Genomic DNA, 57671 nt, shown 5'->3' on the forward strand with positions numbered 1-57671 from the left:
TTGTCCACGCTACGGCTTATTACACATTTTCCGTACCACTGGAAACAGCCAGTATGATGGGCATGGTCGTGACGCTATTGATTCGGCTGGCGGCTATTCGTTGGCATCTTAAGCTACCGACGTTTGCGCTGGATGAGAATGGGCGTTGAAGAGAGAAGATGCGCCGGATAGTTTATCCGGCACATGAACAACAGATTAGATGCTAAAGGAAGAACCGCAACCGCAGGTGCTTTTCGCGTTCGGGTTGGTCACGATGAAACGAGAACCTTCCAGTCCTTCGGTATAGTCAACGGAACCGCCGACCAGATATTGCAGGCTCATCGGATCAACCACCAAGCCAACGCCCTGTTTTTCGATGGTCATATCGCCTTCGTTCACCTGATCATCAAAGGTGAAACCATACTGGAAGCCGCTGCAACCGCCACCTGTGATATACACGCGTAATTTCAGATTCGGGTTATCTTCGTCAGCGATCAGGCTTTTAACTTTGTTGGCTGCTGCGTCGGTAAACTCCAGCGGCAGTGCTACGTCATCACTCATATTTTGCTCCAAACGACATCGGCAATTGGGCAAATTCTAACCCAATAATAATCGCCATTATCTAATACCCTGGTATTTCGTTCAAGTATTCTCGCTGGCTGATGCGGCCTTGCTTCGCGCCAGTTGCTCAGCTTCCTGTTTTGCCAGCGTGCGCGCAAGAATCGCCGAGTATAGCGGTTTCCCGCCGGTAAATTGCGCTAATAGTGTTGCGCCAAGACCGGTAATAATCATTGGCAAAATGAGCTGGTAGTTATCGGTCATCTCCAGAACCAGAATGATCCCCGTTAACGGCGCGCGAATAGATGCCGCCAGTAATGCCCCCATTCCGGCAATAGCAAACGTCCCCGCCTCAAGGTGATATTGCGGAAACAGCTCAACGGCAACCATTCCGAAAGCGGTTCCCAGCACAGTACCCAGCGCCAGCATCGGGGCAAAAATACCGCCCGGCGCGCCGGAAGAGAAGCAGAGTAAGGTGGTAATGACCCGAGCGACGAAGATAAACACCAGCATTCCCATGCTGAAATTCCCCGCGGTAGCGATAGGAATCAGGTTAAAACCGCCGCCCGACGTTGCTGGTGCCACAAACCCCAGCAATCCACACAGACCGCCAATCGCACCGCCCATCAGTACCCATTTGGTAATATTGCCGCCGTGCACACGGTGCAGCAAATCCTGCATCCCCAGCACCCATTTATTAAAAATAGGGCCGAAAATGCCAAAAATAATACCGAGGATCAGATAAAGCCACAGCGTATTAAGCGGCGCATCAGAAAGTTTACCGACGTCAATCAACGCAACTTCATGATTAAAAATCCGGTACATAATGGTCGACATAATGACGCCAATAAATACCGCTTTTATCGAAATTAACGTATAGCGAAACTGCGGACGCATCTCTTCGATAATAAACAAAATACCCGCCAGCGGCGCGTTAAAGGCCGCAGCCAGCCCCGCAGCAGCACCGGTTGCCAGCAGCGTATGGCGAGCTTCGTCACCTTTCAGGCGGAAAATATCAAGCACCATACGGCCAATGTTACCGCCGATCTGCACGGTTGGCCCTTCGCGCCCCAACACCATGCCTCCGCCGAGTGTCCCCAGCCCGCCAAAGAACTTCACCGGCAATACACGCCACCAGCGAACGGGACGTTGATCTTCCAGCGCCCCTTCAATTTCCGGGATCCCCGAACCACCTGCTTCCGGCGCGTATTTGCGCACCAAAAAGTAGCCAAACATCGCCAGCACCGCCGAACAGAGAAAAGCGACGGTTAACAGAAGCGGATAATTATCAGCAGTATGTACCAGCGCCCCCATACGTTGGTTCTGCAACCAGGCGACACCTTTGTCAAAAGCAACCGCTGCCAGCCCAACAAGCGTGCCGACGACTGCCGCCATAAACAAAATGGCTAACGGGGTTTTATCGCGCTCAAGAAGTTGGCGAATCAGTTGTCTGCGTCGCAGGCGCGCGGCCTGCGGTGTTTCTAAAGAGGGAGTATCAGTTTTCATCCAATGATCACTTATTGGTCATACAAATAAGATGACGGCATTTTACTCGCACGTTCCATGAAAATCCTTTGCAAAGCGTAATGTTTCAAATGCACAAAACTTTTATACTCTAAGAAATCAGGATTGCACCAGTACAAGCAGCCTGATGTTTGACGAGTATTTAACTTGTTATGAATAACATAGAATAGCAGCCATTCACTTTTTCTACGAATCAGGAACCCTCCATGAGTAAGTCTGAAAATCTTTACAGCGCAGCGCGCGAGCTGATCCCTGGCGGTGTGAACTCCCCTGTTCGCGCCTTTACTGGCGTGGGCGGCACTCCACTGTTTATCGAAAAAGCGGACGGCGCTTATCTGTACGATGTTGATGGCAAAGCCTATATCGATTATGTCGGTTCCTGGGGGCCGATGGTGCTGGGCCATAACCATCCGGCAATCCGCAATGCCGTGATTGAAGCCGCCGAGCGTGGTTTAAGCTTTGGTGCACCAACCGAAATGGAAGTGAAAATGGCGCAACTGGTGACCGAATTGGTCCCGACCATGGATATGGTGCGCATGGTGAACTCCGGCACCGAGGCGACGATGAGCGCCATCCGTCTGGCCCGTGGTTTTACCGGTCGCGACAAAATCATTAAATTTGAAGGGTGTTACCACGGTCACGCTGACTGCCTGCTGGTGAAAGCCGGTTCTGGCGCACTCACGTTAGGCCAGCCAAACTCGCCGGGCGTTCCGGCAGATTTCGCCAAACATACCTTAACCTGTACTTATAACGATCTGGCTTCTGTACGCGCCGCGTTTGAGCAATACCCGCAAGAGATTGCCTGTATTATCATCGAGCCGGTGGCAGGCAATATGAACTGTGTTCCACCGCTGCCAGACTTCCTGCCAGGTCTGCGTGCGCTGTGCGACGAATTTGGCGCATTGCTGATCATCGATGAAGTAATGACCGGCTTCCGCGTGGCACTGGCTGGCGCACAGGATTATTACGGTGTGGAACCGGATCTCACCTGCCTGGGCAAAATCATCGGCGGTGGAATGCCGGTAGGCGCATTCGGTGGTCGTCGTGATGTAATGGATGCGCTGGCCCCGACGGGTCCGGTCTATCAGGCGGGTACGCTTTCCGGTAACCCAATTGCGATGGCAGCCGGTTTCGCCTGTCTGAATGAAGTCGCGCAACCGGGCGTTCACGAAACGTTGGATGAGCTGACAACACGTCTGGCAGAAGGTCTGCTGGAAGCGGCAGAAGAAGCCGGAATTCCGCTGGTCGTTAACCACGTTGGCGGCATGTTCGGTATTTTCTTTACCGACGCCGAGTCCGTGACGTGCTATCAGGATGTGATGGCCTGTGACGTGGAACGCTTTAAGCGTTTCTTCCATATGATGCTGGACGAAGGTGTTTACCTGGCACCGTCAGCGTTTGAAGCGGGCTTTATGTCCGTGGCGCACAGCATGGAAGATATCAATAACACCATCGATGCTGCACGTCGGGTGTTTGCGAAGTTGTGATCCAGCATGGTTTGTCGGATGCGGCGTGAACGCCTTATCCGACCTACGATTCGGGGCCGTTTGTAGGCCCGATAAGACGCGCCAGCGTCGCATCGGGCATCCGTTGTCGCGTAAACGCTTTATCCGTCCAGGCGTACAGGGCCGTTATATGGAAAAATTAACGGCTCTGCTTTCTCAGCAAATAGATAAAATATGGCGCGCCGATAAAGGTCGACAGCAGCCCCGCCGGGATCTGGAATGGAAACAGCACCATCCGCCCACACCAGTCAGCGAATACCAGCAGTAAACCACCCACCAGCGCCGAAATTACGATGTGTGGCATCGTCCGTCGAAAGCCCATCATCCGCGCAATATGCGGTGCCATTAAACCAACAAAACTCAACGGTCCAATAGTCATCGTCGCGGTCGCCGTCAGGCAAGCCGCTAACAGCAGCAGCGCAATTCGCGTCGGCGTCAGCGCCATTCCTACGGCTCGTGCGGTATCACCACCCAGCGGTAAAATGGTCAGCCAGCGGCGGTACAGCGGGGTAATCGCCAGCAAAATCACCATCACAATTCCGGTACGCCAGACCTGCGCATCGGTCGCGTTGTAGGTCGAACCGGAAATCCAGGTCAGCACTTGCGCCATTCGCGGGTCACCGCTCGCCTGCAACATCATCAAAAGCATGGTGAATGCGGTACTTAACGCCATCCCCGCCAGTAACATACGGTGTGGGGAAAATCCACCGCGGCCGGCGGCGATCATAATGATCAACAGCGTCACCGCCGCCCCGATACTGCCCGCGGGTAACAGCCAGCCAAAGGCATTACCCGGCACCAGAAACAGCATTAACACCACGCCAAACGCCGCGCCAGAGCTAATCCCCAGCACTTCCGGGCTTGCCATCGGGTTTCCGGTCAGCCGCTGAATAATACAGCCCGCCACCGCCAGCATGACGCCCGCAAACAGCGCCGCCATAATTCGCGGCCAGCGCCAGGGCATCAAATCCTCGAGCAACGCCCCGCTCGCCCACGTCCAGCCGTGCGCATCACGACCAAACGACAGCGCCACCACCACAGCCATCAACAGCAGCACGCCGCCCGCGAGGGCAAACGCCAGCACATGTTGGCGTTCAGCCGCGACACGATCGTTGACCTTCATATCCGGCGCGCTAATGCTGCGTAAACGCGGCAACAGCCACAGTAGCAGCGGCGCACCGATCAACGCAGTGACCGAACCGGTGGACACTTCCATCCACACGCGAGTCAGCCAGAGGATGATTTGATCGGAAAGCCAGAGGATCAGCGCCCCAATCAGCGACGCCAGCATCAACCGTGGCAACAAACGCCGCGCCCCCAGCATTTTCGCCAGCAGCGGCGCGAACAAACCGATAAAGCCGATAATCCCCACCGCATTCACCAGCAGCGCACTGATGACTATCGCCAGCGACAGCGCCGCCAGACGCGCGAGCGACAAGGCCAGCCCGAGATTGCGCGCCACGCCATCATCAAGCCCCATCAGGGTTAACGGGCGAAGTAGCAATAACGTCAACATCACGCCGCCCAGCAACTGCGGCCATAAACGCTCAACGCCGCCCCAGTCGGTTTGCGTCAGCGTTCCGGTGCTCCACAGGAACATGCTTTGCAGCTGGTCGTGATGGAAGATAACCAGTAGCTGATTAATTGCCCCGCAATAAAGGCTCACCACCAGCCCCGCGAGAATAAGCGTAACCGGCGAAAGCCGTTTCCCCCACGCGACGCCAAAGACGATTAAGCCAACGACACAAGCGCCCACCAGTGCGGCAAACTGGCTCGCCATAGCACCTGGGATCGCCCAAAGTGTGGTGACGGTAATTCCCAGTTGCGCGCCTGTAGCAACGCCAAGCGTCGTCGGCTCCGCCAGCGGGTTACGCAGCACTTGCTGAAACAGCACGCCCACCAGCCCCAGGCCCGCGCCCACCAGCAGCGAAATCGCCAGACGCGGCAACAAGCTGTAGTGAAAAATCATCTGCTCGATGACATCGATGTCTGGCGACCAGGCAGCCTGCGCCCACTGGCTACGCGGCAGCGCCTGCGAGAAGTTCATCCAGGTGAGCGCCGTAGCGACAATCACTAACAGCGCCAGCAATAACGCCGGAAAAAGCGCAATTCGTTTACTCACGCTTTACCTCCGATGGCGTTATCCAGAACGCGCACAAAGTGCATTGCCGAGAGTGTCGCACCATAAAACCAGACTGCAGGTACGCGCTGAAAGCGTCCGGCGCGGACAAACGGCATGGCCTGCCACAGCGGGGTTGCCATTAGCGCATCCATGTCTTTGCTGTTGTCGTGATCAAAACAGAGCACATCAACGTCTTTATACGCTGCCAGACGATCGATACTGACGGCGGTACTGCCCCAGAAGTTGGTTTCCCCTTGCCAGGCATTTGGGATGCCGTACTCATCGAGAATTTCCTGGAACAAGCTGTTTGGACCGAAGACCAGCATATGGCGCGGATCGATAAGCGTCGTCAGCAGTAACGGGCGTGCGCCACGCTTCACAAAGCGGGGTTTCATGCTGCGGATAAAGTCTTCGTATTGCGCTAAATGCGTTTCCGCTGCGCTTTGCAGGTTAAGTAAATCTGCCATTTCCGTCAGCGATTTACGCGCCATCGCCAACGGCTGTTTGCCGTCACTGAAGTTAAATCCGCGACCCGGCGCAATACGTGCCAGCATTTCTGATGAAGGGCCATATCCTGCCGACCAGACCATAAACGACGGTTTCATTTCGGTCAGCAGTTCAAGGTTAGGTTCTGTACGCAAACCGACGTCAATCACTGAGTCCGGCAATGGTGGTTCGCTGACCCACAGGCGATAGTTGATGGTATCCGCCACGCCGTAAGGCACGATGCCGAGCGCCAGCAGTAATTCCACCGGCAACCACTCCAGCGCCACAATACGATTGGGGTCAATAGCCGCCGCGTGGGCGGTATTCATCTGCCATAACAACGGAGAAAGCGCCATCGCCGTTAACAGTCGACGGCGCGAAATAAGAGGTAAGCCGCTCATCAATAAACAAAACTCACAGGTGCAGCACCCGCCGGATGCGGCAAAATACCCATCGGGATGCCATAAATCATTTCGAGGGTTTCGCCGCGCATAATTTCCGCAGGCGTTCCCTGAGCAATCATTTCACCACTGCGCAGGGCGACCAGATAATCACAGTAGCGTGCCGCCATATTGATATCGTGCAACACGGCAATGACCGTCAGGCCACGTTCCTGACTTAAACGGTGCACCAGCGCCAGCACATCAACCTGGTGGGCGATATCCAGCGCCGAAGTCGGTTCGTCGAGCAACAGACAACGGCTATCCTGCGCCACCAGCATGGCGATCCACGCCCGCTGACGTTCGCCGCCAGAGAGACTATCGACCAGCCGATGCGCCAGCGGTTTTAAGCCAACCAGCGAGATAGCTTCCTCGACCTTTTCGCGATCTGCCGCACCAAAGCGCCCCAGCGCGCCATGCCACGGGTAACGACCAATCGCCACCAGTTCACGCACGGTCATCCCTTCTGCCGGAGGAAGCTGCTGCGGCAAATAAGCCACTTTGCGGGCAAACGCTTTGCTGCTCCAGCTTTCCAGCGGCTGGGCATCAAGAAGAATCTCCCCTTCTGACGGAGGCTGATGACGACCAAGCATTTTGAGCAGAGTGGATTTACCAGAACCGTTGTGACCAATCAGACCGGTCACTTTCCCGGCAGGAAAGGTTAACGACAGCGGATGCAAAAGCGTGCGCCCGGGCACACGAAAGGAGATATTACGCAGTGCAAAAGTGGTATCGGAATGATTCGTGTATTCCTGCATAACAGCCAACTTGTGAAATGGGCACGGAAATCCGTGCCCCAAAAGAGAAATTAGAAACGGAAGGTTGCGGTTGCAACGACCTGACGTTCTGCGCCCCAGAAGCAGCCATAAGTCTGGAAGCAACTGGCAACATACTCACGATCGAGCAAATTGTTGACGTTCACAGCAAGGCTGGATCCCGCCATACCAAAGCGTGCCAGATCATATTTTACAACAGCATCCATTACAGCTGCGCTACCCACTTTAAAAGTGTTTGCCGGATCACCATAGCTGGAACCAATAAAACGACCACCTGTTCCCAATGTTAAACCAGAAAGCGGCCCTTCATTGAAGGTATAATCCCCCAGAGAGATGCCATATGCTCCGGTACTTGTTCTGGAGTTTTACCTTTGAGATTGGTGTCTTTGGTGTATTCCGCATCGGTGTAGGTATAAGAAGCCGTCAAGTTAATATTGGCATTTAACGCCGCTTTTGCTTCAAGTTCCACACCACGAGCGCGAATCTCACCTGCTGGGACTTGCGCTAATGGGTTTGTTGGGTCTGCTGTCAGGTTATTTGTTTTCGTCAATTGATAGACTGCGCCCGTAACAACGACCGGCATATCATTCGGAACATATTTTACGCCAGCTTCATACTGTTCACCTTTCGATGGCTTATAGGAAATGCGCGGGTTGCTCCACAGATCGAAAGCACTCGGTTCAAAGGACTGGCTATAGCTAAAGTAAGGTGAAATACCATTATCGAATAAGTAATTTACACCACCGCGCCAGGTGAACTGATGATCATTGCGCTCAATATAACCTTCAGTCGGCGTATAAGAGTTTTCACGAACAGTGGTCGCTTGCTTAGACCAATCGTAGCGTCCCCCAGAGTGAATACCCATTTATTCCATTCCGCCTGATCCTGAACATAAATACCTGTTTGTTTGCTTTCATTCATCTGGTATGGCTCTGCGCTACCAAATGCAAAGTATTCAGGGTGATATTTGTTATAAAGATCGATGGATGGTGCGGATCCAAAGCTGGCATTGATATCATTACGCATCCGCATGAAGTCTACCCCTGTCAGCAAAGTATGCTCGACGTCACCTGTAGCAAACTTACTTTCAAGTTGGGTATCAACGCTAAAGTTTTGTAGACGCTCATTATCCACCACTGTCCCGCGGTTTAGGGTATGACCATCACCAGCAATCCCTGTGCCATAAACACTTTTCTGTGAGGTTTTCATTTCACTGAAACGCAGATTCTGACGCACGGTGAAGGTGTCATTAAAACCATGTTCAAAACTATATCCCACCATTTTCTGGTTACGGGAGTATGTATTATTCGATGCACCTTCATTGAAGTCAGTCGGTAGACGCTTACCATTAGGCAATGGCTCAACGGTCCCCTCTTTCGGCAACCAACCGTAATAACCCGTTTCTGGTTCATTCTGGAAATAGGACAGGAAAGTAAAATTGGTTTTGTCGTCTGGACGCCATGAGAATGATGGAGCAATGGTATAACGCTGAGATTCAGAGTTTTTCTGCTGTTCGTTTGTTGAGCGAGCGAGGCCCGTCAAACGGTAAGAGAACTCACCGTTATCATCCAGTGCATCACTGAAATCGAATCCGGTCTGAAACAGATTATCCGTCCCCATTTTAAACTGAATTTCTTTCAGGGGTTCAGTGGTCGGACGCTTACTCACCATAGAAATAATCCCACCAGGATTACTTTTTCCATAGAGAACAGACGTCGGCCCACGCATCAGTTCAACCCTCTCAAGCATGTAAGGATCAATCACAGCATCGTTATAAAAGTTGCCCTGAAGTTTTAGTCCATCAAGGTAATTATTTTGATTCAGACCAACAGATGAGAAACCACGAATGATAACAAAATCATATGTATTAGAAGCACCACGACTGCTAACCGTAACGCCAGGTGTATAACCTAATGCTTCTTTTACAGACTGAAATTGACGCATCTGCATCTCTTCATTTGTCACAACCGAAATAGACTGCGGCGTTTTTTCAATTGGTGTATCCGTTTTAGTCGCAGTAGCAGAGTGCTTCGCCGCAATAGTTGCAGCAGGCCCCCATGCGCTTTCTTGCGGCGCAGGTGCAGCGGTAACGGTGATAGTGTCTTCTTTCGGTTCAACCGCTGCCTGTGCATAAACAGACATGCCGCTAACCGCTGTGGCTACTACAACTGCGATTTTACGCAGTGAGTGTTTTGGCTGAGCAGTTTTGGAACGCGCCATTGGTATATCTCTGATGTAAAGTGAATGATAACGTAAACGAGAATGATTATTATAAAGATAAGATAATATTCGAAACGCTGGCGGGTTCGCAAGCGGTACGCAATCTGAGCGTTCCTGAAGGGTTAATAAACAACCAGATGAAAAGAAAGGGTTAATACTTTAGGTGGGATGTTATTTTACCGGATGGCAATTCGCCATCCGGTATTTCACGCTTAGATGTTAATTACTACCAAACATATCCTTGATCCAACCGGCTACACCGTCGCTGTCTTTCTGCTCTTGCTGAGCAGGTTGCTGTTGCGGCTGTTGCTGCGGCTGAGAAGACTGATCAAACGGATTGCCTGACGGCTGCTGCTGCATCTCGCTCTGCTGGCACAGCGATTGCGGATCGCTGGTCCAGACCGGCAAGACACGCATGCCACCGCTGCAAACAAAGTTGCCGTCGTAGTCCACGCCCATATCTGCAATATCTTCTGGCGGAACAAGATTCAGCGGCGTTGGCGTCTGGTTAGCCAGATAACGCTGATAAATAGACATTGCCCCGCTGGCACCATACAGTTTGGTCGGCTGGTTGTTATCACGGCCTACCCAGGTGATGGTCACCGTGCTGCCGTCAATGCCCGCAAACCAGGTATCTACGTTATTGTTGGTAGTCCCTGTTTTCCCTGCCAGATGCAGGTTCGGGTATTTCGCCCCAAGTTGACGACCCGTACCACGTTGTACCACCTGCTGCATGGTCCATAGTGTCAGATACGCCGCCTGCGCCGGAACAGCGCGTTCTGCCTGCGGGAAGCTCTGATACAGCACCTTGCCATCTTCCGCGATTACCGAACGCAGTGCAGAAAGCGGTGCACGGTTACCGCCGCTGGCGATGGTCTGGAATGCCTGCGCCACTTCGATTGGCGTTAAGTTCAACGCCCCCAGCAGCATCGCCGGAACCGGATGCAGCTGATCTTTCGGCACGCCCAGTTTGATCCAGGTCTCCGTAACTGCAGGCAGCCCCAGCGCCATCCCCAGATTTACCGTCGGCACGTTCATCGAACGGGTCAACGCATCCACCAGCATCACTCTGCCGCTTTCGCTATAACGACGGTCATCGTTCTGCGGTGACCAGACCTGGCCATTCGGCTGACGCAGCGCGATTGGCGCATCGGCAATCCACGTGTTCAGGCGATAGATTTTCGGCTGGCTTAAAGCCGTCAGATAAGTCGCTGGTTTTGCAAGGGAACCAATCGAACGACGCGCCTGCATCGCACGGTTGTAGCCCGCAAACTGCGGCTCAGAACCTCCCACCATCGCACGAACTTCACCACTAAAGCGGTCGACGACCACAATTGCAGTTTCAAGATCGCTCAACTTACGCTGTTTCTTCAGTGCCGGAATGCCTTCCACGGCGGCTTTTTCTGCCGCGTCCTGGGCCACCGAGTCAAAGGTAGTGAAGATCTTCACGCCGGAGAGATCTTTTACCTTATCGCCTAATTTCGCCTGCAGCTCCTGACGCACCAGTTGCATAAAGGCTGGCTGTGGAGAGATTACCCCACCGCGCGGCTGTACGCCCAGAGGACGCGCGCTGAGCATTTCATACAGTTCACCATCGATAATCTGCTGTTGTTGTAGCAAACGCAGCACCAGATTACGTCGCTCCAGCGCCAGTTTCGGGTTACGCCACGGGTTGTAGATGGACGCCCCTTTCACCATACCGACTAACAGCGCCTGCTGGTCGAGGCTGAGCTCTTCTACCGGGCGACCAAAGTAATACAAGCTCGCAAGCGGGAAGCCGCGGATTTCGTTGTCGCCGCTCTGACCGAGATACACCTCGTTCATATACAGCTCAAGAATACGGTCTTTGCTGTAACGCGCGTCCATGATCAGCGCCATGTAAGCTTCGTTCGCTTTACGCCAGTAAGAACGCTCGCTGGAGAGGAACAGGTTTTTCACCAGCTGTTGCGTCAGCGTACTCGCTCCCTGCACCGTGCGTCCGGCGGTCAGGTTTGCCAGCACCGCACGTCCGATGGAGTAGAGACTGATCCCATCATGCTCGTAGAAATGACGGTCTTCTGTCGCCAGCAAAGTATCCACCAGCAAGTCCGGGAAACCACTGCGCGGCACAAACAGACGCTGCTCACCGTTTGGCGAAGAGATCATGGTGATCAGGCGCGGATCAAGACGGAAGAAACCGAACTGACGGTTGTTCTCCATATTGACGATCGTCGCCAGATGATCGCCATCAAAGGTCAGACGCGCACGCACCTGCCCTTCTTTGCTGTCCGGGAAATCAAACGGACGGCGGATCATCTCAATGCTGTTGGCCTGCACGGTAAATTCGCCAGGACGGGTCATTTTCGACACCTGACGATACTGTGTTGCCTCCAGCAGCTTCACCATTTCGTTCTTGCTGATGGTCATATCTGGTTCAAGGTTGACCATTCGGCCATAAACTGCCGCGGGCAGTTGCCAGACCTTGCCATCAATACGGCTACGAATTTTTTGATCGAGATAAACGCCGTAAATGGCGATCAGCACGGCAAAAACGATAGCCAGTTTTAACAGCAGCCATAGCCAGCCGCGTTTGCCACGAGGCTTACGCCCTTTGCCTTTGCCCTTACCTTTGCGCGGCATCGGTTCTTCATCCTCATAGTCATCATAATCGTCGTAATCATCGTCATCTTCGTAACGACGACGGCTTACCTTTTGTTTGACCGGACGCGTCGGTTTCCCTTTGCGTCCAATTGGCTCGCGGTCATTCCCGGCCATGCTTTTTCTCCGCAATATTCAGGCGCAAAAGCCCGATTTTCTGTTCTTCTGTTACAAGACAGAAGAAGATATCTCTCAAAATTTGTGCTCGATCGGTCCCCTCTCCCTTGAGGGAGAGGGTTAGGGTGAGGGTGAACGTGCGCGCTGATGCCCTCACCCCGGCCCTCTCCCACAGGGAGAGGGAGAAAACCAACCTTACGAATACTTTTTCGTCCGTCGCGTCGGTGCCGTGTTTGCCGGGTCGTCCGGCCAGACGTGTTTGGGATAACGCCCTTTCATCTCTTTTTGCACCTCACGGTACGCTCCTTTCCAGAAGGCGCTCAAATCTCGTGTGATTTGTAGTGGCCTTTGGGCGGGTGAAAGCAACTCCAGCACCAGCGGCACGCCCCCCTGGGCGATAGTCGGATTAGTGGCCTCACCAAACATCTCCTGCATTCTCACCGCCAGTGCGGGCGGGTTATCTTCATGATAACGAATGGCGATCCGGCTTCCCGTCGGCACAGTGTAATGCGCAGGCAATTCACTATCCAGACGTTGCTGCATTCCCCAATCAAGTAATCCGCGTAGTGCCTGATAAATGTCCAGTGATTTCAGGCCGCGTAGTGAATGTACGCCTGTCATATGTGGCAGCAGCCACGTTTCCAGCGCTGCCAATAAACTTTCATCATCAACCGCTGGCCAGTCATATTCCGGCAACCACTTTGCGGCGCATAACAAACGCAAGCGTAGCTGTTCCGCTTCCGCCGTCCAGTTGAGCACGCTTAAACCTTTATCACGGATGCCATTAAGCATCGCCTGATGCAACTCGTCTTCTGACGGTTTCGCCAGCGGCTGCACTTTCACCGTCAACTGACCGATTTGTAGCCGACGCCAGGCTTTCAGCGTACCTTGCGCGTCATCCCATTCCACGGTGTCAGATTGCTGCACCAGCTGCGGACAGCGTTGTACTAATTCATCAATATCGACCGGTAGCGCCAGTAAAATCCGCGCATCCGGCGAGGCGCTGCCCTGCAATAATAACGGTGCGATCAACCATTCGTGGCGGCTTAGCGCGTCGTCGGCATCGAGCATCGCTCCCATGCCGTTTGCCAGTTGATAGCGTCCATCTTGCCCACGGCGATGAGCAATGCGATCGGCAAACGCCCCGGCAAGTAGCGGCGCGATAAGCGAACTGTCTGCCTCACCGCCGCGTACGTTTAAGCGTTTTAACAGTTGCTGACTACGTTGCTGCCAGGCTGGTTGATTGCGCGAAAACGCCACGCCCAGGTCACTATTGCCCATCAGTGGCGGCTCTTCGAGAATGGCGGCAATTTTTGCCGCGGTAGCAGCTTCGTCGTCGTTCTTCGCGCTAACCAGCATTGCCGCTAAACGCGGATCGTTACCCAGCGCTGCCATTTTTTGCCCTTGCGCACTAAGCCGTTCACCGTCCAGCGCCCCCAGCATTTGTAACAGACGTTTCGCGGCCATTAGATTCACTACTGGCGGTTGATCCAGCCAGCTCATCTGCGCCGGATCGCTGCATCCCCATTGCAGTAATTCCATCAGCAAACCGGAAAGATCGCTTTGTAAGATCTCCGGTTCACTTTGCGCGGCAGCGCGTTCTGCTTGTTCTTTGGCGATTAAATGCAGGCAGATACCCGGCTCCAGACGCCCGGCGCGCCCGGCACGCTGCGTCATGGATGCCTGGCTAACGCGTTGAGTAATCAGTCGCGTAAGCCCCGTGCGCGGCTCAAAACGCGCCACACGCTCCTGGGCACAATCCACCACCAGACGAATACCTTCAATGGTTAAACTGGTTTCAGCAATATTGGTCGCCAGCACCACTTTGCGCATCCCTTGCGGTGCCGGGAGGATCGCTTTTCGCTGATCGTTCAGCGACAACGCGCCATACAGCGGGCAGAGCAACACATCACTGCCGATGCGCGAAGCCAGTTGTTCCTGCACACGCTGAATTTCTCCGACGCCAGGTAAAAATAACAGTAATGATCCGCTTTCCTGACGCAGCATTTCGGCGGTGGCTACCGCAACGGCTTCGTCAAAACGCTGATGCGCGGGCAGCGGTAAATAATGGCGTTCAACCGGAAACGAGCGCCCTTCTGAGATGACGACGGGCGCTTCTGGCAGCATTTGCTGCAAGCGGTCGTTATCCAGCGTAGCCGACATAATCAGCAGTTTAAGGTCATCACGCAGACCTTGTTGCACATCGAGTAACAGCGCCAACGCCAAATCCGCCTGCAAGCTGCGCTCATGAAATTCATCAAGGATCACCAATCCAACACCGCTCAACTCCGGGTCACGCTGGATCATCCGCGTCAGCACGCCTTCGGTAACTACTTCCAGACGGGTATTTGGCCCGACGCAGTTTTGCGCACGCATCCGGTAGCCAACGGTATCGCCTGGCTTTTCGTTAAGCAGCTCCGCCAGCCGTTGCGCGACGTTACGCGCCGCCAGACGACGCGGCTCCAGCAGGATAATTTTCCCGTTAATGCCGGGATGCGCCAGCAGTTGCAGCGGCAGCCAGGTTGATTTCCCGGCCCCGGTCGGCGCACTTAATAATACCTGCGGCGCACAATCGAGAGCGGTAAGTAATTCAGGTAAGACGGCAGCAACGGGCAACGACGACACAAAACGCTCCAGAGGGTTAACATTCTTCGCGCCACATTGTAGCATCGCGGTAATTCATAACCGAGTGCCTCACATGTCTGAACCGCAACGTCTGTTCTTTGCTATCGACTTACCTGCAGAAATCCGCGAACAGATTATCCACTGGCGCGCCACACACTTCCCACCTGAGGCGGGACGTCCGGTCGCCGCCGATAATTTGCATCTGACTCTGGCATTTTTAGGCGAAGTGAGCGCCGAGAAAGAGAAGGCGCTTTCTCTTTTAGCCGGACGGATTCGTCAACCTGGTTTCACACTCACGCTTGATGACGCCGGACAATGGCTGCGTTCGCGTGTGGTGTGGTTAGGGATGCGTCAGCCGCCACGCGGCTTAATCCAGCTGGCGAATATGCTCCGTTCACAGGCTGCCCGCAGCGGTTGTTTTCAAAGCAATCGTCCGTTTCATCCACATATTACCTTATTGCGCGACGCCAGCGAGGCGGTGACAATCCCGCCGCCAGGTTTTAACTGGTCTTATGCGGTGACGGAGTTCACCCTTTACGCCTCCTCGTTTGCCCGTGGACGCACACGCTACACGCCGCTAAAACGCTGGGCGCTAACGCAATAACAAGGATTGTCGCAATGGAATTCTCTCCCCCTCTACAGCGCGCGACGCTAATTCAGCGTTACAAACGTTTTTTAGCCGATGTGATCACACCCGATGGTCGCGAATTAACGCTACACTGCCCGAATACGGGTGCGATGACCGGTTGTGCAACGCGTGGCGATACCGTCTGGTATTCGACTTCAGACAACACCAAACGGAAATACCCACACACCTGGGAACTAACTCAAAGCCAGAGCGGCGCATTTATTTGCGTCAATACGCTTTGGGCTAACAGGTTGACGAAAGAGGCTATCCTTAATGAATCAATTTCAGAACTGTCAGGCTATAGCTCGCTGAAAAGCGAAGTAAAATACGGCGCAGAACGCAGCCGTATTGACTTTATGTTGCAGGCGGATTCGCGTCCAGACTGCTATATTGAAGTGAAATCGGTTACGTTAGCGGAGAACGAACAGGGATATTTTCCCGATGCGGTCACTGAACGAGGTCAGAAACACCTTCGGGAGTTGATGAACGTAGCGGCTGAAGGCCAGCGTGCGGTTATCTTTTTCGCCGTGCTGCATTCAGCCATTACACGGTTTTCACCCGCGCGCCACATCGATGAGAAATACGCGCAACTATTGTCAGAAGCTCAACAGAGGGGGGTAGAAATTCTGGCTTACAAAGCGGAAATTTCTGCTGAAGGCATGGCTCTTAAAAAATCACTGTCGGTTACATTGTAGTAAAGTAAGTAACTGGTTAATTTACATTCTGGTCGCGTGCGCAAATACGCTTTTCCTCACACAGTTGTCAAGTGTTACGTTTAGATAATTGCTATCCGGAAAAGCATCTGCTATTTATAGCGGCCTCATTTTTCCCCCGAACATGGGGATCGATAGTGCGTGTTAAGGAGAAGCAACATGCAAGAAGGGCAAAACCGTAAAACATCGTCCCTGAGTATTCTCGCCATCGCTGGGGTGGAACCATATCAGGAGAAGCCGGGCGAAGAGTATATGAATGAAGCCCAGCTGGCGCACTTCCGTCGTATTCTGGAAGCATGGCGTAATCAACTCAGGGATGAAGTCGATCGCACCGTTACACATATGCAGGATGAAGCAGCCAACTTCCCGGACCCGGTAGACCGTGCAGCCCAGGAAGAAGAGTTCAGCCTCGAACTGCGTAACCGCGATCGCGAGCGTAAGCTGATCAAAAAGATCGAGAAGACGCTGAAAAAAGTGGAAGACGAAGATTTCGGCTACTGCGAATCCTGCGGTGTTGAAATTGGTATTCGCCGTCTGGAAGCGCGCCCGACAGCCGATCTGTGCATCGACTGCAAAACGCTGGCTGAAATTCGCGAAAAACAGATGGCTGGCTAATTACAGCCGTTCCATCACGTTTACCACAGGCGGGAAATGCTCCCGCCTTATTTTTTGTTCAAAGAGATGACAGACACACAGTATATTGGCCGCTTCGCCCCCTCTCCTTCCGGCGAGCTTCATTTTGGCTCTCTGATCGCCGCGCTCGGCAGCTATTTGCAGGCTCGCGCCCGGCAAGGTCGCTGGCTGGTACGCATAGAAGATATCGACCCGCCTCGTGAAGTTCCCGGTGCCGCAGAAACTATCCTGCGCCAGCTGGAACATTACGGTCTGCACTGGGACGGCGATGTTCTCTGGCAATCGCAACGTCACGACGCCTATCGTGAAGCACTCGCCTGGTTACATGAACAAGGACTAAGTTATTACTGCACCTGTACGCGTGCGCGTATTCAAAGCATTGGCGGTATTTACGACGGTCATTGCCGGGTGTTGCATCATGGACCAGACAATGCCGCAGTGCGTATCCGCCAGCAGCATCCGGTCACGCAATTTACTGACCAGCTGCGCGGCATTATTCACGCCGACGAAAAACTGGCACGGGAAGATTTTATCATTCATCGCCGTGATGGGTTGTTCGCCTACAACCTGGCTGTTGTGGTTGATGATCATTTCCAGGGCGTTACAGAAATAGTGCGTGGGGCTGATCTGATTGAACCAACAGTAAGGCAAATCTCGCTGTACCAGCTTTTTGGCTGGAAAGTGCCAGATTACATTCATCTGCCGCTGGCGCTTAATCCACAAGGCGCTAAACTTTCCAAGCAGAATCATGCGCCTGCGTTGCCGAAAGGCGATCCACGTCCGGTACTAATCGCGGCACTTCAATTTCTGGGTCAGCAGGCAGAAGCACACTGGCAGGATTTCAGCGTCGAACAAATCCTTCAGTCAGCAGTCAAAAACTGGACGCTGACCGCCGTGCCCGAGTCGGCAATTGTAAATTCAACATTCTCAAATGCGTCATGCTGAGCTATGATTAGCCGCTATTTTTTTGTCCTGAATGATGTTTGACACTACCGAGGTGTACTATTTTTACCCGAGTCGCTAATTTTTGCCGCAAGGTGCTAAGCCGCGAGGAAAGCGAGGCTGAACAGGCAGTCGCCCGTCCACAGGTGACGGTGATCCCGCGTGAGCAGCATGCTATTTCCCGCAAAGATATCAGTGAAAATGCCCTGAAGGTAATGTACAGGCTCAACAAAGCGGGATACGAAGCCTGGCTGGTTGGCGGCGGCGTGCGCGACCTGTTACTTGGCAAAAAGCCGAAAGATTTTGACGTAACCACTAACGCCACGCCTGAGCAGGTGCGCAAACTGTTCCGTAACTGCCGCCTGGTGGGTCGCCGTTTCCGTCTGGCTCATGTAATGTTTGGCCCGGAGATTATCGAAGTTGCGACCTTCCGTGGACACCACGAAGGTAACGTCAGCGACCGCACGACCTCCCAACGCGGGCAAAACGGCATGTTGCTGCGCGACAACATTTTCGGCTCCATCGAAGAAGACGCCCAGCGCCGCGATTTCACTATCAACAGCCTCTATTACAGCGTAGCGGATTTTACCGTCCGTGATTACGTTGGCGGTATGAAGGATCTGAAGGACGGCGTTATCCGTCTGATTGGTAACCCGGAAACGCGCTACCGTGAAGATCCGGTACGGATGCTGCGCGCGGTACGTTTTGCCGCCAAATTGGGTATGCGCATCAGCCCGGAAACCGCAGAACCGATCCCTCGCCTCGCTACCCTGCTGAACGATATCCCACCGGCACGCCTGTTTGAAGAATCGCTTAAACTGCTACAAGCGGGCTACGGTTACGAAACCTATAAGCTGTTGTGTGAATATCATCTGTTCCAGCCGCTGTTCCCGACCATTACCCGCTACTTCACGGAAAATGGCGACAGCCCGATGGAGCGGATCATTGAACAGGTGCTGAAGAATACCGATACGCGTATCCATAACGATATGCGCGTGAACCCGGCGTTCTTGTTTGCCGCCATGTTCTGGTACCCACTGCTGGAGACGGCACAGAAGATCGCCCAGGAAAGCGGCCTGACCTATCACGACGCTTTCGCGCTGGCGATGAACGACGTGCTGGACGAAGCCTGCCGTTCACTGGCAATCCCGAAACGCCTGACGACGTTAACCCGCGATATCTGGCAGTTGCAGTTGCGTATGTCCCGACGTCAGGGTAAACGCGCATGGAAACTGCTGGAGCATCCTAAGTTCCGTGCGGCTTATGACCTGTTGGCCTTGCGAGCTGAAGTTGAACGTAACGCTGAACTGCAGCGTCTGGTGAAATGGTGGGGTGAGTTCCAGGTTTCCGCGCCACCAGATCAAAAAGGGATGCTTAACGAGTTGGATGAAGAGCCGTCACCGCGTCGCCGTACTCGTCGTCCACGCAAACGCGCACCGCGTCGTGAGGGTACCGCATGACAGTGGCGTATATTGCCATAGGCAGCAATCTGGCCTCTCCGCTGGAGCAGGTCAATGCTGCCCTGAAAGCATTAGGCGATATCCCTGAAAGCCACATTCTTGCCGTTTCTTCGTTTTACCGCACTCCACCGCTGGGGCCGCAAGATCAACCCGATTACCTCAACGCCGCCGTGGCGCTTGAAACTTCGCTCGCCCCGGAAGAGTTACTCAACCATACACAGCGCATAGAACTGCAACAGGGTCGTGTTCGTAAAGCTGAACGCTGGGGACCACGCACGCTGGATCTCGATATCATGCTGTTTGGTAATGAAGTGATAAATACCGAACGCCTGACCGTTCCGCACTACGATATGAAGAATCGTGGATTTATGCTGTGGCCGCTGTTTGAGATTGCACCGGAGCTGGCGTTTCCTGATGGGGAGACGTTGCGTGAAGTCTTACATACAAGAGCATTTGACGAATTAAGCAAATGGTAATTTATTTATATTACGAATATAAATATTTTCTGAAAATCATACATCCTCTCTTTCCTTAATAAAAATTTTAGTTTAAACATTTTTGCAGAAACATAATATAAATTCCCGCAGATAAATATCAATCCCATCGCCATACCCTAACCAATTGCACTTGTGAATTTATTTTTGCTTAATTTTGAATTAAGAAAATTTAATTTGTTCAAAAGCCCTTAAAGTGCACAATAGGCGTCCTAATGAACAATGGTTGTAAATTTTGGTAACAAATATCATTGCTCATTAATATCTAGCATCTGCTTATAACATTTGTGTCATGAATAGTCATTCTTCAAACCAGTAGTCTGACTAATGGAATTTTATTCAAGGATTTTTATGTCTAAAAAATTAGGTTTTGCCCTGTCTGGTCTTATGCTGGCAATGGTTGCAGGTACTGCTTCTGCTGATATGGATGGTGGTCAGTTAAATATCAGTGGTCTGGTTGTTGATAACACCTGTGAAACCCGCGTTGACGGCGGTAATAAAGATGGTCTGATCCTGCTGCAAACTGCAACTGTTGGTGAAATCGATGCTGGCGTGCTGAATGACACCGTTGGCGCTAAAGCCAAACCTTTCAGCATCACCGTTGACTGCAGCAAAGCAAATCCGAATCCAGGTAGTACAGCTAAAATGACCTTCGGTTCTGTTTTCTTTGGTAATAGCAAAGGAACGCTGAACAACGACATGTCTATTAACAACCCGTCTGACGGCGTGAATATCGCTCTGCACAATATTGATGGTTCCACTATCAAACAGGTTCAAATTAACAACCCTGGCGATGTGTATACTAAAGCCCTGGATGCAACGACAAAATCTGCTGTTTATGATTTTAAAGCGTCTTACGTTCGTGCCGTCGCAGACCAAACAGCAACTGCTGGTTATGTAAAAACTAACACTGCATACACCATTACTTATCAGTAAGTATTCACCAATTAAATTGATTGAATGAATATACAGGGAATAGTGTTAATAATTTCTATTTTTATATTATTCCCTGTTTTAATTAACTCTGTCAGGGATGGTTTATGTTTTTTAACACCAAACATACAACAGCTTTATGCTTCGTAACCTGTATGGCTTTTAGTTCATCGTCTATTGCGGACATTGTCATTTCGGGTACTCGCGTAATATATAAAAGCGATCAAAAAAGTGTCAACGTACGTCTGGAAAATAAAGGGAATAACCCGTTGCTTGTCCAGAGTTGGTTAGATACTGGCGATAACAACGCTGAGCCTGGCAGTATTACAGTCCCTTTTACTGCCACGCCGCCAGTATCGCGTATTGATGCCAAACGTGGGCAAACAATCAAATTAATGTACACAGCCAGCACCTCACTGCCTAAAGACAGAGAGAGCGTGTTCTGGTTTAACGTACTGGAAGTTCCACCAAAACCAGATGCAGAAAAGGTCGCGAATCAAAGTCTGCTGCAACTGGCATTTCGCACACGTATAAAACTTTTCTATCGCCCGGATGGATTGAAGGGAAATCCCTCTGAAGCCCCGTTAGCCCTGAAGTGGTTCTGGTCAGGTTCAGAAGGTAAGGCGTCATTGCGAGTGACCAATCCAACCCCTTACTACGTCTCTTTTAGCAGTGGTGATTTAGAAGCTAGCGGTAAACGCTATCCGATTGATGTGAAAATGATTGCACCATTTAGTGATGAGGTCATGAAAGTCACTGGCCTTAATGGCAAAGCAAGTTCTGCAAAAGTACATTTTTACGCCATTAATGATTTTGGTGGCGCCATTGAAGGTAATGCCAGTCTGTAATCAGGCAAGGATATAATTCCGCAGGAAGCATAACGTGACTATAAAACCAACTAAAAATTATCATAATCATCTGACCCGTATCGCTACGTTTTGCGCGCTGCTGTATTGCAATAGTGCTTTCTGTGCTGAACTTGTTGAATATGACCATACCTTCCTGATGGGGCAGAATGCCTCAAATATTGATCTCAGCCGGTATAGTGAAGGTAACCCTGCTATACCGGGTATGTACGACGTCAGTGTTTATGTCAACGATCAACCTATTATTAACCAAAGCATTACATTTATTGAAATTGAAGGAAAAAAAACGCACAAGCCTGTATCACACTTAAGAATTTATTGCAGTTTCATATAAATTCTCCCGATATAAATAACGAAAAAGCCGTTCTGCTTGCCAGGGATGAAACACTCGGCAATTGCCTTAATTTGACGGAAATTATCCCTCAGGCTTCTGTTCGTTATGACGTTAACGAGCAACGTCTGGATATAGACGTTCCTCAGGCATGGGTAATGAAAAATTACCAAAACTATGTTGATCCATCGTTATGGGAAAATGGCATTAATGCGGCCATGTTGTCATACAACCTCAACGGATATCATAGTGAAACTCCTGGTCGAAGAAATGACAGCATTTATGCTGCTTTTAACGGTGGGATGAATTTAGGTGCATGGCGACTGCGTGCCTCAGGCAACTACAACTGGATGACCGATTCTGGCAGTAATTATGATTTTAAGAATCGGTATATACAGCGTGATATCGCCTCGCTGCGTTCTCAACTCATTCTTGGTGAGTCTTATACAACGGGCGAAACCTTTGATTCTGTCAGTATCCGCGGCATTCGTTTATACAGCGACAGCCGCATGTTGCCTCCGACATTAGCGAGTTTTGCGCCTATCATTCATGGCGTTGCTAATACCAACGCCAAAGTCACTATTACGCAAGGTGGCTATAAGATTTATGAAACGACTGTGCCGCCAGGCGCTTTCGTCATTGATGATCTGAGTCCGTCAGGTTACGGCAGCGATCTTATTGTTACTGTCGAAGAATCCGATGGCTCAAAGCGGACATTCTCGCAACCTTTTTCATCGGTCGTTCAAATGTTACGCCCTGGCGTTGGACGTTGGGATATTAGCGGCGGCCAGGTCTTAAAAGATGATATTCAGGATGAGCCTAATTTATTTCAGGCCAGCTACTACTACGGTCTGAATAACTATCTAACGGGTGGTGATGCTGCCAACTTACTGATTTAGTGTATGATGGTGTTTTTGAGGTGCTCCAGTGGCTTCTGTTTCTATCAGCTGTCCCTCCTGTTCAGCTACTGACGGGGTGGTGCGTAACGGCAAAAGCACTGCCGGACATCAGCGCTATCTCTGCTCTCACTGCCGTAAAACATGGCAACTGCAGTTCACTTACACCGCTTCTCAACCCGGTACGCACCAGAAAATCATTGATATGGCCATGAATGGCGTTGGATGCCGGGCAACTGCACGCATTATGGGCGTTGGCCTCAACACGATTTTACGTCACTTAAAAAACTCAGGCCGCAGTCGGTAACCTCGCGCATACAGCCGGGCAGTGACGTCATCGTCTGCGCGGAAATGGACGAACAGTGGGGCTATGTCGGGGCTAAATCGCGCCAGCGCTCGCTGTTTTACGCGTATGACAGTCTCCGGAAGACGGTTGTTGCGCACGTATTCGGTGAACGCACTATGGCGACGCTGGGGCGTCTTATGAGCCTGCTGTCACCCTTTGACGTGGTGATATGGATGACGGATGGCTGGCCGCTGTATGAATCCCGCCTGAAGGGAAAGCTGCACGTAATCAGCAAGCGATATACGCAGCGAATTGAGCGGCATAACCTGAATCTGAGGCAGCACCTGGCACGGCTGGGACGGAAGTCGCTGTCGTTCTCAAAATCGGTGGAGCTGCATGACAAAGTCATCGGGCATTATCTGAACATAAAACACTATCAATAAGTTGGAGTCATTACCCGATTACTGGGCTTCCGGACAAAATCGTAGCAATTACTCTATTGGCTACAGTAACAGTGCATCCTGGGGCAGCTACAGTGTCAGTGCCCAGCGTTCATGGAATGAAGACGGCGACACTGACGATAGCGTTTATCTCAGTTTCACCATTCCTATTGAAAAATTACTTGGCACTGAACAACGGACTTCAGGTTTCCAGAGTATTGATACTCAAATGAGCAGTGACTTTAAGGGTAATAACCAACTCAACGTCAGTAGCAGTGGCTATAGTGATAACGCTCGCGTCAGTTATAGCGTAAATACTGGCTATACGATGAATAAAGCCAGCAAAGATTTGAGTTATGTTGGGGGTTATGCCAGCTATGAATCACCGTGGGGAACCCTGGCAGGTTCAGTTTCTGCAAATAGCGATAACAGTCGTCAAGTGTCTCTCAGCACCGATGTCAGCGCCAGTGATATAAGACGGTAATTCGCCATTTGGATTGTCCGCTCCACCCAACATGTTGTTTCCTTAAGGTTCTCACACCAGAAAGGACATCAACATGCTGAGCAGAGAGGACTTTTACATGATAAAGCAAATGCGCCAGCAGGGCGCGTACATCGTTGATATTGCGACTCAGATTGGTTGCTCTGAACGGACGGTCAGACGCTACCTCAAATACCCTGAACCGCCAGCCAGAAAGACCCGCCACAAAATGGTTAAGCTGAAACCGTTTATGGATTACATCGACATGCGCCTGGCAGAGAATGTCTGGAATAGCGAGGTTATCTTCGCGGAGATTAAGGCAATGGGTTATACGGGCGGACGTTCCATGCTGCGTTACTACATCCAGCCCAAACGTAAAATGCGTCCGTCAAAAAGAACAGTTCGCTTCGAAACTCAGCCTGGATACCAGCTCCAGCATGACTGGGGCGAAGTTGAGGTGGAGGTTGCCGGGCAACGGTGCAAAGTTAACTTTGCGGTTAATACGCTGGGGTTCTCCCGCAGCTTCCATGTCTTCGCCGCACCAAAACAGGATGCTGAGCATACCTACGAATCACTGGTTCGCGCCTTCCGCTACTTCGGTGGTTGTGTGAAAACGGTGCTGGTTGATAACCAGAAGGCTGCGGTGCTGAAGAATAACAACGGGAAAGTCGTGTTCAACTCCGGATTCCTGTTGCTGGCTGACCACTATAACTTCCTGCCACGGGCATGCCGTCCACGCAGGGCCAGAACAAAAGGTAAGGTTGAGCGGATGGTGAAATACCTCAAGGAGAACTTCTTCGTCCGGTACCGCAGGTTCGACAGCTTCACTCATGTCAATCAACAACTGGAGCAATGGATAGCCGATGTGGCTGACAAACGGGAGCTTCGCCAGTTCAAAGAAACGCCGGAACAGCGCTTCGCGCTGGAGCAGGAACATCTGCAGCCGTTACCGGATACAGACTTCGATACCAGTTACTTCGATATCCGCCATGTGTCCTGGGACAGCTATATCGAGGTTGGTGGTAATCGTTACAGCGTTCCCGAAGCGCTGTGTGGTCAGCCGGTATCGATACGAATATCGCTGGATGACGAGTTGCGGATCTACAGTAATGAGAAACTGGTGGCCTCACATCGCCTCTGTTCAGCATCGTCTGGCTGGCAGACAGTGCCGGAGCATCACGCCCCGCTCTGGCAGCAGGTCAGTCAGGTGGAACATCGACCACTGAGTGCCTATGAGGAGCTGTTGTGATGCATGAACTGGAAGTCCTGCTGAGTCGCCTGAAAATGGAGCATCTGAGTTATCACGTTGAAAGCCTGCTGGAACAGGCAGCTAAAAAAGAGCTGAACTACCGGGAGTTCCTGTGCATGGCGCTACAGCAGGAATGGAACGGCAGGCATCAGCGCGGTATGGAGTCCAGGCTGAAGCAGGCTCGTCTGCCGTGGGTCAAAACGCTGGAGCAGTTCGACTTTACCTTCCAGCCGGGCATCGACCGTAAGGTTGTCCGGGAACTGGCTGGTCTGGCGTTCGTGGAGCGCAGCGAAAACGTGATCCTGCTGGGCCCTCCTGGTGTCGGAAAAACTCATCTGGCCATAGCTCTTGGCGTGAAAGCGGTGGATGCGGGACATCGGGTACTGTTTATGCCACTGGACAGACTGATCGCGACACTGATGAAAGCGAAACAGGAAAACCGGCTGGAGCGTCAGCTACAGCAACTGAGTTATGCCCGGGTGTTGATCCTGGATGAAATAGGCTATCTGCCGATGAACAGAGAGGAAGCCAGTCTGTTCTTCCGGCTACTGAACCGTCGATATGAAAAAGCGAGCATCATACTGACGTCAAACAAAGGGTTCGCAGACTGGGGAGAAATGTTCGGAGATCACGTACTGGCAACAGCGATCCTGGATCGGCTGCTACATCACTCAACCACGCTGAATATCAAAGGAGAGAGTTACCGGTTAAAAGAGAAACGTAAAGCTGGAGTGCTGACCAAAAACACAACGCCAATCAGTGATGATGAAATGGTGGAAAGCGGACAGCATCAGTAACGAAAGTATTTAGCGGGCATGAAAATGGCAAATAACGGTCAAACATCGTGGCGTTGACACCGACGGTGGTTTTGTATTGCATAGCGGCGGCCTGACCTTCAGTAATGACAGTTTTAGCGACTCCGATACACTGGCGGTAGTTCAGGCTCCAGGTGCTCAAGGAGCGCGAATAAATTATGGCAACAGTACTATCGATCGATGGGGTTATGGTGTCACCAGCGCTCTTTCTCCTTATCATGAAAACCGTATCGCGCTGGATATCAACGATCTTGAGAACGATGTTGAATTAAAAAGTACCAGTGCAGTAGCTGTACCGCGTCAGGGTTCAGTCGTCTTTGCTGATTTTGAAACCGTGCAAGGGCAATCAGCCATTATGAACATCACACGAAGTGATGGTAAAAATATTCCATTTGCTGCAGATATTTATGATGAGCAAGGCAATGTCATTGGTAATGTTGGACAGGGTGGACAAGCATTTGTTCGTGGCATTGAGCAGCAGGGAAATATCAGCATTAAATGGCTCGAAGAAAGTAAACCCGTAAGTTGTCTTGCGCATTATCAACAAAGTTCAGAAGCAGAAAAAATAGCGCAATCTAGGTAATGACTCCAACTTATTGATAGTGTTTTATGTTCAGATAATGCCCGATGACTTTGTCATGCAGCTCCACCGATTTTGAGAACGACAGCGACTTCCGTCCCAGCCGTGCCAGGTGCTGCCTCAGATTCAGGTTATGCCGCTCAATTCGCTGCGTATATCGCTTGCTGATTACGTGCAGCTTTCCCTTCAGGCGGGATTCATACAGCGGCCAGCCATCCGTCATCCATATCACCACGTCAAAGGGTGACAGCAGGCTCATAAGACGCCCCAGCGTCGCCATAGTGCGTTCACCGAATACGTGCGCAACAACCGTCTTCCGGAGACTGTCATACGCGTAAAACAGCCAGCGCTGGCGCGATTTAGCCCCGACATAGCCCCACTGTTCGTCCATTTCCGCGCAGACGATGACGTCACTGCCCGGCTGTATGCGCGAGGTTACCGACTGCGGCCTGAGTTTTTTAAGTGACGTAAAATCGTGTTGAGGCCAACGCCCATAATGCGTGCAGTTGCCCGGCATCCAACGCCATTCATGGCCATATCAATGATTTTCTGGTGCGTACCGGGTTGGGAAGCGGTGTAAGTGAACTGCAGTTGCCATGTTTTACGGCAGTGAGAGCAGAGATAGCGCTGATGTCCGGCAGTGCTTTTGCCGTTACGCACCACCCCGTCAGTAGCTGAACAGGAGGGACAGCTGATAGAAACAGAAGCCACTGGAGCACCTCAAAAACACCATCATACACTAAATCAGTAAGTTGGCAGCATCACCCGCAATCTATTATTCTGAATGGAATTCGGTGTCAGATTCAGTAACTACAAGGAACGTCAAATGATAAAAATAACGCCACATAAAATAGCGATACTGATGGGAATATTATTATCACCATCAGTATTTGCAACGGATATTAATGTAGAGTTTACAGCCACTGTCAAAGTAGACTGGCCCCCTGAATCTCCAGACAACCAGTATCACTTAAATAAGTGATAGTCTTAATACTAGTTTTTAGACTAGTCATTGGAGTACAGATGATTGATGTCTTAGGGCCGGAGAAACGCAGACGGCGTACCACACAGGAAAAGATCGCAATTGTTCAGCAGAGCTTTGAACCGGGGATGACGGTCTCCCTCGTTGCCCGGCAACATGGTGTAGCAGCCAGCCAGTTATTTCTCTGGCGTAAGCAATACCAGGAAGGAAGTCTTACTGCTGTGGCCGCCGGAGAACAGGTTGTTCCTGCCTCTGAACTTGCTGCCGCCATGAAGCAGATTAAAGAACTCCAGCGCCTGCTCGGCAAGAAAACGATGGAAAATGAACTCCTCAAAGAAGCCGTTGAATATGGACGGGCAAAAAAGTGGATAGCGCACGCGCCCTTATTGCCCGGGGATGGGGAGTAAGCTTAGTCAGCCGTTGTCTCCGGGTGTCGCGTGCGCAGTTGCACGTCATTCTCAGACGAACCGATGACTGGATGGATGGCCGCCGCAGTCGTCACACTGATGATACGGATGTGCTTCTCCGTATACACCATGTTATCGGAGAGCTGCCCACGTATGGTTATCGTCGGGTATGGGCGCTGCTTCGCAGACAGGCAGAACTTGATGGTATGCCTGCGATCAATGCCAAACGTGTTTACCGGATCATGCGCCAGAATGCGCTGTTGCTTGAGCGAAAACCTGCTGTACCGCCATCGAAACGGGCACATACAGGCAGAGTGGCCGTGAAAGAAAGCAATCAGCGATGGTGCTCTGACGGGTTCGAGTTCTGCTGTGATAACGGAGAGAGACTGCGTGTCACGTTCGCGCTGGACTGCTGTGATCGTGAGGCACTGCACTGGGCGGTGACTACCGGCGGCTTCAACAGTGAAACAGTACAGGACGTCATGCTGGGAGCGGTGGAACGCCGCTTCGGCAACGATCTTCCGTCGTCTCCAGTGGAGTGGCTGACGGATAATGGTTCATGCTACCGGGCTAATGAAACACGCCAGTTCGCCCGGATGTTGGGACTTGAACCGAAGAACACGGCGGTGCGGAGTCCGGAGAGTAACGGAATAGCAGAGAGCTTCGTGAAAACGATAAAGCGTGACTACATCAGTATCATGCCCAAACCAGACGGGTTAACGGCAGCAAAGAACCTTGCAGAGGCGTTCGAGCATTATAACGAATGGCATCCGCATAGTGCGCTGGGTTATCGCTCGCCACGGGAATATCTGCGGCAGCGGGCTTGTAATGGGTTAAGTGATAACAGATGTCTGGAAATATAGGGGCAAATCCACAAAGCGACAACCTGTAACATCACACTTACTGGTAATAACGTCACGAATGATGGCAATAATAACTACACATTGAGAATCCCTAAGATGGGTCTGGATAAGATCGCGAATAAAACGACAGAATCTCAGGCTGATTTTAAACTGGTTGCTAGTGGGTGCAGCAGTGGCATCAGTTGGATTGATACCACTCTGACCGGAAATGCATCATCAAGCTCACCTAAGCTTATTATACCGCAGTCTGGTGATTCATCTTCGACGACAAGTAATATCGGTATGGGTTTCAAAAAACGGACTACTGATGATGCCACTTTCCTTAAACCTAACAGTGCGGAAAAGATACGCTGGAGCACAGACGAGATGCAGCCCGATAAGGGTCTTGAAATGACCGTTGCGCTACGTGAAACAGATGCAGGGCAAGGCGTACCGGGGAATTTTCGTGCACTGGCAACGTTTAATTTCATCTATCAATAAGAAGGATAATTAAGATGACATTTAAAAATTTACGTTATGGATTATCCAGCAGTGTCGTTTTGGCTGCCTCATTGTTCAGCGTACCCTCTTATGCGGCAACAGACAGCATTGGGCTGACCGTGATTACTACCGTAGAAATAGGTACTTGTACCGCTACATTAGTAAATGACTCTGATCAGGACATTTCTGTTGTTGACTTTGGCGATGTATATATTTCTGAAATCAATGCCAAGACCAAAGTTAAAACATTCAAACTCAAATTCAAAGACTGTGCGGGTATCCCCAATAAAAAAGCACAAATAAAATTAACCAAGCGAGCCACATGCGAAGGTACTGCTAATGACGGTGCGGGGCTCGCAAATGGATCCACAGCCGCAGATAAAGCAAGTGCCGTCGCCGTTGAAGTCTGGAGCACCGAAACTCCGGCAACAGGGAGCGCAACACAATTTAGTTGTGTGACACCAGCATCTCAAGAGGTCACTATCTCCAATGCAGCCAACGCGGTTGTTTATTATCCGATGAGTGCTCGACTGGTCGTCGAAAAAAATAAAACCGTAAGCAATGTCACTGCGGGTAAATTTTCTGCACCTGCCACATTTACAGTAACCTATAACTAACAGACTGACAGATCCAGGAACTATATATGCATCCCACTCAACGTAAGCTGATGAAGAGAATAATTCTGTTTCTGTCACTACAGTTTCCCATTACCTATCCAGCCATCGCTGGGCAGGATATTGACCTTGTTGCCAATGTAAAAAACAGCACTTGCAAAAGCGGAATCAGTAACCAGGGTAATATTGATCTTGGCGTCGTTGGGGTGGGATATTTTTCAGATAATGTTACTCCTGAAAGCTATCAACCAGGTGGAAAAGAGTTCACTGTCACAGTATCAGACTGTGCATTACAGGGAACTGGCGATGTGCTTAATCAGTTACATATTGATTTTAGAGCCCTTAGCGGTGTCATGGCTGCAGGTTCAAGGCAAATATTTGCCAATGAAGTCGCAACCGGGGCTAAAAATGTCGGTGTCGTTCTCTTTTCCATTCAGGACCCGACCAATATATTCAATGTTATTAGTTCAGCAGGAAATTCTCGTTCCGTGTATCCAGTAATGACTTCTGCCCTGCATAATTCTTCATGGAAATTTTATGCCAGAATGCAAAAAATCGATCCCGCGCTGGATGTCATATCTGGCCAAGTAATGAGTCATATATTAGTTGATGTGTACTACGAATAATAGATCAAAACAAATAACTGCGACTGTTACAGCAGTAGATGGTGGAGTGATAATGAAGAAATTCTTCAGACATTTTTTTTAATTCTGTGCTTGAGTTGTTATACCGCGAGTGCTGGCACTGATGATAACGTAGGATATATTGTTGGGAATAGTTACGGCGTTGGTCCGTCAGATCAAAAATGGAGAGAAACGGGGCCGAATGGCGATGCTACTGTCATATTCAGATATGCAACAAGTACAAATAATTTAGTTTTCTACAAACCGACGCAGCTTGGACCTACAGGTGTAAAATTACAGTGGAGTCAGTTAGATACCGCTTCTGGTGGTGGTTTTCTTTATTGCAACAGAAGTGATAGCACAAGTGGTAGCGCAATGCGTATTGAAAATGCAATGGTTGACTCAGGTAAAATGTATGGCTCCCATAAATTATTTAATACATCAGTTCCTGGTTTGTATTACACATTATTAATTTCAAACATGTGGTCAGCTTACGGTACCGTAACTAACGTTAGTTCACCTGGGATATACATTGGTGACTCTGCAGAACAATATTTTTCGTGGTATAATCCAAGCGAAGACGTGTTATATTGGAGTTGCAATAATGCGAATAGCACCCGTAAATACTGGGCTGTAGGTGGTATTTATCAGACCCTTACAATTGAATTCTATACAGATACAAACTTTGATCCAACAGTAACTCAACAGATCAAATTATCCAGCTCATCAAATTATCTGTATTCATTTAAAGCCTATGGCGCAGGCCAAGGTATAAATGAGCATAGTTATTTTATCAAAATCGATTTCGATCTGCTCAATGTCAAGTTGACTAATCCCACTTGTTTTACCGCTATGCTTAGTGGGGTAATGACTCCAACTTATTGATAGTGTTTTATGTTCAGATAATGCCCGATGACTTTGTCATGCAGCTCCACCGATTTTGAGAACGACAGCGACTTCCGTCCCAGCCGTGCCAGGTGCTGCCTCAGATTCAGGTTATGCCGCTCAATTCGCTGCGTATATCGCTTGCTGATTACGTGCAGCTTTCCCTTCAGGCGGGATTCATACAGCGGCCAGCCATCCGTCATCCATATCACCACGTCAAAGGGTGACAGCAGGCTCATAAGACGCCCCAGCGTCGCCATAGTGCGTTCACCGAATACGTGCGCAACAACCGTCTTCCGGAGACTGTCATACGCGTAAAACAGCCAGCGCTGGCGCGATTTAGCCCCGACATAGCCCCACTGTTCGTCCATTTCCGCGCAGACGATGACGTCACTGCCCGGCTGTATGCGCGAGGTTACCGACTGCGGCCTGAGTTTTTTAAGTGACGTAAAATCGTGTTGAGGCCAACGCCCATAATGCGTGCAGTTGCCCGGCATCCAACGCCATTCATGGCCATATCAATGATTTTCTGGTGCGTACCGGGTTGAGAAGCGGTGTAAGTGAACTGCAGTTGCCATGTTTTACGGCAGTGAGAGCAGAGATAGCGCTGATGTCCGGCAGTGCTTTTGCCGTTACGCACCACCCCGTCAGTAGCTGAACAGGAGGGACAGCTGATAGAAACAGAAGCCACTGGAGCACCTCAAAAACACCATCATACACTAAATCAGTAAGTTGGCAGCATCACCGCTTAGTGGAACTTCTGTGACTGGTTCTACGGTAAAAATGGGTGAATATAGTGCAGAACAAATCAGAAACGGTGCCACACCGGTTCCTTTTGATATTTCACTTCAAAACTGCGTTCGTGTGACTAATATTGAGACAAAATTAGTTTCAACAAAGGTTGGTACTGAAAACGGGCAACTCCTTGGTAATACTCTCACAGGTAATGACGCAGCAAAAGGAGTCGGTGTACTCATAGAAGGTTTAGCAACTAGTAAAAATCCTCTAATGACATTGAAACCTAATGATTCAAATTCTGTTTATAAAGATTACGACCCGAGAGGCAAAGACGATACAACAGGAGGAGTTTACCCGGATCAAGATACAGGTATAACATACCCTCTCCATTTCCAGGCCACGCTACAACAGGATGGAACTATACCAATAGAAGCTGGTGAGTTTAAAGCCACCAGTACTTTCCAGGTAACCTACCCTTAATAAGTCCACCGCACCGCCATCATCTGGCGGTGCGGTAATTGATAAATCATTGCCCCCACCAATGTGACTGATAAAATGCCAGGCAACACGACATCATTTATCAGGACACGTTATGAAACCGACCACCATTGCTTCACTTCAGAAATGTAAGCAGGATAAAAAGCGTTTCGCGACCATCACCGCTTACGACTACAGCTTCGCGAAACTATTTGCTGATGAAGGACTTAACGTCATGCTGGTAGGCGACTCGCTGGGCATGACGGTTCAGGGTCACGACTCCACCCTGCCGGTGACCGTTGCCGATATCGCCTACCACACTGCCTCCGTACGTCGTGGTGCGCCAAACTGCCTGCTGTTGGCTGACCTGCCGTTTATGGCGTATGCCACGCCGGAACAAGCCTTTGAAAACGCCGCAACGGTTATGCGTGCCGGTGCCAATATGGTCAAAATTGAGGGCGGTGAGTGGCTGGTCGAAACCGTAAAAATGCTGACCGAACGTGCCGTTCCTGTATGTGGTCACTTAGGTTTAACCCCACAGTCAGTGAATATTTTCGGTGGCTACAAAGTTCAGGGGCGCGGCGATGAAGCGGGCGATCAACTGCTCAGCGATGCATTAGCCTTAGAAGCCGCTGGGGCACAGCTGCTGGTGCTGGAATGCGTGCCGATTGAACTGGCAAAACGTATTACCGAAGCACTGGCGATCCCGGTTATTGGCATTGGCGCAGGCAACGTCACTGACGGGCAGATCCTCGTGATGCACGACGCCTTCGGCATTACCGGCGGTCACATTCCTAAATTCGCTAAAAATTTCCTCGCCGAAACGGGCGACATCCGCGCGGCTGTGCGGCAGTATATGGCTGAAGTGGAGTCCGGCGTTTATCCGGGCGAAGAACACAGTTTCCATTAAGGAGTCACGTTGTGTTAATTATCGAAACCCTGCCGCTGCTGCGTCAGCAAATTCGCCGCCTGCGTATGGAAGGCAAGCGCGTGGCGCTGGTGCCTACTATGGGTAATCTGCACGATGGCCATATGAAGCTGGTCGACGAAGCCAAAGCCCGCGCCGATGTGGTCGTCGTCAGTATTTTCGTTAACCCGATGCAGTTCGACCGCCCGGAAGATCTGGCACGTTATCCACGGACCTTGCAGGAGGACTGCGAGAAGCTAAACAAACGTAAAGTGGATTTAGTTTTCGCCCCTTCGGTAAAAGAGATCTACCCGAACGGTACTGAAACCCATACTTACGTTGACGTTCCCGGGCTTTCGACCATGCTGGAAGGCGCGAGCCGTCCGGGGCATTTTCGCGGCGTTTCGACTATCGTCAGCAAGCTGTTTAACCTGGTCCAGCCGGACATCGCCTGCTTCGGTGAAAAGGACTTTCAGCAACTGGCGCTAATCCGCAAAATGGTTGCCGATATGGGCTTCGATATTGAAATTGTCGGCGTCCCGATTATGCGCGCCAAAGATGGCCTTGCGCTCAGTTCCCGTAATGGTTATCTGACGGCGGAACAACGCAAAATTGCGCCCGGTCTGTACAAAGTTTTAAGTTCAATTGCCGACAAATTGCAGGCTGGCGAGCGGGATCTTGATGAAATTATTGCCATTGCAGGGCAAGAACTGAATGAAAAAGGCTTCCGCGCCGATGATATTCAGATTCGCGATGCCGACACGTTGCTGGAAGTCTCTGAAACCAGCAAACGAGCTGTAATTCTGGTAGCCGCCTGGCTTGGCGATGCCCGCCTGATCGACAACAAAATCGTCGAACTGGCGTAATGCTTTTACTCTAAATAATTCAAGTTGCAGGAAGGCGGCAAGCGAGTGACAAATTCGTCAGGAACGAATTTGCCCAGCCGCAGGCTGGCCTTCGGTGAGAGACATGGATGTCTCTCATTAATCCCCAGGAGCTTACATAAGTAAGTGACTGGGGTTAGCGAACGCAGACGCAGCACATGCAATTTAAAGTATGACGAGTATAACTGGCGCTACGGCTGATGGCGCCAATTATTAATTTGCCCCACGTCATGGCGATGGCGTCTGTAAGCAATTATTCATAACGCAGACAACTTAGTTAATCAGCCTATCAATCTCAGCAAGAGATAAATTTGTCATCTCTGCAACGTCTTCCCGAGACATCCCTTTACTCAGAAAACGCTGGGCGAATTCTTGCCTTTCCTCCTGTCTTCCCTGCTGAATCCCCTTCTCAATCCCTTTCTCTTCAAACCACTGCGCCAGCGTCATCATAGACTCCCCTCCCGTTTCCCTGTCTCTCAGCACACCATAAAACAAATCCGCTTGTTCAGTATGACCGCGTTGCAGCATATAGTTTTGCATGGCAACTAACTGACTTCCGCTAGTGTACCCTTCGTCAATCAGCGTGACCAGTTGCTCCAGCAATAACATTAAGTCGCGCTGGCGAATATGTTTTTGCAGTAGTTCGAGAATCGCAATCCGCCGATGTTGCATGATTTCGTCATCCGGTGTGATGGTGATATCCACCAGCGGGAAAGGACTGTTATAGACGCGTCGTGCCAGCTCCGGCGAGTAAAATATATCAAACCAGCACATTGAGAGCGGATAAGGTGTGGCCTCGCCCTGATAAAACAGTATCGGCACCACCAGCGGCAGCTTATCGTGATCCGCCTCCAGATGCCGGTGCATGGCAGCAATAGAATAACGCATCATGCGAAAGACCATTTTCTTATCCGGCTTGCTTTGGTGTTCAATCACAACATGCAGATAACCGGGATTGCCCTGCATTTGCACGGAATAGAGCACGTCCGTGCTGTGTCCTTTCAGGCTCTCTTCAATGAAACTCCCCGACTCTAAATGAAGCGTGTTGAGGTCACAAAGTTCTCGTAATTCCACTGGCAAATGTATCTCCAGAAAGTCGCGAGCCGTCTCCGCGTGCATTAAAAATTGTTTAAACACTGCATCATGCGGTGTGGTACTCGGTGCATCCATCTTCCCTGCCTTCCGTGTTGTCTTGCGTGAAGGCAGTATCCAGTCAAGGCGTGCCATCGTCAGCCACCTCTTTAGTGTTTACCGAGCAGCGTTCAGAGAAATTTCAATTGGTTACAGCCGTTACATGGCACGCTTCGGCACGGTACGCAAACTGCTGATGTAAATGCCGTCAGATGAGTAGACACTAAACAAAAATCGGGCAATACTGCGTGAGAATTTCCTCAAAGCAGGCATCGCCTGCTTCGTTAACGACAGGGTAGAAAGGTAGAAGTTATGATTCGCACGATGCTGCAGGGCAAACTCCACCGCGTGAAAGTGACTCATGCGGACCTGCACTATGAAGGTTCTTGCGCCATTGACCAGGATTTTCTTGACGCAGCCGGTATTCTCGAAAACGAAGCCATTGATATCTGGAATGTCACCAACGGCAAGCGTTTCTCCACTTATGCCATCGCGGCAGAACGCGGTTCGAGAATTATTTCTGTTAACGGTGCGGCGGCCCACTGCGCCAGTGTCGGCGATATTGTCATCATCGCCAGCTTCGTTACCATGCCAGATGAAGAAGCTCGCACCTGGCGACCCAACGTCGCCTATTTTGAAGGCGACAATGAAATGAAACGTACCGCGAAAGCGATTCCGGTACAGGTTGCTTGATTGTTATCCCTGCGGCTGGTTACTCACCAGCCGCGACATCGTCTCCAGCGAATCCGTTCTTAAGATATAAAGTCGTTTTAGTAACAACGGATTATCCCCCGGTTTTACTTTGCCTTTCATGGTTGTCACCGCCAGGTGAAATCCGGCATCGTTTGCTGCCTTCACGGCTTTGTCATTAAATCCGCCAAACGGATACGAAAGATACCAGACATGCGGATTAAATTGCGCCAGAGCGCGGCGTGAACGTGCAAAATCAAACAGAATATTGTGCTCACTACGGCTCAGTAATATGGGTCGGCGATAGCCATCCACCCGATGCAAAAAATGGGTATGTGACTGAAAATCAAAAACATCGCGAATTTCGTTAAGCTCAGAAACGCTCATAAATTGCAGCGATTTTGGGTTCCACTTCTGCGGGTGACGTTTGATGCGCGAGGTAACAACAAACGCCGTCGCCTTCATGCCATATTGTTTCAATACAGGATACGCATAGCGGCTCACCGACTTGAGGCCATCATCAAAGGTAATCACCACCGCTCGCGCAGGGAGATTGATCTTATTCTTCACGTAACCTTCCAGCTGCGCCATGCTCAGTGTCGCGTATCCCCTGTCGCGCAGCCAGGCCATTTGGTTATTGAAAGCGCGTACCGAGGTGGTCGTCGAAGTATGGCGAAAACGGGTGTTTTCTTCGTCGCGCAGAATATGGTGATAAGTTAGCACCGGAAGGCCATTATCGGGTTGGGCATCCAGCGCGCTGATATAGGCCAGTCGATCGCCAATACGGACCTGATACCAGGTTTGATTTAACCTGTCTTTCAGTTTATGCAAAATCGGGTAGCGCAAATTGTCCGCCAATACCCCAAATGGCGCACTGCCCACACTCGGCGCGTTATAGACCGGCGTATCTTTCCAGGTAACTAAGTTCTGATTACTCAGCGGCTTGTTGAGGTCACCCAAACCGTCTTCAACTTTTTGTCGCCCCTGAACCGGCTCAAGATGCCCTTTATCGATAAACCCTTTACCAAAGCCAAAATTAAATGCGTAATAACTTGCGGCAGTGGGCTCCACGGCAATGATTTGTCCGGCCCGAATATTCCCCACGGTCACCATCTTGTCGCCAATTTGCGCCCAGACCGCAGCATTTTCGATGGTTTGCATATAACGGGCAGGTAACGCGGCACTGACACTTGCGGTAAACAGCATCAGCAGGAGAATAACAGCTTGTTTGTACATGAAAAAATAACCGAGGGTGAAACAACGCTTTTATTGTAGCAAAAGCGCTATAAGAATCGTGGGTTAATACTCATACAAATTATGTTTGAGGACGAAAGGCGGATTTTTTTGTTGTTGGTGCCAAAGACTACTCACCTCCGGCCCACCCAGTTCGACAATACGCTCGCGAAACTCTGAACTGGTCATGGTTTCACGGCAAGCCATCATCTGTTCAATTAACGGTAACGTGACACCAGAAATCACTTCGCAACGGGAGTGTTTGTGGCTTAATAATGAAGCCACGCGGTACGGTGGCGCTCCGGCTATATCGGTTAAGAAGATGACACCCTCACCAGAGTCCGCTTCATGCAGAGCATCGCACATCATGCGGCTGAGCATATTAGAGCTTAACCCACGCCAGAAATTCACGGCCCGGCACTGAAGAAGCGCCCCATGTTTTTTCTCCAGCGCATCCAGTATCTCTTGCGCCCGGTCATCGTGACAGGTAATTACCCAACCTAACATCGCCTTCCTCCTTAGCCGAAAATCAGTCTACCCTGACCATTGTTGATAAAGGGTGATAGCCGTCAAAACTCCTCTCCCCCAAATCCAGAGGAGAGGAAATAGCCTTAGCTACGCAAACCACGTCCACGTTGGATCAGCGACCAACAGATCAAATAAAACGCCACAATAAAGACCACCAGTACGCCAAAGGTAGTGACCAGCGGAACATCATTGATACCGAGGAAGCCGTAGCGGAAACCACTGATCATATAAACGATTGGGTTCAGGTGCGACAGCCCTTGCCAGAACGGCGGCAACAAAGTCAGTGAGTAAAAGACCCCACCCAAATACGTGAGTGGCGTTAACACAAAGGTTGGCACCAGGCTGATGTCATCGAACGTTTTGGCAAACACACCGTTCAGCAAACCCGCAAGGGAGAACAACACCGCCGTGAGCACCAGGGTTAAGGCAACGAATACCCACGAATGCACCTGAAACGGCACAAAAAACAGTGAAATTGCCGTCACCAGAATGCCAACAAACAGACCACGCGCCACGCCACCGCCGACATATCCGGCAATAATGACGTGAGTCGGAACCGGCGCTACCAGCAGCTCTTCAATATTACGCTGGAACTTGGCACCAAAAAATGATGACGCAACGTTGGCGTAGGCATTGGTGATCACCGACATCATGATCAGCCCCGGTACGATGAACTGCATATAGCTGAAGCCATGCATATCGCCAATACGCGAACCAATCAGGTTACCGAAGATAATAAAGTAAAGGGTCATGGTGATGACTGGCGGCACCAGCGTCTGCACCCAGATACGCATAAAGCGATGGATCTCTTTCGCCCAGATGCTTTTTAGCGCCACCCAGTAAAGATGCATCATGCGCGATCTCCTTGTTTTTCATTAACCAGTGAAACAAACAGCTCTTCCAGACGGTTAGCTTTGTTACGCATACTTAATACCTGAATGCCCTGCTCACTTAACTGCGTAAATACGCTGTTGATCCCCTGCTCACGCAGCACTTCAACTTCCAGCGTCGCGGTATCGACCAGTCGATACTGATAGCCATCGAGCTTCGGTAACGGACTTTTCGGTGCGAGATCGAGAATAAAGGTTTCCGATTTCAGCTTCGCCAGCAGCGCCTTCATCGAGGTATTTTCCACCAGCTCACCGTGTTGAATAATGCCGATATTGCGGCACAGCATTTCTGCTTCTTCCAGGTAGTGTGTGGTGAGAATGATGGTGGTGCCTTTGTCGTTTAAATCCTTCAAAAAGCCCCACATTGAGCGGCGAAGTTCAATATCCACGCCTGCGGTCGGTTCGTCGAGAATCAGTAGTTTAGGTTCATGCATTAACGCACGGGCAATCATTAAACGGCGCTTCATCCCGCCAGATAACATACGCGCACGTTCGTTGCGTTTTCCCCATAGATCGAGTTGTTTAAGATATTTTTCGCTGCGGATGTACGCCTCTTTGCGCTCCACACCGTAGTACCCTGCCTGATTCACCACAATTTGCTGCACGGTTTCAAACGGGTTGAAGTTAAATTCCTGCGGCACCAGTCCCAACTGACGTTTAGCGTTCACGACATCTTTCTCGAGATCGTAACCAAATACGCTGACCCGCCCGGAGGTTTTATTTACCAGAGAGCTGATAATACCGATAGTGGTCGATTTCCCGGCCCCGTTCGGCCCGAGAAGCGCATAAAAATCACCCGCTTCGACCTGCAAATCTATTCCACGAAGCGCCTGAACGCCGCCTGGATAGGTTTTTTTAAGCTGTTGAAGTTCCAGTGCAATGGTCATAAATTTTTACTTACCTTACGTTCTTACACTTTATCTGTGGTTTAAATCGTCCCGGAGTTGCCCTATATTAGCCAAACGTAATTATTTGGTTACAGGTCGTTAACCTCCATGAAAGACATAGATACACTCATCAGCAACAATGCACTATGGTCAAAAATGCTGGTGGAAGAGGATCCCGGGTTTTTTGAGAAACTGGCACAAGCGCAAAAACCGCGCTTTCTATGGATTGGATGTTCCGACAGTCGCGTTCCTGCAGAACGTTTAACCGGTCTTGAGCCGGGCGAACTCTTTGTTCACCGTAATGTTGCTAACCTGGTCATTCACACCGACCTGAACTGCCTTTCCGTGGTTCAGTATGCAGTGGATGTACTCGAAGTTGAACACATTATTATCTGTGGCCACTACGGTTGCGGCGGCGTACAAGCCGCCGTTGAAAACCCGGAACTGGGGCTTATCAACAACTGGCTGCTGCATATCCGCGATATCTGGTTCAAACATAGCTCATTGCTCGGCGAAATGCCGCAAGAGCGCCGTCTGGATACCTTGTGTGAACTGAACGTCATGGAACAGGTTTATAACCTAGGCCACTCCACCATTATGCAATCAGCGTGGAAACGCGGGCAGAAAGTTACCATTCACGGCTGGGCCTACGGCATTCACGACGGCTTGCTGCGTGATCTGGATGTCACAGCGACCAACCGCGAAACCCTTGAGCAACGTTACCGTCACGGGATTTCCAACCTCAAGCTGAAACACGCCAACCACAAATAAAAATGCCATGCCGGATGCAACACATCCGGCAACTTCACACTTACTCGTCCCGCAGAATCACTTTGCCGATATACGGCAGATGACGGTAACGCTGTGCGTAATCAATGCCGTAACCCACCACAAACTCATCCGGGATCGAGAAACCGATAAATTCTACCGGGACGTTCACTTCACGACGGGACGGTTTATCCAGCAGCGTACAAATCGCCAGCGACTTCGGTTCGCGCAGGCTTAAGATCTCACGCACTTTCGACAGTGTATTCCCCGAGTCGATGATATCTTCAACAATCAGCACGTCCTTGCCACGGATATCTTCATCCAGATCTTTGAGGATTTTCACATCACGGGTGGTGGACATGCCGCTACCGTAGCTGGAGGCGGTCATAAAGTCGACTTCATGAGATACCTGAACTTCACGGCACAGGTCCGCCATAAACATAAATGAGCCACGCAGCAGACCCACCAGCACCATATCGCTGCCGCTGTCTTTGTAACGCTCAGTAATCTGACGACCCAGTTCGGCGATACGCGCTTTAATCTCCGCTTCGGGGATCATTACTTCTACAGTATGTTTCATATCTCTAACCATATGATTTAAAAACAAATCACTTCGCACGGGCAGGTTTTGGCACCGCAACAAAGCGCAAGACACGCAGTATACCAGTAAAACTATTCATTCGCGGAATCTGTTAATAAAGCTCGAATTGTGATGACGGTCACACATGTTAAAACCTATAATTAATTGCTACTAAAATATTAATGAATTGAAATGGTGTCTCTTTATGGCAATTAACAATACAGGCTCGCGACGATTACTCGTCACGCTAACAGCCCTTTTTGCAGCGCTTTGCGGGCTGTATCTACTCATTGGCGGAGGCTGGCTGGTCGCGATTGGCGGCTCCTGGTACTACCCTATCGCTGGCCTTGTGATGCTCGGCGTCGCCTGGATGCTGTGGTGCAGTAAACGCGCCGCGCTTTGGCTATACGCAGCCCTGCTGCTCGGCACCATGATTTGGGGCGTCTGGGAAGTTGGTTTCGACTTCTGGGCGCTGACTCCGCGCAGCGATATTCTGGTCTTCTTCGGCATCTGGCTGATCCTGCCGTTTGTCTGGCGTCGCCTGGTCATTCCTGCCAGCGGCGCAGTTGCCGCACTGGTGGTGGCACTGCTGATTAGCGGTAGTATCCTGACCTGGGCCGGATTTAACGATCCGCAGGAAATCAACGGCACCTTAAGCGCCGATGCCACACCTGCGGAAGCTATCTCACCCGTTGCCGATCAGGACTGGCCTGCCTATGGTCGCAATCAGGAAGGTCAACGCTTTTCACCTCTGAAACAAATTAACGCCGATAACGTCCATAATCTGAAAGAAGCCTGGGTGTTCCGTACTGGCGATGTGAAGCAGCCGAACGATCCGGGCGAAATCACCAATGAAGTGACGCCGATTAAAGTGGGCGACACCCTTTACCTGTGTACCGCTCACCAGCGCCTGTTTGCGCTCGATGCCGCCAGCGGCAAAGAGAAATGGCATTACGATCCTGAGCTGAAAACTAACGAGTCTTTCCAGCACGTAACCTGCCGTGGCGTCTCTTATCATGAAGCCAAAGCAGAAACGGCTTCGCCGGAAGTGATGGCGGATTGCCCGCGTCGTATCATTCTTCCGGTCAATGATGGTCGACTGATTGCGATTAACGCTGAAAACGGCAAACTGTGCGAAACCTTCGCCAATAAAGGCGTGCTCAATCTGCAAAGCAATATGCCAGACACCAAACCGGGTCTGTATGAACCGACTTCGCCACCGATTATCACCGATAAAACCATCGTGATGGCCGGTTCAGTTACCGATAACTTCTCAACCCGCGAAACGTCTGGCGTGATCCGTGGTTTTGATGTCAACACCGGGGAGCTGCTGTGGGCTTTTGATCCCGGCGCGAAAGATCCGAACGCAATCCCGTCTGACGAACACACCTTTACCTTTAACTCGCCAAACTCCTGGGCACCAGCGGCCTATGACGCGAAGCTGGATCTGGTCTATCTGCCGATGGGCGTGACCACGCCGGATATCTGGGGCGGTAACCGCACACCGGAACAGGAACGTTATGCCAGCTCGATTCTGGCGCTGAATGCCACTACCGGGAAACTGGCGTGGAGCTACCAGACCGTTCACCACGACCTGTGGGACATGGATCTTCCGGCACAGCCGACGCTGGCGGACATCACCGTTAATGGTCAGAAAGTGCCAGTTATTTACGCTCCGGCGAAAACCGGCAACATTTTTGTGCTCGATCGTCGCAATGGCGAACTGGTGGTTCCGGCCCCGGAAAAACCGGTGCCGCAAGGTGCTGCGAAAGGCGATTACGTTACTCCGACCCAGCCGTTCTCTGAACTGAGCTTCCGTCCGAAGAAAGATTTGAGCGGTGCGGATATGTGGGGAGCCACCATGTTTGACCAACTGGTGTGCCGCGTGATGTTCCACCAGATGCGCTATGAAGGCATTTTCACGCCGCCATCTGAACAGGGCACGCTGGTCTTCCCGGGTAACCTGGGAATGTTTGAATGGGGCGGGATTTCCGTTGATCCAAATCGTGAAGTGGCAATTGCCAACCCAATGGCACTGCCGTTTGTTTCGAAACTGATCCCACGCGGTCCGGGTAACCCGATGGAGCAGCCGAAAGATGCCAAAGGCACGGGTACGGAATCCGGCATTCAGCCACAGTACGGTGTACCGTATGGTGTCACGCTCAACCCGTTCCTCTCACCGTTTGGTCTGCCGTGTAAACAGCCAGCATGGGGTTATATCTCGGCGCTGGATCTGAAAATCAATGAAGTGGTGTGGAAGAAACGTATTGGTACGCCGCAAGACAGTATGCCGTTCCCGATGCCTGTACCGGTGCCGTTCAATATGGGTATGCCGATGCTGGGCGGGCCAATCTCCACGGCGGGTAACGTGCTGTTTATCGCTGCTACGGCAGATAACTACCTGCGCGCTTACAACATGAGCAACGGTGAAAAACTGTGGCAGGGCCGTTTACCAGCGGGTGGTCAGGCGACGCCAATGACCTATGAAGTGAATGGCAAGCAGTATGTGGTGATCTCCGCAGGCGGTCACGGTTCATTTGGTACGAAGATGGGCGACTATATTGTGGCTTATGCCCTGCCGGATGATGTGAAATAACCATAATGCCCGGAGAGATCCGGGCATATTTCCGAATACGGTCTTTTTATACCGTAAACCCTAACATCATCCCCGTATCTTCATGCTCCAGCAGATGGCAGTGCGCCATATAAGCATGTTCTTTCGGTGCGTTGTGATTAAACTTCACCAGCACTTCACTGACATTGCCTTCTACCTTAACGGTATCTTTCCAGCCCGCGCGATGAGCCGCTGGCGGTTTGCCATTTTCTGACAAGATACGGAACTGCATGCCGTGAATATGGAACGGATGCAGCATCATGTCGCCCACGCCAGAGATAACCCAACGTTCGTACTGCCCTTTCGCCGCCGCAAACATCGGCTTATTCATATCAAACGCCTGACCGTTGATTTTATTGGCATGGTGGAAATCGAACTTCCCGCCGTGGTTCATATGATTCATATTGCCGTGCCCCATATGGCCCATCATCTGGCTGTGATCCATTCCGGCCATCGCCTGATCGCCATATTTCTCCATTAGCATCTGCATCCCCATCATATCGAGCATCGGGTCCATAGAAAGTTGCAGCTTGCGTACCGTCAGCCCTTCCAGCGAAGGTAACGCAGGCAGGCTACTTAATGTGTCAGGCAAAGCACCGGAGGCACTAATAGCAATCGGCTGAATCCGCATTACCGGATGCGGCTTGTCAAACGGCGCAATCGCCATCCCCATCTGGCTGACCGGTAGCGTCACCAGATCAAAGGGTTTGTTGTCGTTAACCTCCACCAGCACTTCAAAACGCTCGCCCATCAGCACCGGCAGCTCGCTCACCTTCACCGGTTCAGGTAGCAGACCACCGTCGCTGGCAATCACATACAGCGGGCGATTGTCGCTGGTGGCGAAATTGAGCGAGCGGGCGTTACAGCCATTGAGCAAACGCAGGCGCAGCCAGCCACGCGGGGCAGCGTGTTGTGGGTAGATTGCACCGTTGGTCAGCAGCGTATCGCCAAACCAGCCCACGGCGGCGGTCATCACATCCAGTTGATAATCAATCTGCCCATCAGCGTTAAATTTTTTATCCTGAACAATCACCGGAACATCATCGATACCCCACTGTTTTGGCAGCATTAATTTCAGGATCTCGTCATCTTCAATTACCACCAGCCCAGCCAACCCCATCGCCACCTGTCGCCCGGTCTTGCCATGTTGATGTGGATGGAACCAGCAGGTAGCGGCAGGTTGATCAACGTTCAACGTCACCGTACGTTTGCCGCCTGGCGGAATAATTCCCTGCGGGCCGCCGTCGACGTCACCCGGTATTTCCAGCCCGTGCCAGTGCAACGTCGTCTCTTCCGCCAGTTGGTTATAGATATCAACCGTTACCGCTTTGCCGCGCTGTAATTTCACCGCCGGCCCCAGCAGATTGCCGTTATAGCCCCAGGTAGTTGCAGTTTTCTCGCCAAAGGTAGACTGACCTGCGCCAATAGTTAACTGAATGCGATTACGGGCATCGGTCGTGAGCAAATCAGGGATCGGTAACGTTGGGCGTTCCGCCGCAAAGACTGCGCGGCTCCACAGCGGCAAGGCTGAAGCCACACCCAGCGCGACGGAATATTTTAAGAAATCACGACGTTGCATAGTTATTTCCTTATTCTTAAGCAGGCGAAACAAAATCAAACGTTGAGCATAGTCCTTCCCCTTACGGGAAGGTCAAGCCGCAGACACAATTTAATCGACAATAATGGTCGTCGCCTCGCTCGCAGTGTGCTAACGTTTATCTTCTTTAAGCCCCTGGTAGAAGCAATGAAGACGTTTTTCAGAACAGTGTTATTCGGCAGCCTGATGGCCGTCTGCGCAAACAGTTACGCGCTCAGCGAGTCTGAAGCCGAAGATATGGCCGATTTAACGGCAGTTTTTGTCTTTCTGAAGAACGATTGTGGTTACCAGAACTTACCTAACGGGCAAATTCGTCGCGCACTGGTCTTTTTCGCCCAGCAAAACCAGTGGGATCTCAGTAATTACGACACCTTCGACATGAAAGCCCTCGGTGAAGACAGCTACCGCGATCTCAGCGGCATTGGCATTCCCGTCGCTAAAAAGTGCAAAGCCCTGGCCCGCGATTCCTTAAGCCTGCTTGCCTACGTCAAATAATCCCTGATACCTTTTTGTAGAAATATTGACCGTGCATCCGCGGTCAATGTTAGCTATTATGTTGCGCCCTTTTTTTACGGGTGTTAACAAAGGAGGTATCAACCCATGGCCGAAAAAAAACAGTGGCATGAAACGCTACACGACCAGTTTGGGCAGTACTTTGCGGTAGATAACGTTCTGTATCATGAAAAGACCGATCACCAAGATCTGATCATTTTTGAGAACGCTGCATTTGGTCGCGTAATGGCGCTGGATGGCGTAGTACAAACCACCGAGCGCGACGAGTTTATCTATCATGAGATGATGACCCATGTTCCGCTACTGGCCCACGGTCACGCGAAACATGTGCTGATTATCGGCGGCGGCGACGGTGCCATGCTGCGTGAAGTAACCCGACATAAAAACGTTGAGTCAATCACGATGGTGGAAATCGATGCGGGTATCGTGTCGTTCTGCCGTCAGTATCTGCCCAACCATAACGCCGGTAGCTACGACGATCCGCGCTTTAAGCTGGTGATCGACGATGGCGTCAATTTCGTTAATCAAACCAGCCAGACCTTTGATGTCATTATCTCCGACTGCACCGATCCTATCGGTCCCGGCGAAAGTCTGTTCACCTCAGCATTTTATGAAGGCTGCAAACGTTGCCTGAATCCTGGCGGTATCTTCGTCGCACAAAACGGCGTCTGCTTTTTACAGCAGGAAGAAGCCATCGACAGCTATCGCAAACTCAGCCATTACTTCAGCGACGTTGGCTTTTATCAGGCGGCGATCCCGACCTATTACGGCGGTATCATGACTTTTGCATGGGCGACAGATAACGACGCCTTACGCCATCTCTCAACCGAAATTATTCAGGCGCGTTTTCTCGCTTCTGGCCTGAAATGCCGTTATTACAATCCGGCAATCCATACGGCAGCTTTTGCCTTACCTCAGTATCTGCAAGACGCACTGGCTTCACAGCCGTCCTAAGGAGAAGATAAGAAATTGAAAAAACTGAAACTGCATGGCTTTAATAATCTGACCAAAAGTCTGAGTTTTTGTATTTACGATATCTGCTACGCCAAAACTGCCGAAGAGCGCGACGGTTATATTGCTTATATCGATGAACTCTATAATGCCAACCGTCTGACCGAAATCCTGTCAGAAACCTGTTCCATTATCGGGGCCAATATTCTTAACATCGCCCGCCAGGATTACGAACCACAGGGTGCCAGCGTCACTATTCTGGTGAGTGAAGAACCGGTTGACCCGAAACTCATCGACAAAACAGAACACCCCGGCCCACTGCCAGAAACGGTCGTTGCCCATCTCGATAAAAGTCATATTTGCGTACATACCTACCCGGAAAGTCATCCTGAAGGCGGTTTATGTACCTTCCGCGCCGATATTGAAGTCTCTACCTGCGGCGTGATTTCTCCGCTGAAGGCGCTGAATTACCTGATCCACCAGCTTGAGTCCGATATCGTAACCATTGATTATCGCGTGCGCGGTTTTACCCGCGACATTAACGGTATGAAGCACTTTATCGACCATGAGATTAATTCGATTCAGAACTTTATGTCTGACGATATGAAGGCGCTGTATGACATGGTGGATGTGAACGTCTATCAGGAAAATATCTTCCATACCAAGATGTTGCTTAAAGAGTTCGACCTTAAGCACTACATGTTCCACACCAAACCGGAAGATTTAACCGACAGCGAGCGCCAGGAAATTACCGCTGCGCTGTGGAAAGAAATGCGCGAGATTTATTACGGGCGCAATATGCCAGCTGTTTAACGGCTCTGGCGGAGCTCCCAGGCTCCGCCAGATTTATTTACTTCTGCTGCACGAAATTGCGGTAAGCCGCCACGACCTGCAGAAAATCCTCAACGCCGCATAGCGACAGGCTTTCTTCGTCGTAGTAGTTCATCCCTTCTTCCATTTCATCGCCAGCGAATTCCAGTTGATTGGCGCGAACCATCACCTCTTCACCGTCCATCCACAGGGTGTATTCATGCCCTGCCCGTTGCCAGGACCGTTCGCTACCTTTCAGTGCGTGCGCTGCTTGTTCCACTTCATCAAGCAAAGCCAGGTTTTCTTTCACCTCTTCATTAAACCAGTGCCCGACCACTTCATGCCCCATGGACATACGCACCTTTACCACTCCGGTAATATCGCGCAGAAATTCGTAATCCATAGTGTGTTCCTCTGCTCCCGGCAATGCGCCGAAATCGCATTGCGCTATTGATGTAATTATTGCAGCCTTACCGGAGAAAAACAGCGGAACGGCGATGGTTTAGAAATAAAAAATGCCCGGGAATCTCATTCACCGGGCATTGTGTCGTTTATGCGCAGCGCGTGCGCTTACTTATTACACCGCAGTCTGGAAAATCACCCCATCGGCTTTTTCGGTGTACTGAGAAAGCTGGTTGAAGTTCAGATAACGATAAGTATCAACGGCAGTTTTATCTACTTGCGCAACGTAGGTCTGGTACTCTTCCGGCGTCGGCAGTTTGCCAATCAGCGCCGCAACAGCCGCCAGTTCTGCAGAAGCCAGGAAGACATTCGCGCCAGTCCCCAGACGGTTCGGGAAGTTACGGGTAGAGGTGGAAACCACCGTCGCACCGTCTGCTACACGCGCCTGGTTACCCATACACAGAGAACAGCCCGGGATCTCGATACGAGCCCCGCTCTTACCGAAGACGCTGTAGTAGCCTTCTTCAGTCAACTGTGCGGCGTCCATGCGGGTTGGCGGTGCCACCCACAGGCGGGTCGGCAACTGGCCTTTGTGCGCATCCAGCAGTTTACCCGCAGCACGGAAGTGACCGATGTTAGTCATGCAAGAACCGATAAACACTTCGTCGATCTTCTCGCCCTGTACCGCAGACAGCGGACGTGCGTCGTCCGGGTCGTTCGGTGCACAGAGGATTGGCTCTTTAATATCCGCCAGATCGATGTCGATCACTGCCGCGTATTCAGCATCTGCATCGGCTTCCAGCAGCTCAGGATTCGCCAGCCATTTTTCCATGCCCTGAATACGACGTTCGAGGGTACGACGATCGCCATAACCTTCCGCGATCATCCACTTCAGCAGGACGATGTTAGAGTTCAGGTATTCGATGATCGGTTCTTTGTTCAGCTTGATAGTACAACCAGCGGCAGAACGCTCAGCGGACGCATCGGTCAGTTCAAATGCCTGCTCAACTTTCAGATCCGGCAGACCTTCAATTTCCAGAATGCGACCAGAGAAGATGTTTTTCTTGCCTTTCTTCTCAACGGTCAGCAGACCTTGTTTGATCGCATACAGCGGGATCGCGTGTACCAGATCGCGCAGGGTGATGCCCGGCTGCATTTTGCCTTTGAAGCGCACCAGAACGGATTCCGGCATATCCAGCGGCATTACGCCTGTTGCGGCTGCAAATGCCACCAGACCAGAACCCGCCGGGAAAGAGATACCGATCGGGAAACGGGTATGGGAGTCACCACCGGTACCGACGGTATCCGGCAGCAGCATACGGTTCAGCCAGGAGTGGATTACGCCGTCACCCGGACGCAGCGACACACCACCACGGTTCATAATGAAGTCCGGCAGCGTGTGGTGCGTGTTCACGTCAACTGGCTTCGGATACGCCGCGGTATGGCAGAAAGACTGCATCACCAGGTCAGCCGAGAAGCCCAGGCACGCCAGGTCTTTCAGTTCATCACGGGTCATCGGGCCGGTGGTGTCCTGTGAACCTACAGAAGTCATTTTCGGTTCGCAGTACGCGCCCGGACGAATACCTTTCACACCGCAGGCACGACCTACCATTTTCTGAGCCAGCGAGAAGCCGCGATCGCTCTCAGCGACATCTTTCGCCTGACGGAACACATCACTGTGCGGCAGACCAAGTGCTTCACGCGCTTTGGTGGTCAGGCCACGCCCGATAATCAGCGGAATACGGCCACCAGCACGCACTTCATCAATCAGCACGTCGGTTTTCAGTTCGAAGGTCGCCAGCAGTTCGCCGGTTTCGTGGTTACGCACTTCACCTTTGTACGGGTAAACGTCAATCACGTCGCCCATGTTCAGGTTAGAGACGTCGACTTCGATTGGCAGTGCACCCGCGTCTTCCATCGTGTTAAAGAAGATGGGTGCAATTTTACCGCCGAGGCACAAACCACCGCCGCGTTTGTTCGGCACATGTGGAATATCATCGCCCATAAACCACAGAACGGAGTTCGTGGCGGATTTACGCGATGAACCCGTACCCACAACGTCACCGACGTACGCCAGCGGGAAACCTTTCTGTTGCAGAGCTTCGATTTGCTTGATCGGGCCAACAACACCTGGCTGGTCTGGCTCAATACCTTCACGGGCGTTTTTCAGCATCGCCAGCGCGTGCAGTGGGATATCCGGGCGCGACCACGCATCCGGTGCCGGAGAAAGGTCATCAGTGTTGGTTTCGCCAGTGACTTTGAAGACGGTAACGGTCAGTTTTTCAGCCAGCGCCGGGCGATTCAGGAACCATTCGGCATCCGCCCAGGACTGCATTACCTGCTTCGCATATTCGTTGCCTGCTTTGGCTTTCTCTTCTACGTCATAGAAGTTATCGAACATCAGCAGTGTGTGAGAAAGTGCTTTGGCAGCGATCGGTGCCAGTTTGGCATCATCCAGCGCGTCGATCAGCGGATGAATGTTGTAACCACCCTGCATGGTACCCAGCAGTTCGATGGCTTTTTCCGGAGTCAGCAGAGGGGATTTGGCTTCGCCTTTAGCGATAGCAGCCAGGAAGCCTGCTTTGACATAGGCGGCTTCATCGACGCCAGGGGGAACACGGTTGGTTAATAGATCTAACAGGAATTCTTCTTCGCCCGCGGGCGGGTTTTTCAGCAGCTCTACAAGTGCGGCCATTTGGTTTGCATCCAGGGGTTTGGGCGCAATCCCCTCAGCGGCACGCTCAGCTACGTGCTTACGGTATTCTTCTAGCACGACGGTTCTCCTCGCTCTCATTGTCATAGTGCGGCAGGCGATTCTCTTCACGCTCCTGTGAGACAGCAGTTTGTAGGGTAAATGCCCAGTACCGCAACGGGCAGAATAGCAGGATTTTGACGACGTGTTAATCTGTTTACAAAAAAGCAACATAAAAAAGTGGCTGAATCGTTAAGGATGGTCTAGAGATTGTTTCCCTCCGTAAAAACTTCGTTAATTCGCATGGTGATAATCACCTTTCTCAACGAATCCCAAGATTAGTCAAAATTTAAACTACCGCCTCTTTATACTCGGATTAACAGCACCTGCGGGTGGCAGTTCGCCGACCATTGCGATTTCCTTGAGATCCGAATTATGAAAATGACTTTGCCGTTTAAACCCCATGTGCTGGCACTAATTTGCAGTGCCGGGCTTTGTGCCGCCTCTGCCGGGCTATATATAAAAAGCCGCACAGTGGAAGCGCCTGTGGAAACGCAATCGACACAACAGACTGCGCCTGACATCACCGCAGTTACGCTTCCTGCAACGGTTTCCGCACCGCCCGTAACGCCCGCCGTCGTCAAATCCGCATTCAGCACTGCACAAATCGATCAATGGGTTGCGCCTGTCGCGCTGTACCCCGATTCTCTGCTTTCACAAGTGTTAATGGCATCAACCTATCCGGCAAACGTTGCTCAAGCAGTGCAATGGTCGCACGATAATCCACTTAAACAAGGCGATGCTGCTATTCAGGCGGTATCTGACCAGCCGTGGGACGCCAGCGTTAAATCACTGGTGGCCTTTCCACAATTGATGGCATTGATGGGCGAAAACCCGCAATGGGTGCAAAACCTGGGCGATGCTTTTCTGGCGCAGCCGCAGGACGTGATGGACTCGGTACAGCGATTGCGGCAACTGGCGCAACAAACCGGCTCGCTGAAGTCATCAACCGAACAGAAAGTTATTACCACAACGAAGAAAGCTGTACCGGTAAAACAGACAGTCACGGCACCCGTCATACCATCCAATACCGTTTTAACTGCCAACCCCGTCATTACAGAGCCGGCAACAACCGTCATTTCCATTGAGCCCGCCAATCCTGATGTGGTCTATATTCCCAACTACAACCCAACCGTGGTTTACGGGAACTGGGCCAATACTGCGTATCCGCCGGTTTATCTGCCACCACCAGCCGGAGAACCGTTTGTTGACAGCTTTGTGCGCGGATTCGGCTATAGCATGGGCGTTGCTACCACGTACGCACTATTTAGCAGCATCGACTGGGATGACGACGATCATGACCATCATCATCATGACGATGATGATTATCATCACCACGATGGCGGTCATCGTGACGGTAATGGCTGGCAACACAACGGCGACAACATCAATATCGACGTCAACAATTTCAACCGTATCACCGGTGAGCATCTTACTGATAAGAATATGGCATGGCGGCACAATCCAAACTACCGTAATGGTGTGCCCTATCATGATCAGGATATGGCAAAGCGGTTTCATCAAACCGATGTCAACGGCGGAATGAGTGCCACGCAGCTACCTGCTCCAACACGCGACAGCCAGCGTCAGGCGGCAGCAAGTCAGTTTCAGCAACGAACACACGCCGCCCCCGTCATTACACGAGATACCCAACGTCAGGCAGCGGCACAGCGGTTTAATGAAGCTGAACACTATGGGAGCTATGACGACTTCCGCGACTTCAGCCGTCGCCAACCACTGACCCAGCAACAAAAGGACGCCGCTCGTCAGCGTTATCAATCGGCCTCTCCTGAGCAGCGCCAGGCGGTTCGCGAGAAAATGCAGACTAACCCACAGAACCAGCAGCGAAGAGAGGCAGCGCGTGAGCGTATTCAGTCTGCAACTCCCGAACAGCGCCAGGTGTTTAAGGAAAAAGTACAGCAGCGCCCACTGAACCAACAGCAACGTGATAACGCCCGCCAGCGTATACAATCGGCATCACCTGAACAACGTCAGGTTTTTCGGGAAAAAGTTCAGGAGAGCCGCCCACAACGTCTAAACGACAGTAACCATACTGTCAGGCTGAATAACGAGCAACGGTCAGCAGTACGCGAACGTCTCTCTGAGCGCGGAGCAAGGCGACAGGAAAGGTAAATTGCAGACGTAAAAAAAGCGGCGTGGTTAGCCGCTTTTTTAATTGCCGGATGTTCCGGCAAACGAAAAATTACTTCTTCTTCGCTTTCGGGTTCGGCAGGTCGGTAATGCTACCTTCGAACACTTCTGCCGCCAGGCCCACAGACTCGTGCAGAGTCGGGTGCGCGTGGATGGTCAGTGCGATGTCTTCAGCATCACAACCCATTTCGATTGCCAGACCGATTTCACCCAGCAGCTCACCGCCGTTAGTACCGACAATCGCACCACCGATCACACGGTGAGATTCTTTGTCGAAAATCAGCTTGGTCATACCGTCTGCGCAGTCGGAAGCGATAGCACGACCAGAAGCAGCCCACGGGAAGGTGGCGGTTTCATAGCTGATGCCTTTCTCTTTCGCTTCTTTCTCAGTCAGACCTACCCATGCAACTTCTGGTTCGGTATAGGCGATAGACGGGATAACTTTCGGATCGAAGTAGTGTTTTTTACCGGCGATAACTTCAGCGGCAACGTGACCTTCGTGAACACCTTTGTGTGCCAGCATCGGCTGACCAACGATATCGCCGATAGCAAAGATGTGCGGTACGTTGGTACGCAGCTGTTTGTCAACGCGGATGAAACCACGGTCGTCCACTTCCACGCCAGCTTTGCCTGCGTCGAGGTTTTTACCGTTCGGCACACGACCAATCGCTACCAGCACGGCGTCGTAACGCTGCGGTTCAGCGGGTGCTTTTTTGCCTTCCATCGTCACATAAATACCGTCTTCTTTCGCTTCAACGGCGGTAACTTTGGTTTCCAGCATCAGGTTGAATTTCTTGCTGATACGCTTGGTGAAGACTTTAACGATGTCTTTGTCAGCTGCCGGGATAACCTGGTCGAACATTTCAACCACGTCAATCTGTGAACCCAGCGCGTGGTATACGGTGCCCATTTCCAGACCGATGATACCGCCACCCATTACCAGCAGGCGTTCTGGTACTTCTTTCAGTTCCAGCGCGTCAGTGGAGTCCCAGATACGCGGATCTTCATGCGGAATAAACGGCAGTTGGATCGGGCGAGAACCCGCTGCAATGATCGCATTGTCGAAGTTGATCACGGTTTTGCCGTTCTCACCTTCAACTTCCAGGGTGTTAGCCCCGGTGAATTTACCCAGACCGTTGACCACTTTGACTTTGCGGCCTTTCGCCATACCAGCCAGACCACCGGTCAGCTGATTGATCACTTTCTCTTTCCAAGTACGAATCTTGTCAATATCGGTTTTCGGTTCGCCGAAGACGATACCGTGTTCAGCCAGCGCTTTGGCTTCTTCGATAACTTTTGCTACGTGCAGCAGTGCTTTAGAAGGGATACAGCCGACGTTCAGGCAAACACCGCCAAGGGTGTTGTAACGTTCTACGATTACGGTTTCCAGACCTAAATCAGCGCAACGGAAGGCAGCGGAGTAACCTGCGGGGCCTGCCCCAAGTACCACGACCTGAGTTTTGATTTCAGTACTCATCATGACCTCTATATATTTATCTCCGGCGGTCATACCCGTCGTCTTTCAGGCCGCAGCGGCGTTAGCTTCACGCCCTCACCCCAGTCACTTACTTATGTAAGCTCCTGGGGATTCTGGCGCTTGCTACCTTGCTGCACCCAGAAATCCATAGGGTATGTGAAGTAATACCCTAACCACCACCGGGTCGTTCTATCCGTCGGTATTTTACAAAATTGTTAACAATTTTTAAACAACAAACGGCAACCGATTTGTCTATTCGCTAATAACCTCAATACATTCATGAGATTACCAGAAAAAAGCCGGCCGTTGGGCCGGCTCTTTTACTTACATCACCAGACGGCGAATGTCAGACAGCGTGTTGTTAATGATGGTAATGAAACGGGCACCATCAGCACCGTCGATCACGCGGTGGTCGAAGGAGAGAGAAATCGGCAGCATCAGACGCGGCACGAACTCTTTACCATTCCACACCGGCTCCATCGCGGACTTGGAAACGCCGAGGATAGCCACTTCCGGCGCGTTCACAATCGGCGCGAAGTGGGTAGTACCCAGGCCGCCGATGCTGGAGATGGTGAAGCAACCGCCCTGCATTTCGCCCGCAGTCAGCTTACCGTCACGCGCTTTCTTAGAAATAGTCATCAGCTCGCGAGACAGCTCGATGATGCCTTTCTTGTTGACGTCTTTGAATACCGGAACAACCAGACCGTTCGGGGTATCCACCGCCACACCGATGTTGATGTATTTCTTCAGGGTCAGACGCTGACCGTCTTCCGACAGCGAACTATTGAAGCGAGGCATCTGCTCAAGAGCTGCAGCAACGGCTTTCATGATGAAGACAACCGGGGTGAGCTTCACATCCAGCTTACGTTTCGCCGCTTCTTCGTTCTGCTGTTTACGGAACGCTTCCAGCTCGGTGATATCGGTTTTGTCGAAGTGGGTAACATGCGGGATCATCACCCAGTTACGGCTCAGGTTAGCACCAGAAATTTTCTGGATACGGCCCAGTTCCACTTCTTCGATTTCGCCAAACTTGCTGAAGTCCACCTTCGGCCACGGCAGCATGCCAGGGATACCACCGCCAGTCGCCGCCGGAGCTGCTTCTGCACGTTTGATAGCTTCTTTCACGTAAGCCTGAACGTCTTCGCGCAGGATACGACCTTTACGACCAGTGCCCTTCACTTTCGCCAGGTTAACGCCAAACTCGCGTGCCAGACGGCGGATCAGCGGAGTCGCGTGAACGTAAGCGTCGTTTTCAGCAAATTCAGATTTGCCTTCGGCTTTCGCAGCCGGAGCTGCTGCCGGGGCTTCAGCTTTCGCTGCCGGAGCCGGCGCTGCCGCTTCCTGTTTCGCAGGAGCTGCCGCAGGCGCTGCGCCTTCAACTTCGAAGATCATAATCAGCGAGCCAGTTTTCACTTTATCGCCAACGTTGACTTTCAGTTCCTTCACGACGCCTGCAAACGGAGCCGGGACCTCCATAGAAGCTTTATCGCCTTCTACGGTGATAAGCGATTGTTCAGCGGCAACTTTGTCGCCCACTTTCACCATCACTTCGGTCACTTCAACTTCGTCACCGCCGATATCCGGAACGTTAACTTCTTTCACGCCAGCCGCTGATGCAGGGGCCGCTGCCGGAGCTGCTTCCTGTTTAGCCGCCGGAGCTGCCGCGCCTGCTTCACCCGCGACTTCGAAGACCATAATCAGCGAGCCGGTAGACACTTTGTCACCCACGTTCACTTTGATCTCTTTCACGGTGCCAGCAAACGGAGCCGGAACTTCCATAGAAGCTTTATCGCCTTCTACGGTGATCAGCGACTGTTCAGCTTCAACTTTATCGCCAACTTTCACCAGGATTTCGGTCACTTCAACTTCGTCGCTGCCGATATCCGGAACGTTAACGTCTTTTGCCGCCGCAGCCGCGGGTGCTGCTGCCGGAGCTGCTTCTTTCTTCTCTTCTGCCTGAGCAGGTGCAGCGTCTGCTGCACCGTCGGCGGAATCGAAAATCATAATCAGTGCGCCGGTCTGGGTTTTATCGCCAACAGAGACTTTGATCTCTTTAACGATACCCGCCTGCGGAGACGGAACTTCCATAGAGGCTTTGTCGCCTTCTACGGTGATCAGCGACTGTTCGGCTTCAACTTTGTCGCCCACTTTGACCAGGATCTCGGTGATTTCAACTTCATCAGCCCCGATGTCCGGTACTTTGATTTCGATAGCCATTATTCTTTTACCTCTTACGCCAGACGCGGGTTAACTTTATCTGCATCGATGTTGAATTTGGCGATTGCGTCAGCAACCACTTTCTTATCGATTTCGCCACGTTTAGCCAGTTCGCCCAGCGCCGCAACCACGACATAAGAAGCATCAACTTCGAAGTGGTGACGCAGGTTCTCACGGCTGTCGGAACGACCGAAGCCATCAGTACCCAGTACGCGGTAGTCGTCAGCCGGTACGTAAGTACGGACCTGCTCAGCGAACAGTTTCATATAGTCGGTAGATGCCACTGCCGGAGCGTCGTTCATCACCTGAGCGATATACGGAACGCGCGGAGTTTCCAGCGGATGAAGCATGTTCCAGCGTTCACAATCCTGACCATCACGCGCCAGCTCGGTGAAGGAGGTCACGCTATAAACGTCAGAACCTACGCCGTAATCTTTCGCCAGGATCTCTGCCGCTTCACGGACGTGACGCAGGATAGAACCGGAGCCCAGCAGCTGAACTTTACCTTTGCTACCTTCAATGGTTTCGAGTTTGTAGATACCTTTACGGATACCTTCCTCAGCACCTTCCGGCATTGCCGGCATGTGGTAGTTTTCGTTCAGCGTAGTGATGTAGTAGTAAACGTTCTCTTGTTTTTCACCGTACATACGCTCCAGACCGTCATGCATGATGACAGCAACTTCGTAAGCGTAAGCCGGGTCGTAAGAGATACAGTTCGGGATAGTCAGCGACTGAATGTGGCTGTGACCATCTTCGTGCTGCAGACCTTCACCGTTCAGGGTGGTACGACCGGAAGTACCGCCGATCAGGAAGCCACGCGCTTGCTGGTCGCCAGCCGCCCAGCACAGATCGCCGATACGCTGGAAGCCGAACATCGAGTAATA

48 protein-coding genes and 8 pseudogenes (2 of these 56 only partly in view) are annotated in these 57671 nt (G+C 51.3%); 32 read left to right on the forward strand and 24 right to left on the reverse strand.

What is annotated here, in order from left to right; genetic code table 11:
* Positions 1-149, forward strand: the 3' end of a protein-coding gene (locus C1P89_RS14800; protein WP_000964227.1) for a TRIC cation channel family protein. Its footprint begins 475 nt before the window's first position; the window shows 149 of its 624 coding nt (coding positions 476-624); its start codon lies beyond the left edge, outside the window; it ends in the stop codon at positions 147-149.
* Between the two features lie 46 nt (positions 150-195).
* Here the strand turns inward: C1P89_RS14800 and erpA are convergent, their stop codons facing one another.
* From erpA to yadX, 4 genes are read right to left on the reverse strand one after another with little or no spacing between them, the layout of a single operon-like run.
* Positions 196-540, reverse strand: coding sequence for an iron-sulfur cluster insertion protein ErpA (gene erpA / locus C1P89_RS14805; RefSeq protein ID WP_001295564.1), 345 nt, complete (start codon positions 538-540; stop codon positions 196-198).
* Positions 533-598, reverse strand: coding sequence for a small protein YadW (gene yadW, locus C1P89_RS14810; protein WP_120795373.1), 66 nt, complete (start codon positions 596-598; stop codon positions 533-535). Before yadW ends, erpA begins: the two co-directional genes overlap by 8 nt.
* Before the next feature lie 23 nt (positions 599-621).
* Positions 622-2043, reverse strand: coding sequence for a H(+)/Cl(-) exchange transporter ClcA (gene clcA / locus C1P89_RS14815; protein ID WP_000845394.1), 1422 nt, complete (start codon positions 2041-2043; stop codon positions 622-624).
* A gap of 11 nt (positions 2044-2054) precedes the next feature.
* Positions 2055-2102, reverse strand: coding sequence for a protein YadX (gene yadX / locus C1P89_RS26010; protein ID WP_211180485.1), 48 nt, complete (start codon positions 2100-2102; stop codon positions 2055-2057).
* A gap of 165 nt (positions 2103-2267) precedes the next feature.
* On the opposite strand from yadX, the gene hemL reads away from it, so the two are divergent.
* Positions 2268-3548, forward strand: coding sequence for a glutamate-1-semialdehyde 2,1-aminomutase (gene hemL / locus C1P89_RS14820; RefSeq protein ID WP_000045275.1), 1281 nt, complete (start codon positions 2268-2270; stop codon positions 3546-3548).
* Between the two features lie 157 nt (positions 3549-3705).
* On the opposite strand, the gene fhuB is transcribed toward hemL, so the two are convergent.
* The 6 genes and pseudogenes from fhuB to hrpB form a co-directional block, all read right to left on the reverse strand.
* A complete protein-coding gene (gene fhuB, locus C1P89_RS14825; RefSeq protein WP_000044064.1) occupies positions 3706-5688 on the reverse strand; it encodes a Fe(3+)-hydroxamate ABC transporter permease FhuB in 1983 nt (660 codons plus the stop codon).
* A complete protein-coding gene (gene fhuD, locus C1P89_RS14830; RefSeq protein ID WP_000015997.1) occupies positions 5685-6575 on the reverse strand; it encodes a Fe(3+)-hydroxamate ABC transporter substrate-binding protein FhuD in 891 nt (296 codons plus the stop codon). The genes fhuB and fhuD overlap by 4 nt, the downstream gene beginning before the upstream one ends.
* Positions 6575-7372: a Fe3+-hydroxamate ABC transporter ATP-binding protein FhuC gene (fhuC, locus tag C1P89_RS14835; RefSeq protein WP_001158930.1), complete on the reverse strand. Its 798-nt coding sequence runs from the start codon at positions 7370-7372 to the stop codon at positions 6575-6577. Before fhuC ends, fhuD begins: the two co-directional genes overlap by 1 nt.
* 50 nt (positions 7373-7422) lie before the next feature.
* Positions 7423-9610, reverse strand: a pseudogene (fhuA, locus tag C1P89_RS14840) (ferrichrome porin FhuA).
* 219 nt (positions 9611-9829) lie between these two features.
* Entirely contained in the window at positions 9830-12364 is a 2535-nt protein-coding gene (mrcB, locus tag C1P89_RS14845) for a bifunctional glycosyl transferase/transpeptidase (protein ID WP_000918146.1), read from the reverse strand.
* 195 nt (positions 12365-12559) lie between these two features.
* Positions 12560-14989, reverse strand: coding sequence for an ATP-dependent helicase HrpB (gene hrpB / locus C1P89_RS14850; protein WP_005148626.1), 2430 nt, complete (start codon positions 14987-14989; stop codon positions 12560-12562).
* 73 nt (positions 14990-15062) lie between these two features.
* On the opposite strand from hrpB, the gene thpR reads away from it, so the two are divergent.
* From thpR to C1P89_RS14920, 14 genes and pseudogenes are all read left to right on the forward strand, one after another.
* Positions 15063-15593: an RNA 2',3'-cyclic phosphodiesterase gene (thpR, locus tag C1P89_RS14855; protein ID WP_001294700.1), complete on the forward strand. Its 531-nt coding sequence runs from the start codon at positions 15063-15065 to the stop codon at positions 15591-15593.
* A gap of 14 nt (positions 15594-15607) precedes the next feature.
* Positions 15608-16312 carry a DNA/RNA nuclease SfsA gene (gene sfsA, locus C1P89_RS14860; protein WP_000396055.1) on the forward strand — a complete coding sequence of 235 codons (705 nt, stop codon included), beginning with the start codon at positions 15608-15610 and terminating at the stop codon, positions 16310-16312.
* A 177-nt stretch (positions 16313-16489) separates the two neighbouring features.
* On the forward strand, positions 16490-16945 hold the full coding sequence (dksA, locus tag C1P89_RS14865; RefSeq protein ID WP_001155227.1) for an RNA polymerase-binding protein DksA: 456 nt from the start codon (positions 16490-16492) through the stop codon (positions 16943-16945).
* A gap of 66 nt (positions 16946-17011) precedes the next feature.
* Positions 17012-17908, forward strand: a complete 897-nt coding sequence (gene gluQRS / locus C1P89_RS14870) for a tRNA glutamyl-Q(34) synthetase GluQRS (protein ID WP_000132716.1) — start codon at positions 17012-17014, stop codon at positions 17906-17908.
* Between the two features lie 59 nt (positions 17909-17967).
* On the forward strand, positions 17968-19365 hold the full coding sequence (gene pcnB / locus C1P89_RS14875) for a polynucleotide adenylyltransferase PcnB (RefSeq protein ID WP_010723084.1): 1398 nt from the start codon (positions 17968-17970) through the stop codon (positions 19363-19365).
* Positions 19362-19841, forward strand: a complete 480-nt coding sequence (gene folK / locus C1P89_RS14880; protein WP_000215123.1) for a 2-amino-4-hydroxy-6-hydroxymethyldihydropteridine diphosphokinase — start codon at positions 19362-19364, stop codon at positions 19839-19841. Before pcnB ends, folK begins: the two co-directional genes overlap by 4 nt.
* A 369-nt stretch (positions 19842-20210) precedes the next feature.
* The gene (locus C1P89_RS14885) at positions 20211-20795 is read left to right on the forward strand and encodes a fimbrial protein (RefSeq protein WP_000038438.1); all 585 of its coding nucleotides are present in this window, start codon (positions 20211-20213) and stop codon (positions 20793-20795) included.
* Positions 20796-20899: 104 nt separating this feature from the next.
* The gene (locus C1P89_RS14890) at positions 20900-21640 is read left to right on the forward strand and encodes a fimbrial chaperone (protein WP_000465935.1); all 741 of its coding nucleotides are present in this window, start codon (positions 20900-20902) and stop codon (positions 21638-21640) included.
* Between the two features lie 34 nt (positions 21641-21674).
* Positions 21675-22868: pseudogene (gene htrE / locus C1P89_RS14895) on the forward strand (Yad fimbria usher protein HtrE); the annotation flags it as partial.
* 48 nt (positions 22869-22916) lie between these two features.
* Positions 22917-23614 (forward strand): IS1-like element IS1A family transposase gene (locus C1P89_RS14900; protein ID WP_237158186.1). Its coding sequence is split into 2 segments (ribosomal slippage): positions 22917-23166 and positions 23166-23614, totalling 699 coding nucleotides; the frame shifts between segments, so codons are not numbered across the junction.
* 7 nt (positions 23615-23621) lie between these two features.
* Positions 23622-24068, forward strand: a pseudogene (locus C1P89_RS14905) (fimbria/pilus outer membrane usher protein); the annotation flags it as partial.
* Between the two features lie 100 nt (positions 24069-24168).
* Positions 24169-25341, forward strand: coding sequence for an IS21-like element IS21 family transposase (gene istA / locus C1P89_RS14910; protein ID WP_000952382.1), 1173 nt, complete (start codon positions 24169-24171; stop codon positions 25339-25341).
* The gene (istB, locus tag C1P89_RS14915; protein ID WP_000544828.1) at positions 25341-26138 is read left to right on the forward strand and encodes an IS21-like element IS21 family helper ATPase IstB; all 798 of its coding nucleotides are present in this window, start codon (positions 25341-25343) and stop codon (positions 26136-26138) included. The genes istA and istB overlap by 1 nt, the downstream gene beginning before the upstream one ends.
* A gap of 52 nt (positions 26139-26190) precedes the next feature.
* Positions 26191-26739 (forward strand): annotated as a pseudogene (locus C1P89_RS14920) (fimbria/pilus outer membrane usher protein); the annotation flags it as partial.
* 10 nt (positions 26740-26749) lie between these two features.
* On the opposite strand, the gene C1P89_RS14925 reads toward C1P89_RS14920, so the two are convergent.
* Positions 26750-27447, reverse strand: a protein-coding gene (locus C1P89_RS14925) for an IS1-like element IS1A family transposase (protein WP_094096600.1) whose coding sequence is annotated in 2 segments (ribosomal slippage) — positions 26750-27198 and positions 27198-27447 — 699 coding nt in all. Because the reading frame shifts where the segments join, the coding sequence is not laid out codon by codon here.
* 115 nt (positions 27448-27562) lie between these two features.
* Between C1P89_RS14925 and C1P89_RS26015 the strand changes: the two are divergent.
* The 6 genes and pseudogenes from C1P89_RS26015 to C1P89_RS14950 form a co-directional block, all read left to right on the forward strand.
* Positions 27563-27667, forward strand: a pseudogene (locus C1P89_RS26015) (fimbrial protein); the annotation flags it as partial.
* A gap of 92 nt (positions 27668-27759) precedes the next feature.
* Positions 27760-28988, forward strand: a protein-coding gene (locus C1P89_RS14930) for an IS3-like element IS2 family transposase (RefSeq protein WP_088895425.1) whose coding sequence is annotated in 2 segments (ribosomal slippage) — positions 27760-28075 and positions 28075-28988 — 1230 coding nt in all. Because the reading frame shifts where the segments join, the coding sequence is not laid out codon by codon here.
* A gap of 12 nt (positions 28989-29000) precedes the next feature.
* A pseudogene (locus tag C1P89_RS14935) lies at positions 29001-29468 on the forward strand (fimbrial protein); the annotation flags it as partial.
* A gap of 14 nt (positions 29469-29482) precedes the next feature.
* Positions 29483-30085 carry a fimbrial-like protein YadL gene (yadL, locus tag C1P89_RS14940; protein ID WP_000143208.1) on the forward strand — a complete coding sequence of 201 codons (603 nt, stop codon included), beginning with the start codon at positions 29483-29485 and terminating at the stop codon, positions 30083-30085.
* A gap of 26 nt (positions 30086-30111) precedes the next feature.
* Positions 30112-30708: a fimbrial-like protein gene (locus C1P89_RS14945; protein ID WP_000553764.1), complete on the forward strand. Its 597-nt coding sequence runs from the start codon at positions 30112-30114 to the stop codon at positions 30706-30708.
* 60 nt (positions 30709-30768) lie between these two features.
* Positions 30769-31569, forward strand: a pseudogene (locus C1P89_RS14950) (fimbrial-like adhesin); the annotation flags it as partial.
* A gap of 14 nt (positions 31570-31583) precedes the next feature.
* Here the strand turns inward: C1P89_RS14950 and C1P89_RS14955 are convergent.
* A protein-coding gene (locus C1P89_RS14955) for an IS1-like element IS1A family transposase (protein ID WP_094096600.1) occupies positions 31584-32281 on the reverse strand; the annotation gives its coding sequence in 2 pieces (ribosomal slippage) (positions 31584-32032 and positions 32032-32281; 699 coding nt in all).
* Positions 32282-32331: 50 nt separating this feature from the next.
* On the opposite strand from C1P89_RS14955, the pseudogene C1P89_RS14960 reads away from it, so the two are divergent.
* From C1P89_RS14960 to panC, 3 genes and pseudogenes are all read left to right on the forward strand, one after another.
* Positions 32332-32808: pseudogene (locus tag C1P89_RS14960) on the forward strand (fimbrial protein); the annotation flags it as partial.
* Positions 32809-32920: 112 nt separating this feature from the next.
* On the forward strand, positions 32921-33715 hold the full coding sequence (gene panB, locus C1P89_RS14965) for a 3-methyl-2-oxobutanoate hydroxymethyltransferase (RefSeq protein ID WP_000805450.1): 795 nt from the start codon (positions 32921-32923) through the stop codon (positions 33713-33715).
* An 11-nt stretch (positions 33716-33726) separates the two neighbouring features.
* Entirely contained in the window at positions 33727-34578 is an 852-nt protein-coding gene (gene panC, locus C1P89_RS14970) for a pantoate--beta-alanine ligase (protein ID WP_000905371.1), read from the forward strand.
* Positions 34579-34869: 291 nt separating this feature from the next.
* Here the strand turns inward: panC and rpnC are convergent, their stop codons facing one another.
* On the reverse strand, positions 34870-35766 hold the full coding sequence (gene rpnC, locus C1P89_RS14975) for a recombination-promoting nuclease RpnC (RefSeq protein WP_000339970.1): 897 nt from the start codon (positions 35764-35766) through the stop codon (positions 34870-34872).
* Between the two features lie 273 nt (positions 35767-36039).
* Here rpnC and panD point away from each other — a divergent pair, with 273 nt between their 5' ends.
* On the forward strand, positions 36040-36420 hold the full coding sequence (gene panD / locus C1P89_RS14980; protein WP_000621515.1) for an aspartate 1-decarboxylase: 381 nt from the start codon (positions 36040-36042) through the stop codon (positions 36418-36420).
* A gap of 3 nt (positions 36421-36423) precedes the next feature.
* Here the strand turns inward: panD and C1P89_RS14985 are convergent, their stop codons facing one another.
* The 4 genes from C1P89_RS14985 to C1P89_RS15000 form a co-directional block, all read right to left on the reverse strand.
* The gene (locus C1P89_RS14985; RefSeq protein ID WP_000277922.1) at positions 36424-37653 is read right to left on the reverse strand and encodes a polysaccharide deacetylase family protein; all 1230 of its coding nucleotides are present in this window, start codon (positions 37651-37653) and stop codon (positions 36424-36426) included.
* Positions 37654-37716: 63 nt separating this feature from the next.
* Complete coding sequence (locus C1P89_RS14990) at positions 37717-38157, reverse strand: PTS sugar transporter subunit IIA (protein ID WP_000901989.1); 441 nt, start codon at positions 38155-38157, stop codon at positions 37717-37719.
* Positions 38158-38261: 104 nt separating this feature from the next.
* The gene (locus C1P89_RS14995) at positions 38262-39032 is read right to left on the reverse strand and encodes an ABC transporter permease (RefSeq protein WP_000972203.1); all 771 of its coding nucleotides are present in this window, start codon (positions 39030-39032) and stop codon (positions 38262-38264) included.
* The gene (locus C1P89_RS15000; protein WP_000150637.1) at positions 39029-39955 is read right to left on the reverse strand and encodes an ABC transporter ATP-binding protein; all 927 of its coding nucleotides are present in this window, start codon (positions 39953-39955) and stop codon (positions 39029-39031) included. Before C1P89_RS15000 ends, C1P89_RS14995 begins: the two co-directional genes overlap by 4 nt.
* A 108-nt stretch (positions 39956-40063) precedes the next feature.
* Between C1P89_RS15000 and can the strand changes: the two genes are divergently transcribed.
* A complete protein-coding gene (gene can, locus C1P89_RS15005; protein WP_000651599.1) occupies positions 40064-40726 on the forward strand; it encodes a carbonate dehydratase in 663 nt (220 codons plus the stop codon).
* 40 nt (positions 40727-40766) lie between these two features.
* Here the strand turns inward: can and hpt are convergent, their stop codons facing one another.
* Positions 40767-41303 carry a hypoxanthine phosphoribosyltransferase gene (gene hpt, locus C1P89_RS15010; protein WP_005139328.1) on the reverse strand — a complete coding sequence of 179 codons (537 nt, stop codon included), beginning with the start codon at positions 41301-41303 and terminating at the stop codon, positions 40767-40769.
* 205 nt (positions 41304-41508) lie between these two features.
* On the opposite strand from hpt, the gene gcd reads away from it, so the two are divergent.
* Positions 41509-43899 carry a quinoprotein glucose dehydrogenase gene (gcd, locus tag C1P89_RS15015; protein ID WP_005144699.1) on the forward strand — a complete coding sequence of 797 codons (2391 nt, stop codon included), beginning with the start codon at positions 41509-41511 and terminating at the stop codon, positions 43897-43899.
* Positions 43900-43945: 46 nt separating this feature from the next.
* Here the strand turns inward: gcd and cueO are convergent, their stop codons facing one another.
* The gene (cueO, locus tag C1P89_RS15020) at positions 43946-45496 is read right to left on the reverse strand and encodes a multicopper oxidase CueO (protein ID WP_001189590.1); all 1551 of its coding nucleotides are present in this window, start codon (positions 45494-45496) and stop codon (positions 43946-43948) included.
* A 165-nt stretch (positions 45497-45661) separates the two neighbouring features.
* On the opposite strand from cueO, the gene C1P89_RS15025 reads away from it, so the two are divergent.
* From C1P89_RS15025 to speD, 3 genes are all read left to right on the forward strand, one after another.
* Complete coding sequence (locus C1P89_RS15025) at positions 45662-46009, forward strand: YacC family pilotin-like protein (RefSeq protein WP_001295568.1); 348 nt, start codon at positions 45662-45664, stop codon at positions 46007-46009.
* 105 nt (positions 46010-46114) lie between these two features.
* On the forward strand, positions 46115-46981 hold the full coding sequence (gene speE, locus C1P89_RS15030) for a polyamine aminopropyltransferase (RefSeq protein ID WP_000818400.1): 867 nt from the start codon (positions 46115-46117) through the stop codon (positions 46979-46981).
* A gap of 15 nt (positions 46982-46996) precedes the next feature.
* Positions 46997-47791, forward strand: a complete 795-nt coding sequence (gene speD / locus C1P89_RS15035; RefSeq protein ID WP_000734287.1) for an adenosylmethionine decarboxylase — start codon at positions 46997-46999, stop codon at positions 47789-47791.
* Positions 47792-47828: 37 nt separating this feature from the next.
* On the opposite strand, the gene yacL is transcribed toward speD, so the two are convergent.
* Together yacL and acnB are read right to left on the reverse strand one after the other, a co-directional pair.
* Positions 47829-48191: a protein YacL gene (gene yacL, locus C1P89_RS15040; protein WP_000384306.1), complete on the reverse strand. Its 363-nt coding sequence runs from the start codon at positions 48189-48191 to the stop codon at positions 47829-47831.
* A 174-nt stretch (positions 48192-48365) separates the two neighbouring features.
* The gene (gene acnB / locus C1P89_RS15045) at positions 48366-50963 is read right to left on the reverse strand and encodes a bifunctional aconitate hydratase 2/2-methylisocitrate dehydratase (RefSeq protein ID WP_001307570.1); all 2598 of its coding nucleotides are present in this window, start codon (positions 50961-50963) and stop codon (positions 48366-48368) included.
* Between the two features lie 354 nt (positions 50964-51317).
* Between acnB and C1P89_RS15050 the strand changes: the two genes are divergently transcribed.
* Complete coding sequence (locus C1P89_RS15050; protein ID WP_000784449.1) at positions 51318-53075, forward strand: DUF3300 domain-containing protein; 1758 nt, start codon at positions 51318-51320, stop codon at positions 53073-53075.
* Between the two features lie 70 nt (positions 53076-53145).
* On the opposite strand, the gene lpdA is transcribed toward C1P89_RS15050, so the two are convergent.
* The 3 genes from lpdA to aceE all read right to left on the reverse strand — a co-directional run.
* A complete protein-coding gene (lpdA, locus tag C1P89_RS15055; RefSeq protein ID WP_000102485.1) occupies positions 53146-54570 on the reverse strand; it encodes a dihydrolipoyl dehydrogenase in 1425 nt (474 codons plus the stop codon).
* A gap of 324 nt (positions 54571-54894) precedes the next feature.
* On the reverse strand, positions 54895-56787 hold the full coding sequence (gene aceF / locus C1P89_RS15060; RefSeq protein ID WP_000963536.1) for a pyruvate dehydrogenase complex dihydrolipoyllysine-residue acetyltransferase: 1893 nt from the start codon (positions 56785-56787) through the stop codon (positions 54895-54897).
* Between the two features lie 14 nt (positions 56788-56801).
* Positions 56802-57671 carry the 3' portion of a pyruvate dehydrogenase (acetyl-transferring), homodimeric type gene (gene aceE / locus C1P89_RS15065; RefSeq protein ID WP_000003815.1) on the reverse strand. It continues 1794 nt past the right edge of the window, so only the last 870 of its 2664 coding nucleotides appear in the window; its start codon lies off the right edge, out of view; its stop codon occupies positions 56802-56804.

Source organism: Shigella sonnei, assembly GCF_002950395.1.
Lineage (GTDB): Bacteria > Pseudomonadota > Gammaproteobacteria > Enterobacterales > Enterobacteriaceae > ECMA0423.

What these genes read in the sequence shown, in the direction of transcription:
- sfsA (WP_000396055.1), top strand. Translation starts at nt 15,608, where the DNA reads ATGGAATTCTCTCCCCCTCTACAGCGCGCGACGCTAATTCAGCGTTAC.
- fhuD (WP_000015997.1), bottom strand. Translation starts at nt 6,575, where the DNA reads ATGAGCGGCTTACCTCTTATTTCGCGCCGTCGACTGTTAACGGCGATG.
- thpR (WP_001294700.1), top strand. Translation starts at nt 15,063, where the DNA reads ATGTCTGAACCGCAACGTCTGTTCTTTGCTATCGACTTACCTGCAGAA.
- cueO (WP_001189590.1), bottom strand. Translation starts at nt 45,496, where the DNA reads ATGCAACGTCGTGATTTCTTAAAATATTCCGTCGCGCTGGGTGTGGCT.
- C1P89_RS14995 (WP_000972203.1), bottom strand. Translation starts at nt 39,032, where the DNA reads ATGATGCATCTTTACTGGGTGGCGCTAAAAAGCATCTGGGCGAAAGAG.
- clcA (WP_000845394.1), bottom strand. Translation starts at nt 2,043, where the DNA reads ATGAAAACTGATACTCCCTCTTTAGAAACACCGCAGGCCGCGCGCCTG.
- rpnC (WP_000339970.1), bottom strand. Translation starts at nt 35,766, where the DNA reads ATGGATGCACCGAGTACCACACCGCATGATGCAGTGTTTAAACAATTT.
- gluQRS (WP_000132716.1), top strand. Translation starts at nt 17,012, where the DNA reads ATGACAGACACACAGTATATTGGCCGCTTCGCCCCCTCTCCTTCCGGC.
- aceF (WP_000963536.1), bottom strand. Translation starts at nt 56,787, where the DNA reads ATGGCTATCGAAATCAAAGTACCGGACATCGGGGCTGATGAAGTTGAA.
- C1P89_RS14890 (WP_000465935.1), top strand. Translation starts at nt 20,900, where the DNA reads ATGTTTTTTAACACCAAACATACAACAGCTTTATGCTTCGTAACCTGT.
- folK (WP_000215123.1), top strand. Translation starts at nt 19,362, where the DNA reads ATGACAGTGGCGTATATTGCCATAGGCAGCAATCTGGCCTCTCCGCTG.
- C1P89_RS14985 (WP_000277922.1), bottom strand. Translation starts at nt 37,653, where the DNA reads ATGTACAAACAAGCTGTTATTCTCCTGCTGATGCTGTTTACCGCAAGT.
- C1P89_RS14990 (WP_000901989.1), bottom strand. Translation starts at nt 38,157, where the DNA reads ATGTTAGGTTGGGTAATTACCTGTCACGATGACCGGGCGCAAGAGATA.
- C1P89_RS15000 (WP_000150637.1), bottom strand. Translation starts at nt 39,955, where the DNA reads ATGACCATTGCACTGGAACTTCAACAGCTTAAAAAAACCTATCCAGGC.
- C1P89_RS15050 (WP_000784449.1), top strand. Translation starts at nt 51,318, where the DNA reads ATGAAAATGACTTTGCCGTTTAAACCCCATGTGCTGGCACTAATTTGC.
- gcd (WP_005144699.1), top strand. Translation starts at nt 41,509, where the DNA reads ATGGCAATTAACAATACAGGCTCGCGACGATTACTCGTCACGCTAACA.
- yadL (WP_000143208.1), top strand. Translation starts at nt 29,483, where the DNA reads ATGACATTTAAAAATTTACGTTATGGATTATCCAGCAGTGTCGTTTTG.
- speE (WP_000818400.1), top strand. Translation starts at nt 46,115, where the DNA reads ATGGCCGAAAAAAAACAGTGGCATGAAACGCTACACGACCAGTTTGGG.
- yacL (WP_000384306.1), bottom strand. Translation starts at nt 48,191, where the DNA reads ATGGATTACGAATTTCTGCGCGATATTACCGGAGTGGTAAAGGTGCGT.
- can (WP_000651599.1), top strand. Translation starts at nt 40,064, where the DNA reads ATGAAAGACATAGATACACTCATCAGCAACAATGCACTATGGTCAAAA.
- lpdA (WP_000102485.1), bottom strand. Translation starts at nt 54,570, where the DNA reads ATGAGTACTGAAATCAAAACTCAGGTCGTGGTACTTGGGGCAGGCCCC.
- hemL (WP_000045275.1), top strand. Translation starts at nt 2,268, where the DNA reads ATGAGTAAGTCTGAAAATCTTTACAGCGCAGCGCGCGAGCTGATCCCT.
- istA (WP_000952382.1), top strand. Translation starts at nt 24,169, where the DNA reads ATGCTGAGCAGAGAGGACTTTTACATGATAAAGCAAATGCGCCAGCAG.
- erpA (WP_001295564.1), bottom strand. Translation starts at nt 540, where the DNA reads ATGAGTGATGACGTAGCACTGCCGCTGGAGTTTACCGACGCAGCAGCC.
- C1P89_RS15025 (WP_001295568.1), top strand. Translation starts at nt 45,662, where the DNA reads ATGAAGACGTTTTTCAGAACAGTGTTATTCGGCAGCCTGATGGCCGTC.
- panB (WP_000805450.1), top strand. Translation starts at nt 32,921, where the DNA reads ATGAAACCGACCACCATTGCTTCACTTCAGAAATGTAAGCAGGATAAA.
- istB (WP_000544828.1), top strand. Translation starts at nt 25,341, where the DNA reads ATGCATGAACTGGAAGTCCTGCTGAGTCGCCTGAAAATGGAGCATCTG.
- fhuC (WP_001158930.1), bottom strand. Translation starts at nt 7,372, where the DNA reads ATGCAGGAATACACGAATCATTCCGATACCACTTTTGCACTGCGTAAT.
- C1P89_RS14945 (WP_000553764.1), top strand. Translation starts at nt 30,112, where the DNA reads ATGCATCCCACTCAACGTAAGCTGATGAAGAGAATAATTCTGTTTCTG.
- dksA (WP_001155227.1), top strand. Translation starts at nt 16,490, where the DNA reads ATGCAAGAAGGGCAAAACCGTAAAACATCGTCCCTGAGTATTCTCGCC.
- C1P89_RS14885 (WP_000038438.1), top strand. Translation starts at nt 20,211, where the DNA reads ATGTCTAAAAAATTAGGTTTTGCCCTGTCTGGTCTTATGCTGGCAATG.
- hpt (WP_005139328.1), bottom strand. Translation starts at nt 41,303, where the DNA reads ATGAAACATACTGTAGAAGTAATGATCCCCGAAGCGGAGATTAAAGCG.
- panD (WP_000621515.1), top strand. Translation starts at nt 36,040, where the DNA reads ATGATTCGCACGATGCTGCAGGGCAAACTCCACCGCGTGAAAGTGACT.
- mrcB (WP_000918146.1), bottom strand. Translation starts at nt 12,364, where the DNA reads ATGGCCGGGAATGACCGCGAGCCAATTGGACGCAAAGGGAAACCGACG.